46 protein-coding genes, 2 tRNA genes, 1 rRNA gene and 2 pseudogenes are annotated in these 51,544 nt (G+C 38.4%); 5 read left to right on the forward strand and 46 right to left on the reverse strand.

Features of this window, described 5'->3' with window-relative positions; genetic code table 11:
- The 6 genes from BLR83_RS09175 to BLR83_RS09200 all read right to left on the reverse strand — a co-directional run.
- A 16S ribosomal RNA gene (locus BLR83_RS09175) occupies nt 1–151 on the reverse strand; the annotation flags it as partial.
- A gap of 433 nt (nt 152–584) precedes the next feature.
- The gene (locus BLR83_RS09180; RefSeq protein ID WP_039696037.1) at nt 585–1,517 is read right to left on the reverse strand and encodes an ABC transporter ATP-binding protein; all 933 of its coding nucleotides are present in this window, start codon (nt 1,515–1,517) and stop codon (nt 585–587) included.
- Nucleotides 1,510–2,562, reverse strand: coding sequence for an ABC transporter ATP-binding protein (locus tag BLR83_RS09185; protein WP_074561356.1), 1,053 nt, complete (start codon nt 2,560–2,562; stop codon nt 1,510–1,512). Before BLR83_RS09185 ends, BLR83_RS09180 begins: the two co-directional genes overlap by 8 nt.
- An 11-nt stretch (nt 2,563–2,573) precedes the next feature.
- A complete protein-coding gene (locus BLR83_RS09190) occupies nt 2,574–3,605 on the reverse strand; it encodes an ABC transporter permease (protein ID WP_074561357.1) in 1,032 nt (343 codons plus the stop codon).
- An 11-nt stretch (nt 3,606–3,616) separates the two neighbouring features.
- Nucleotides 3,617–4,531, reverse strand: a complete 915-nt coding sequence (locus BLR83_RS09195; protein ID WP_006530948.1) for an ABC transporter permease — start codon at nt 4,529–4,531, stop codon at nt 3,617–3,619.
- A gap of 111 nt (nt 4,532–4,642) precedes the next feature.
- On the reverse strand, nt 4,643–6,298 hold the full coding sequence (locus BLR83_RS09200; RefSeq protein WP_074561358.1) for a peptide ABC transporter substrate-binding protein: 1,656 nt from the start codon (nt 6,296–6,298) through the stop codon (nt 4,643–4,645).
- Between the two features lie 199 nt (nt 6,299–6,497).
- On the opposite strand from BLR83_RS09200, the gene pbp3 reads away from it, so the two are divergent.
- Nucleotides 6,498–7,730, forward strand: a complete 1,233-nt coding sequence (gene pbp3, locus BLR83_RS09205; protein ID WP_074561359.1) for a D-alanyl-D-alanine carboxypeptidase PBP3 — start codon at nt 6,498–6,500, stop codon at nt 7,728–7,730.
- Between the two features lie 68 nt (nt 7,731–7,798).
- On the opposite strand, the gene sufB is transcribed toward pbp3, so the two are convergent.
- The 9 genes and pseudogenes from sufB to BLR83_RS10115 form a co-directional block, all read right to left on the reverse strand.
- Complete coding sequence (gene sufB / locus BLR83_RS09210) at nt 7,799–9,217, reverse strand: Fe-S cluster assembly protein SufB (RefSeq protein WP_074482843.1); 1,419 nt, start codon at nt 9,215–9,217, stop codon at nt 7,799–7,801.
- A 4-nt stretch (nt 9,218–9,221) separates the two neighbouring features.
- On the reverse strand, nt 9,222–9,668 hold the full coding sequence (sufU, locus tag BLR83_RS09215; RefSeq protein WP_039696032.1) for a Fe-S cluster assembly sulfur transfer protein SufU: 447 nt from the start codon (nt 9,666–9,668) through the stop codon (nt 9,222–9,224).
- On the reverse strand, nt 9,655–10,887 hold the full coding sequence (locus tag BLR83_RS09220; protein WP_074561360.1) for a cysteine desulfurase: 1,233 nt from the start codon (nt 10,885–10,887) through the stop codon (nt 9,655–9,657). Before BLR83_RS09220 ends, sufU begins: the two co-directional genes overlap by 14 nt.
- A 1-nt stretch (nt 10,888) precedes the next feature.
- Complete coding sequence (gene sufD / locus BLR83_RS09225; protein WP_074561361.1) at nt 10,889–12,151, reverse strand: Fe-S cluster assembly protein SufD; 1,263 nt, start codon at nt 12,149–12,151, stop codon at nt 10,889–10,891.
- 74 nt (nt 12,152–12,225) lie between these two features.
- Nucleotides 12,226–12,996, reverse strand: coding sequence for a Fe-S cluster assembly ATPase SufC (gene sufC / locus BLR83_RS09230; RefSeq protein WP_074561362.1), 771 nt, complete (start codon nt 12,994–12,996; stop codon nt 12,226–12,228).
- A 113-nt stretch (nt 12,997–13,109) separates the two neighbouring features.
- Nucleotides 13,110–14,273 (reverse strand): glycosyltransferase family 4 protein, encoded by a 1,164-nt coding sequence (locus tag BLR83_RS09235; RefSeq protein WP_074561363.1) that lies wholly within the window; start codon nt 14,271–14,273, stop codon nt 13,110–13,112.
- Nucleotide 14,274: 1 nt separating this feature from the next.
- Nucleotides 14,275–15,036 carry an adaptor protein MecA gene (gene mecA / locus BLR83_RS09240; protein ID WP_074561364.1) on the reverse strand — a complete coding sequence of 254 codons (762 nt, stop codon included), beginning with the start codon at nt 15,034–15,036 and terminating at the stop codon, nt 14,275–14,277.
- 103 nt (nt 15,037–15,139) lie between these two features.
- A complete protein-coding gene (locus BLR83_RS09245; RefSeq protein ID WP_074561365.1) occupies nt 15,140–15,979 on the reverse strand; it encodes an undecaprenyl-diphosphate phosphatase in 840 nt (279 codons plus the stop codon).
- A gap of 51 nt (nt 15,980–16,030) precedes the next feature.
- Nucleotides 16,031–17,922 (reverse strand): annotated as a pseudogene (locus BLR83_RS10115) (DUF2207 family protein).
- 136 nt (nt 17,923–18,058) lie between these two features.
- Between BLR83_RS10115 and BLR83_RS09255 the strand changes: the two are divergent.
- From BLR83_RS09255 to BLR83_RS09850, 3 genes are all read left to right on the forward strand, one after another.
- Nucleotides 18,059–19,630 (forward strand): ABC transporter substrate-binding protein/permease, encoded by a 1,572-nt coding sequence (locus tag BLR83_RS09255; protein WP_074561366.1) that lies wholly within the window; start codon nt 18,059–18,061, stop codon nt 19,628–19,630.
- Nucleotides 19,630–20,370 (forward strand): amino acid ABC transporter ATP-binding protein, encoded by a 741-nt coding sequence (locus BLR83_RS09260; RefSeq protein ID WP_039696023.1) that lies wholly within the window; start codon nt 19,630–19,632, stop codon nt 20,368–20,370. The genes BLR83_RS09255 and BLR83_RS09260 overlap by 1 nt, the downstream gene beginning before the upstream one ends.
- A 154-nt stretch (nt 20,371–20,524) precedes the next feature.
- Nucleotides 20,525–20,644: a putative metal homeostasis protein gene (locus tag BLR83_RS09850; protein ID WP_093816040.1), complete on the forward strand. Its 120-nt coding sequence runs from the start codon at nt 20,525–20,527 to the stop codon at nt 20,642–20,644.
- Nucleotides 20,645–20,729: 85 nt separating this feature from the next.
- On the opposite strand, the gene BLR83_RS09265 is transcribed toward BLR83_RS09850, so the two are convergent.
- The 16 genes from BLR83_RS09265 to tig all read right to left on the reverse strand — a co-directional run bounded on the left by BLR83_RS09265 (nt 20,730) and on the right by tig (nt 37,452).
- Nucleotides 20,730–21,614, reverse strand: a complete 885-nt coding sequence (locus BLR83_RS09265) for an SPFH domain-containing protein (protein ID WP_074561367.1) — start codon at nt 21,612–21,614, stop codon at nt 20,730–20,732.
- Nucleotides 21,615–21,775: 161 nt separating this feature from the next.
- Nucleotides 21,776–23,026, reverse strand: a complete 1,251-nt coding sequence (gene ilvA, locus BLR83_RS09270; RefSeq protein WP_074561368.1) for a threonine ammonia-lyase IlvA — start codon at nt 23,024–23,026, stop codon at nt 21,776–21,778.
- Nucleotides 23,027–23,132: 106 nt separating this feature from the next.
- Complete coding sequence (gene ilvC, locus BLR83_RS09275; RefSeq protein ID WP_006530986.1) at nt 23,133–24,155, reverse strand: ketol-acid reductoisomerase; 1,023 nt, start codon at nt 24,153–24,155, stop codon at nt 23,133–23,135.
- A gap of 68 nt (nt 24,156–24,223) precedes the next feature.
- Nucleotides 24,224–24,709 carry an acetolactate synthase small subunit gene (ilvN, locus tag BLR83_RS09280; RefSeq protein WP_074561369.1) on the reverse strand — a complete coding sequence of 162 codons (486 nt, stop codon included), beginning with the start codon at nt 24,707–24,709 and terminating at the stop codon, nt 24,224–24,226.
- A complete protein-coding gene (locus BLR83_RS09285) occupies nt 24,702–26,405 on the reverse strand; it encodes an acetolactate synthase large subunit (RefSeq protein WP_074561370.1) in 1,704 nt (567 codons plus the stop codon). The genes ilvN and BLR83_RS09285 overlap by 8 nt, the downstream gene beginning before the upstream one ends.
- Before the next feature lie 135 nt (nt 26,406–26,540).
- Nucleotides 26,541–28,262 (reverse strand): dihydroxy-acid dehydratase, encoded by a 1,722-nt coding sequence (ilvD, locus tag BLR83_RS09290; RefSeq protein ID WP_074561371.1) that lies wholly within the window; start codon nt 28,260–28,262, stop codon nt 26,541–26,543.
- Between the two features lie 206 nt (nt 28,263–28,468).
- Nucleotides 28,469–30,133 (reverse strand): DAK2 domain-containing protein, encoded by a 1,665-nt coding sequence (locus BLR83_RS09295; RefSeq protein WP_074561372.1) that lies wholly within the window; start codon nt 30,131–30,133, stop codon nt 28,469–28,471.
- Complete coding sequence (locus BLR83_RS09300) at nt 30,133–30,498, reverse strand: Asp23/Gls24 family envelope stress response protein (protein ID WP_003063261.1); 366 nt, start codon at nt 30,496–30,498, stop codon at nt 30,133–30,135. The genes BLR83_RS09295 and BLR83_RS09300 overlap by 1 nt, the downstream gene beginning before the upstream one ends.
- A gap of 115 nt (nt 30,499–30,613) precedes the next feature.
- Nucleotides 30,614–30,802: a 50S ribosomal protein L28 gene (rpmB, locus tag BLR83_RS09305; RefSeq protein ID WP_021141651.1), complete on the reverse strand. Its 189-nt coding sequence runs from the start codon at nt 30,800–30,802 to the stop codon at nt 30,614–30,616.
- A 205-nt stretch (nt 30,803–31,007) separates the two neighbouring features.
- Nucleotides 31,008–31,080: transfer RNA gene (locus BLR83_RS09310), tRNA-Thr, on the reverse strand.
- A 123-nt stretch (nt 31,081–31,203) separates the two neighbouring features.
- Complete coding sequence (locus BLR83_RS09315; RefSeq protein ID WP_024344752.1) at nt 31,204–32,085, reverse strand: class II fructose-bisphosphate aldolase; 882 nt, start codon at nt 32,083–32,085, stop codon at nt 31,204–31,206.
- 224 nt (nt 32,086–32,309) lie between these two features.
- A tRNA-Leu gene (locus tag BLR83_RS09320) sits at nt 32,310–32,395 on the reverse strand.
- A 59-nt stretch (nt 32,396–32,454) separates the two neighbouring features.
- Nucleotides 32,455–33,384 carry an alpha/beta hydrolase gene (locus BLR83_RS09325; protein WP_074561384.1) on the reverse strand — a complete coding sequence of 310 codons (930 nt, stop codon included), beginning with the start codon at nt 33,382–33,384 and terminating at the stop codon, nt 32,455–32,457.
- Between the two features lie 128 nt (nt 33,385–33,512).
- Complete coding sequence (locus BLR83_RS09330; RefSeq protein WP_039696017.1) at nt 33,513–35,123, reverse strand: CTP synthase; 1,611 nt, start codon at nt 35,121–35,123, stop codon at nt 33,513–33,515.
- Nucleotides 35,124–35,401: 278 nt separating this feature from the next.
- Nucleotides 35,402–35,974, reverse strand: a complete 573-nt coding sequence (rpoE, locus tag BLR83_RS09335; protein ID WP_039696016.1) for a DNA-directed RNA polymerase subunit delta — start codon at nt 35,972–35,974, stop codon at nt 35,402–35,404.
- 194 nt (nt 35,975–36,168) lie between these two features.
- Nucleotides 36,169–37,452, reverse strand: a complete 1,284-nt coding sequence (tig, locus tag BLR83_RS09340; protein ID WP_006530997.1) for a trigger factor — start codon at nt 37,450–37,452, stop codon at nt 36,169–36,171.
- Nucleotides 37,453–37,655: 203 nt separating this feature from the next.
- Between tig and BLR83_RS09345 the strand changes: the two genes are divergently transcribed.
- A complete protein-coding gene (locus BLR83_RS09345; protein WP_039696038.1) occupies nt 37,656–38,498 on the forward strand; it encodes a mechanosensitive ion channel family protein in 843 nt (280 codons plus the stop codon).
- Nucleotides 38,499–38,545: 47 nt separating this feature from the next.
- Here BLR83_RS09345 and BLR83_RS09350 read toward each other — a convergent pair whose 3' ends face one another.
- The 15 genes and pseudogenes from BLR83_RS09350 to BLR83_RS09420 form a co-directional block, all read right to left on the reverse strand.
- Nucleotides 38,546–39,109, reverse strand: coding sequence for a TIGR01440 family protein (locus tag BLR83_RS09350; protein WP_074561373.1), 564 nt, complete (start codon nt 39,107–39,109; stop codon nt 38,546–38,548).
- Nucleotides 39,110–39,133: 24 nt separating this feature from the next.
- Nucleotides 39,134–39,604 carry an ECF transporter S component gene (locus BLR83_RS09355; protein WP_074561374.1) on the reverse strand — a complete coding sequence of 157 codons (471 nt, stop codon included), beginning with the start codon at nt 39,602–39,604 and terminating at the stop codon, nt 39,134–39,136.
- Nucleotides 39,591–40,358, reverse strand: coding sequence for a bifunctional hydroxymethylpyrimidine kinase/phosphomethylpyrimidine kinase (locus BLR83_RS09360; protein WP_074561375.1), 768 nt, complete (start codon nt 40,356–40,358; stop codon nt 39,591–39,593). Before BLR83_RS09360 ends, BLR83_RS09355 begins: the two co-directional genes overlap by 14 nt.
- Nucleotides 40,348–41,097 carry a tRNA pseudouridine(38-40) synthase TruA gene (gene truA, locus BLR83_RS09365; protein WP_074561376.1) on the reverse strand — a complete coding sequence of 250 codons (750 nt, stop codon included), beginning with the start codon at nt 41,095–41,097 and terminating at the stop codon, nt 40,348–40,350. The genes BLR83_RS09360 and truA overlap by 11 nt, the downstream gene beginning before the upstream one ends.
- Before the next feature lie 117 nt (nt 41,098–41,214).
- The gene (locus BLR83_RS09370) at nt 41,215–41,985 is read right to left on the reverse strand and encodes an alpha/beta fold hydrolase (protein ID WP_074561377.1); all 771 of its coding nucleotides are present in this window, start codon (nt 41,983–41,985) and stop codon (nt 41,215–41,217) included.
- A 65-nt stretch (nt 41,986–42,050) separates the two neighbouring features.
- Nucleotides 42,051–43,190 carry a molecular chaperone DnaJ gene (dnaJ, locus tag BLR83_RS09375; protein WP_074561378.1) on the reverse strand — a complete coding sequence of 380 codons (1,140 nt, stop codon included), beginning with the start codon at nt 43,188–43,190 and terminating at the stop codon, nt 42,051–42,053.
- A 315-nt stretch (nt 43,191–43,505) separates the two neighbouring features.
- The gene (gene dnaK / locus BLR83_RS09380; RefSeq protein WP_074561379.1) at nt 43,506–45,338 is read right to left on the reverse strand and encodes a molecular chaperone DnaK; all 1,833 of its coding nucleotides are present in this window, start codon (nt 45,336–45,338) and stop codon (nt 43,506–43,508) included.
- Between the two features lie 84 nt (nt 45,339–45,422).
- Nucleotides 45,423–45,962, reverse strand: coding sequence for a nucleotide exchange factor GrpE (grpE, locus tag BLR83_RS09385; RefSeq protein ID WP_039696008.1), 540 nt, complete (start codon nt 45,960–45,962; stop codon nt 45,423–45,425).
- Between the two features lie 45 nt (nt 45,963–46,007).
- Nucleotides 46,008–47,042 carry a heat-inducible transcriptional repressor HrcA gene (gene hrcA / locus BLR83_RS09390; protein WP_039696007.1) on the reverse strand — a complete coding sequence of 345 codons (1,035 nt, stop codon included), beginning with the start codon at nt 47,040–47,042 and terminating at the stop codon, nt 46,008–46,010.
- Nucleotides 47,043–47,176: 134 nt separating this feature from the next.
- Complete coding sequence (locus BLR83_RS09395) at nt 47,177–47,767, reverse strand: glycoside hydrolase family 73 protein (protein ID WP_074561380.1); 591 nt, start codon at nt 47,765–47,767, stop codon at nt 47,177–47,179.
- The gene (locus BLR83_RS09400) at nt 47,764–48,540 is read right to left on the reverse strand and encodes a M15 family metallopeptidase (protein WP_074561381.1); all 777 of its coding nucleotides are present in this window, start codon (nt 48,538–48,540) and stop codon (nt 47,764–47,766) included. Before BLR83_RS09400 ends, BLR83_RS09395 begins: the two co-directional genes overlap by 4 nt.
- Nucleotides 48,524–49,228, reverse strand: coding sequence for a histidine phosphatase family protein (locus BLR83_RS09405; protein WP_074561382.1), 705 nt, complete (start codon nt 49,226–49,228; stop codon nt 48,524–48,526). Before BLR83_RS09405 ends, BLR83_RS09400 begins: the two co-directional genes overlap by 17 nt.
- 229 nt (nt 49,229–49,457) lie before the next feature.
- Complete coding sequence (locus BLR83_RS09410; protein WP_039696003.1) at nt 49,458–50,795, reverse strand: PFL family protein; 1,338 nt, start codon at nt 50,793–50,795, stop codon at nt 49,458–49,460.
- Between the two features lie 11 nt (nt 50,796–50,806).
- On the reverse strand, nt 50,807–51,073 hold the full coding sequence (locus BLR83_RS09415; RefSeq protein ID WP_074561383.1) for an ACT domain-containing protein: 267 nt from the start codon (nt 51,071–51,073) through the stop codon (nt 50,807–50,809).
- Nucleotides 51,074–51,265: 192 nt separating this feature from the next.
- Nucleotides 51,266–51,544, reverse strand: a pseudogene (locus BLR83_RS09420) (sigma-70 family RNA polymerase sigma factor); the annotation flags it as partial.

Here is a 51,544-nt window from a genome sequence, read left to right on the forward strand (position 1 = left end):
TTATCCCCCGCTAGTAGGCAGGTTACCTACGCGTTACTCACCCGTTCGCAACTCTTCCAACTTTAGCAAGCTAAAGTCTTCAGCGTTCTACTTGCATGTATTAGGCACGCCGCCAGCGTTCGTCCTGAGCCAGGATCAAACTCTCATTTAATCTTGTTCTCATTCTGTCACTGACAGATTTATCGTTTTTTGACAGGTTACTTACGTAACCCGCACGTTTGGTTCGTATTGTTCAGTTTTCAAAGGTCTTTGTCTCACTCGAGACAACTTCTATATTCTATCAAATTTGAAACCCTTTGTCAACATCTTTTTTTAAGAAATTTTCAAGATCTTTTCAAATTTGTTACCGTCGCCCTCTCGAACAACAGCTATATTAGTATACTAAATTTACTACAGCGTGTCAACGCTTTTATGAAACTTTTTTCAGTTTTTTTCAATTTGCTATCAGAGCCCTTTAAAATCGGTTATCGCAGCAGCAAATTGACTACGTGTCTATTCTAATACTTATTCTCTTCAAAAGCAATTAAAATGACTTTTATTTGCTTTTAAACACAAAAAAGAGGGTACTATGCCCCCCTTTTTGATTATGATAATGCTTTTTTATATTCTTCAGCTTCAGCTTCTGTAGAAAGTACAAAGTGACCTGGTGTAATTTCACGCATTTCACGTTCTTGACCATCAAGTTCTGCACTTGGGTCATAAACTTGGTGCACACGTTCACGTTCAGATTCTGGATCTGGTTCTGGAATTGCAGATAACAAGCTCTTAGTGTATGGGTGGATTGGGTTATTGTAAACATCTTCAGATGTTCCAATTTCAAGCATTTTACCCCAGTGCATTACACCAATACGATCTGAAATGTATTTAACCATTGACAAATCGTGAGCGATAAAGAGATAAGTCAAGCCTTTTTCGCGTTGAAGTTTTTGCATCAAGTTAACAACTTGAGCTTGAATAGACACGTCAAGCGCAGAAATTGGTTCATCAGCAATAATGAATTTTGGTTGTACAGCAAGAGCACGTGCAATACCAATACGTTGACGTTGACCACCAGAGAATTCGTGTGGGTAACGAGTCATGTGATCTTTGTTCAAACCTACTAGAGAAAGTAATTCTTGAACTTTTTCGTCACGTTCTTCTTTACTATTAACAAGTTTGTGAATATCAAGACCTTCAGCAACGATATCACGAATTTTCATACGTCCATTAAGACTTGCTTGGGGATCTTGGAAAATCATTTGTACATTTTTACGGAACTCATGGAGTTCTTTACCTTTAAGGTTAGAAACTGTTTCGCCGTTAAAATCAATTTCCCCGCCACTAATATCGTAAAGTTTTAAGATAGCACGTCCGACAGTTGTTTTACCAGAACCTGATTCACCAACTAGACCAAAGACTTCACCTTCATAAATATCGAAGCTGACGTTGTTGATAGCTTTTACTTCGTTCTTTTTACCTTCGTTGAAAGTCAAAGAGACATTTTTAAGTTCAACAAGCTTTTTTCTATTTTCAGTCATTAAGCTTTTCTCCCTTCAAGTCTTTCCATTTTGCCCAACGTTTTTGAATTGGTAATGGTGGTGTTACTTTAGGTGCACGTTCGTCTAACAACCAAGTTGCAGCATAGTGTGTGTCACTAACTTTAAACATTGGTGGTTCTTCTTCGTAATCGATATCCAAAGCGAATTCGTTACGTGGTGCAAAAGCATCACCTTTTGGTGGGTTAAGAAGATCTGGTGGTGTACCTGGGATTGATTGTAAGCTACCAGCTTCTGTGTCAGTTGTTGGCATTGAGTTCAACAAGCCCCAAGTATATGGGTGTTGTGGGTTGTAGAAGACTTCATCTACTGTTCCATATTCGATAACCTTACCAGCGTACATAACTGCTACACGGTCAGCCATACCAGCAACGACACCAAGGTCGTGGGTGATAAAGATGATTGATGAACCACGTTCTTTTTGAATTTTCTTCATTAGACTAAGGATTTGCGCTTGAATAGTAACATCCAAGGCAGTTGTTGGTTCATCAGCAATCAAAACATCTGGGTTAGCAGCAAGTGCAATTGCAATAACTGCACGTTGGCGCATACCACCTGACCATTGGTGTGGATAATCATTGATGTGCTCTTCCGCATTTGGAATACCAACATTTTTCATCAAATCTAGTGCACGATTCCAAGCTTCTTGTTTTGAAACTTTTTCGTGAATCATAATTGGTTCAGCGATTTGTTGACCAATTTTCATTGTTGGGTCAAGACTTGTCATTGGATCTTGGAAAATCATCGCAATTTCATTTCCACGAACTTTAATCCATTCGTCTTCTTTTAATTCTGTAAGTTTTTTACCTTTAAAGTCGATGTCACCTGTAATTGTAGCATTTGAAGCAGATAGCCCCATCAAAGTTTTAGTTGTTACAGATTTACCTGATCCAGATTCACCTACGATAGCAAGTGTCTCGCCTTTTTTCAAGTCGAAGTTGACGTCACGAATGGCTTTGATTTCTCCAGCGTAGGTTTGGAAATCTACATGGAGGTTTTTAACTTGTAAAATTGTTTCTTCACTCATATTTTTTCCTCCTAACGATCACCAGATTTTGGATCAAATGCATCACGAAGACCGTCACCTAACAAGATGAAAGCAAGTGAGATTAATACCAAAGCAAGGGCTGGTAGAGTTACTTGATAAGGGTAGTATTGTAAGTATTCTTGAGCATCAGTAATCAATGAACCAAGTGATGCTGTTGGTGGTTTTACCCCAAGGTTAATAGCTGAAAGCACAGCTTCGTACATGATGGCACTTGGAACTGTCATCATGATTTGAACAATAATAATCCCTGAAATATTTGGAAGGATGTGTTTAAATGCGATTTTAGGAGCACTTTCACCCAATGAACGAGCCGCAAGAACAAACTCTTGTTCACGGTAAGAAAGTGTTAGGTTACGTACTTGACGAGCCATTGATGTCCAACCAACGATAGCAATTGAAATAATGATTGATGTGACACCATTACCAAGCAAAAGACCAAGCATTGTAACGATAACCAAGTTAGGAATTGATGAAATAACTTCGATGATACGTTGCATAACCATGTCGACACGTCCGCCAACATAACCTGAAATCAAACCATAAGTTACCCCAATCAAAAGGTCAATCAATGTTGCAACGATAGCAATAAGAAGTGAGATACGCACACCTACGATGATACGTTTTGCAACACTACGACCTAGGTTATCTGTACCAAGGATAAATTTTGTTCCTTCTGGAACACCTTGATCTGCATAAGCATCATTAGCTTCAGTGTTACCAGAATAAGTAATTTTACCATTCCAGAATGGAAGGTTATCGCTAAGTTTTGGTGGAAGGTTACGGTAAGTTGTAACTTCTTTTGTATTGAAAGCATTAGCGTCATCACGTGGAACTAAAACCACAGAAATCATTGAGAATACAAGTAGAATTCCCAAGAACCACATTGAGATAACAGCTAATTTATTTTTCTTCAAACGGCGCCATGCATCTTGCATAAAAGAAAGAGCAGGCTTTTCGATTTTTTCTTGTGAGCTGGCTGAACCAACACCAACAAGTTTAAATTCTCTTGTTTTTTCTGCCATGAATAGTCTCCTTATTGCAAGCGTACACGTGGGTCAACAATACTTGTTGCAATATCTGTTACCAAGATAGCAACCATCAACATCATTGCATAAACGATTGTTGTTCCCATAATTACTGGATAGTCTTTAGCTGGGATTGATGTTACAAATTGTTGACCAATTCCTGGAATTGAGAAAATTTGTTCAATCAAAGCTGAACCTGTTAGCAAGTTTGCTGCCATAGGACCAACCAAAGTCAAAACTGGAATCATTGAGTTACGGTACGCGTGTTTACGTGTCACTTGACGTTTGTTCAAACCTTTAGCAGTAGCTAATTGAATGTAGTCAGAACTCAATGTTTCAATCATTTGTCCACGGAAGAAACGTGTAACTTGGGCAAATACTGGAATTGCCAAGGCAATAGATGGCATAATGGTTTGTTCAAATGAACCCCAACCAGCAAGTGGGAACAAGCTCCATTTGAAACCAAGTGTTACTAATAGGAAGAGACCGATGATGAATGATGGTACTGAAATACCTAGTGTAGAGATAACACTAAGTACACCATCAATCCAGTTGTTTTTGTTACGTGCTGACGCAGCACCAACTGCTAGACCGGCAAGAAGACCAACGATTAAGGCTTGAACACCAAGTTGGATTGAAACACCCAAACGTTGTGAAATCAAACGACCAACTGGTTGGTTGATTGATTGGTAACTTGTACCAAAATCACCATGAAGAATGTTCCATAGATAAGTAAGATATTGTTGCCAAACTGGTTTATCCAAACCATATTGTTTGTTCATCAAAGCAATCATCTCATCAGTTAATTTTGGGTTATTATAAGGTGTCCCAGGCATAACTTGCATGAGGAAAAACGACAGGGTAACAACTACCCAGAGTGTTACAAGAAGAATAGCAACACGTTTAAGAATGTATTTTACCATAATATTTCCTTCTCTTATTTGCTTTTGTTGGCAGGGGAAAAGTTTTACCTGTCAACAAAAGCAAGAATTGGTCGCAACCAATTCTTGCCCATTATTCATACTTATTAAAGATTATTTGTCTTTATAGGCATATGTAAAGTCAACTTGCAAACCAGTTGAGTTACGAACAAGACCTTTGATTGATGGATTTTGAAGTGCTTTTGTGTTACGGAAGTAAAGTGGGTTGTAGTGTGCATTGTCGTAAAGTGCTTTTTCAGCAGCTTTATAATCATCTGCAGCAGCTACTGGATCCAAAGCATCTGTAGTCAATGCTTTTTGGTAGGCTGCATCGTATGTTGCATCGCTAAACTTACCGTAGTTATAGGCTGAATCAGACGTAAACAATCCATAGAATGTAGATCCTTCTGGATAGTCACCACCCCAAAGTGATAGAACAACATCAAAGTTTTGTGTTTTAGAATCTTGCAATCGTTGTTTGAATGTTACGAATTTTTCTTCTACTTTTAATCCTGGAAGAACATCTTCCCATGTTTGTTTGATGTAGTCTACTGAAGCTTTGGCAACTGGTGTGTCAGAATCAGCTGTAATTGTCAATTTAACTGATTTTTCACCGATTTCAGCAAGACCTTCTTTGAAGAGTTTTGCTGCTTGTTTTGCATCATAAGTGTAATCTTGTGATACGTATTTAGATAAATCAGTACCATCTTCTAGGGTTTCAAGTCCTGTTGGAACAAGAGCTGTTGCTGCTTTTGAACCTGTATCGATAGCTGCTTTAACAACACCTTCACGATTTGTCGCAAGGTTAAGTGCTTGACGAATCTTAGTATTAGCTAAAGCTTTTACAGAACCTGTTTCGTTGTAAACGAGGTATGCAGATGTTGCTTCTGGAGCATCCACAACATCTTTGTTGCTTTTATTTGCTTTATAAATTGCTTCTGTACCAGAGATGTTTGCTGTATCAAGCTCACCATCTTTGTACATTTGCACGGCAGTATCAGGTTTTTTAACAGCTTGAACGTTAACTTTCTTCAATTTAACGTTTTTAGCGTCCCAATAGTATTTGTTTTTCACAAGTGTGAATGAACCATTAGAACCATTCCAATTTTTAACTGTATATGGACCTGAATAAAGTGCTTTTTCAGAAGTTGTAGCGTAGTCACTTCCTGCTTTTTCCACAAAGGCTTTGTTTTGAGGAACGAAGTTAGCAAATGTCAAAAGACTCATAAATTGTGGAGATGGGCTAGATAATGTAAAGATTACTTTATTACCGTCTGCTTTAACTCCCAATTCATCAACGCTCTTAGTACCATTGATAACTTCTGCAGCATTTAAAACATGCGCATCTGATGCAAGGTAAGCATACTCTGAAGCAGTCGCTGGATCAACAATACGTTGCCATGTATAAACAAAGTCATCTGCCGTTAAATCACTACCGTCAGACCATTTAAGACCATCACGCAATGTGGCAGTGTATGTTAAACCATCTTCAGATACTTCTACTTTCTCAGCCAAGTCAGGTTTTAATTCACCGTCTTCGTTACGACGAAGTAAGTTACTACCTGAGTTACCGATAGCAATTGAAGAATAAGTATCTGTAACTTTCGAAATGTCCAAAGTGCTAATTTCAGTCGGAGTGTACCAATTAATCTCATCAGTTTTTGAAGAAGTTGATGAGCTTTTACCTCCACAAGCTGCCAAAACAGCTGTTGAGACTAAGGCTACAGCCCCAAGACCGACGCGTTTCCATGTTTTACCGTTTAGTGACATGTGACGCCCTCCTAGTTGTTCTCTCTAAATTATATTATTTGACAAATAAAATTATATCATAAAGTTTCCTTAAAGAAAATAGTTTTTTCTGAAGAGAATAGTTTTTTCTGAATTTTTTGTCAGATTTTCTGACACACTGAAAGAAAGCGATTAATATGATATAATCATATTATCTAATTTTTTAACAAAGGATGGAACAATGAAGAAAGTTTTTGCTGTTTTGGCCCTACTCTTGGCCTTCATTGGAAGTAAAGTTGCCGCGGATGACAACTTTGATGTAGCAGCTAAGCATGCTATCGCTGTTGAAGCTTCTACTGGTAAAGTATTATATGAAAAAGATGCAACTACACCTGATGGCATTGCTTCAATGACAAAAATACTAACAGTTTATTTGACTTATAAAGAAATCGACAAAGGAAATCTAAGTTGGGATACTAAAGTTCCTATTTCTGATTATGCTTATGATTTAACAGCTAATTCAGATGCTAGTAACGTTCCTATGGAAGCACGTGAATACACTGTTGAACAATTAGTTAATGCTGCCATGGTAGCCAGTGCCAATAGTGCTGCAATTGCTCTAGCAGAACAAATCGGTGGAACTGAAAGTAAGTTTGTTGATATGATGCAAGCTCAACTCCAAGAATGGGGAATTACCGATGCTAAATTGGTTAATGCTTCAGGTCTTAACAATAGTTATCTAGGTGATAACATTTACCCAGGTTCTAGTTCAACTGATGAAAATACTCTAAGTGCTCGTGATGTTGCCATCATTGCCCAACACTTAATCACTGAGTACCCTGATGTTCTTAAAATCACTAACCAAGCAACTGCTGACTTTGATGGTTCTACAATGAACACTTACAACTACATGCTCAAAGGAATGCCTTACGAACGTGATGGGGTTGACGGTTTAAAAACTGGTACAACTGAACTTGCTGGTGCTTCATTTGTTGCGACTTCTACAGAAAACGGCATGCGCATTATTTCCGTTGTCATGAATGCCGATGGATGGCAAGAAAATGAATTTGCTCGTTTTGAAGCTACTAATGCACTTCTTGATTACGTTAAATCAAATTACGAAATGACAACTCTTGTTGATGCTGGCGAATCAACTAAAAACAGCAAAGCAAAAGTCAACGATGGTAAAGAAAAAACTGTCCCTGCAGTTGCTTCGCAAGAATTAAAAGTTGTCCATCGTATTGGTACTGATACTTCAGTAAAATTCTCAACAAAAGCAAAAGGTTACGAAGCTACTATTAACAAAGGTGATAAAGTCGGTTCTTTCATTTATGATGATAAACAAATCGTCGGAACTGGCTATCTAGACTCTAAACCAAGCGTACCAGCACTTGCTAAGAAAGAGGTAAAAAAAAGCATTTTTCTTAAAGTCTGGTGGAACCACTTCGTCACTTACGTTAACGAAAAACTATAAAAACTACCATTACTTTTCCTATTATATATAGAAAAAAGAGACAAGTTTAAAAACTTGTCTCTTTTAAGTTATCCAACAGAACCTTCCATTTCGTAACTAATCAAACGATTAAGTTCAACAGCATATTCCATTGGGAGTTCTTTTGTAAATGGTTCTACAAATCCCATGACAATCATCTCTGTTGCTTCTTGTTCAGAAAGACCACGACTCATGAGATAGTAAAGTTGTTCTTCTGAGATTTTTGAAACTTTCGCCTCATGTTCAAGAGCAACTTGTGAATTGTGAATTTCGTTAAATGGAATGGTATCTGAACTTGAAATATCATCCATCAAAATCGTATCACATTCAATGTGACTCACTGATTTTTTAGAATTTTTATTAAAAGTCACTTGACCACGATAGTCAACTTTTCCGCCACCTTTAGCAATTGATTTTGAAACAATTGATGATGAGGTATGCGGTGCGTTATGAATCATCTTAGCACCAGTATCTTGGTGTTGACCTTTATTAGCAAAGGCAATTGAGAGCATTGTCCCACGCGCACCTTCGCCATCAAGATAAACAGAAGGATACTTCATTGTTGTTTTGGCACCGAGGTTACCATCAATCCATTCCACTGTAGCATTTTTCTTAGCTGTAGCACGTTTGGTTACCAAGTTATAGACATTATCTGACCAGTTCTGAATAGTAGAATAACGCATATAACTACCTTCAAGAGCAAAAATCTCAACAATAGCTGCGTGAAGACTTGCTGATGAATAGTTTGGTGCGGTACAACCTTCTACATAGTGAACGCTTGCCCCTTCATCAACAATAATCAAAGTACGTTCAAATTGTCCCATCGCTTCGTTGTTGATACGGAAATAAGTTTGCAAAGGAATATCAACTTTGACACCTTTTGGGACGTAAATGAAGGTACCACCTGACCAGAAAGCTGAGTTTAAAGCAGCTAATTTGTTATCCGTTGGTGGGACTAATTTAGAGAAATATTTTTTGAAAAGCTCTGGGTATTCTTTTAATGCAGAGTCTGTATCGGTAAATACAATTCCTAGCTTGTCATACTCATCTTTCATGTTGTGGTAAACCACTTCAGATTCATACTGAGCTGAAGCACCAGCGAGATAAGCTCGTTCGGCTTCTGGAATCCCAATACGTTCAAAAGTTTCTTTGATTTTATCTGGAACATCATCCCATGAGCGGGCAGGTTTATCAGATGCTTTTTGATAGTAAGTAATCTCATCAAAATCAATATCCGACAAATCTGGTCCCCAATCTTGCATTGGCATTTTGTTAAAAATTTCCAATGATTTCAAGCGAAATTCCAGCATCCATTCTGGCTCACCTTTTTCAGCAGATAATTCACGAACTACGTCTTCGCTAATTCCTTTTCCTGTTGAAAAAACTGGTGTCACATCATCGTGAAAGCCATATTGATATTCACCAATATCAATTGGTTTTGGTGTTACTTTTTCGTTTTTTTCAGGCATCTAATTACCTTTCTGTATTTTTACTATCATTTTCAATAGCTTTTTTTAGGGCATTCCATGCAAGAGTTGAACATTTAATACGTTGTGGGAATTTTGAAACTCCTGCCAAGAAACTTGCCTCACCGAGTCTTTTTTGGGCGTCGTCTTTTTCACCTTGAACCATTTTTGAAAAAATCTCAGCCAGTTCAAGTGCCTCTTCTTTCGTTTTGCCAACAACAGCATCAGTCATCATGCTTGATGAAGCTGTAGAGATTGTACAACCGTCACCAGCAAAAGCGATATCAGAAATGCGATCACCATCAAATTTCACTGATAATGAAATCACATCACCACAAGTTGGATTATTAAGATTAACTTGATCAACATCTTCTAATTTTCCATGATGGTGAGGATTTTTTGAGTGATCTGAAACAACTGCCATATAAAGACTATCTAATCTAGAAAGTGCCATTGAAAAACTCCTTTGTTTTAAGAATTGCTTCTATTAGTTTATCACAATCTTCTTTCGTATTATAGATATAAAAACTTGCGCGCACTGCCGAATGAATTCCTAAGTAATGAAGTAGAGGTTGTGCACAGTGATGTCCTGCTCGAACAGCAACACCTTCATAATCAAGAGCTGTCGCTACATCATGTGGGTGCAATCCATCAATATTAAATGAAATGACTCCTATGTGCTGACTAGGGTCTTGTGGACCGTAAACTGTTACTCCTTCGATGGCTTGTAGTTTAGGTAAAACATAGTCAACCAGTTCTTGCTCATGCGCATGAACATTATCTAAACCAAGATCATTCAAATACTCAATAGCCGCCCCTAAAGCAATAGCGCCAGCAATATTTGGTGTCCCAGCCTCAAATTTCCAAGGTAATTCTGTCCATGTCGCTTCTTGTTCGTAAACGAAGTCGATCATTTCCCCACCAAATTCAACTGGTGACATTTGATTGAGCAATTCTTCTTTACCATAAAGCACACCAATGCCTGTTGGTCCAAGCATTTTATGCCCTGAGAAAGCAAAGAAATCACACTCCAAATCTTGAACATCAATTGTCATATGAGGAGCTGACTGCGCACCGTCAACAACCATGTAAGCACCCACTTCATGAGCTAATTTGGCAATTTCTTTAACAGGTTGCACTGAGCCTAGAACATTTGAAACATGAGCAATGCTTACAAATTTTGTTTTGCTTGAAAGTTTGCTACGCAAGTCTTTCATATCCAGCTGGCCATCTTTTAAATAAACGTAAACCAGTTTTGCTCCAGTCTTATGACAAACTTGTTGCCAAGGAACAACATTAGCGTGATGTTCTAAAACTGAAATAAGCACTTCATCATCTTTTTGGAGGACTTCTTGGGCAAACTGTGCAACCCAATTAAGACCTGTCGTTGTTCCACGTGTGAACAAGACTTCTTTTGTTGACTTAGCATTAATGAATTGACGTGCTGTTTCACGACTCGCTTCATAAGCAGCCGTTGCACGTTCAGCAAGGGTATGAACACCGCGGTGCACATTGGCGTTGATAGTATGATAATACCGATTGAGCGCATCAAGTACTTTTTGTGGTTTCTGAGTTGTTGCCGCATTGTCTAGATAAACCAAAGGTTCATCATTAACAACTTGGTCAAGGATGCAAAAGTCTTGAGCGATTTTATGAGCGTCTAATTTTACCATATTAGCGTTGCTCCAACTTGCTGTCAAGCACAGCAATCATTTCGTCACGTACTTCTTTGACAGGAATTTCAGTGATAACAGTCCCTAAGAAACCACGAATAACTAGGCGTTCTGCTGTTTCCTTGTCAATACCACGACTCATGAGATAATACATATCTTCGGGGTCAACTTGTCCGATTGAAGCGGCGTGTCCAGCTGTCACATCATTTTCATCAATCAATAGGATTGGGTTGGCATCTGAACGAGCTTTATCTGAGAGCATCAGAACACGACTTTCTTGTTGAGCGTCTGCTCCCTTGGCACCTTTTACAATGTGACCAACACCATTAAAAGTCAAAGTTCCGCGTTCAAGAATGACACCGTGTTGTAAAATGTGTCCAACTGAATGGCAACCGTAGTTCGTCACGCGCGTATCCACACCCTGAACTTGACGACCAGATGAAGCGGCAACCACTTTAAGATTAGCTTGGCTACCATCTCCGTACAAATCTGAATCAAAATCAGCAATCACATTACCTTCATTCATGATGCCGATTGCCCAGTCCACCACAGCATCTTTACCATGACGGGCACGACGACTAATATAAGTTGTCACATTATTTCCAAGACGGTCGATAGCAGAAAACTTCACTTGACTGCCATCTAAAGCAATAACTTCAACAGAAATATTTGCTGTTGCTTTAGCATCGCCTTCACCGATTGATTCAAAACGTTCTAGATAGCTGATATGACTATTTTTTCCTACAATAATAAGGACGTGTTTATTAAATGGAACATCACTAGCCTTATCTTGGAAAAAGAGACCTTCGATTGGCTCTTCAATATCCACATTATCTGGAACATAAAGCACAGCAGCACTATTAAAGTAAGCGGTATGATAAGCAGCTAACTTGTCTTCCAAGTCACCACGCGCTTTACCAAAATATTTTTCAATCACTTCTGGAATTTCTTCCAAAGCGCTGTAAAAATCTGTAAAAATAACACCTTTTGACATCAAGTCAACAGGTAATTGTTCAAGGACGGTTTGTGTTCCAACCTGAACAAGTTTTGGATTATCTCCAAGTGCTGTAAAATCAGGGACATTAGCCAAAGCTACATCCTCTGAAATACTTCCATCTCCCAAATTCCAACGGTGAAATTTTACACGGTTGACTTCTGGTAATGGCAATTTATCTATATGATCAAAAGCAGCTAAGCGTCGCTCTTGCAACCACAAAGGTTCTGCTTTTGCTTGTGAAAAATTTAAAACTGATTCTTTCGTCATAATTTGATGTTTACTCCTTTTTATATCCTACATACGAGTAGCGTCTACTATAATAGTAGACTTGACATCATCAATTACACTTCTTCTTCGTATTTAATTCCAAGTTCTTCGGCAATTTTCGCATAACCTTCTTTTTCAAGACGAGCAGCAAGTTCTGCACCACCTGTAAGGACAACACGACCATCCATCATAATATGAACAACATCTGGTGTGATGTAGTTAAGAAGTCGTTGATAGTGAGTGATAATCATTGCTCCAAAGTCTTTTCCACGCATAGCGTTAACACCTTTTGAAACAACTTTCAAAGCATCGATATCAAGACCTGAATCGATCTCATCAAGAAGAGCGAATTTGGGTTCAAGCATCAATAATTGAAGAATTTCATTACGTTTTTTCTCACCACCTGAGAAACCTTCGTTAAGGTAACGTTCTGCCATTTCTTCTTTCATGCCAAGAAATTCCATCTTTTCATCCAATTTTGTGATGAAATCCATGACAGAAATTTTTTCGTCATCTTCTTTTCCAGCATTCATTGCTGCACGAATAAATTCAGCATTTGTAATACCAGGAATTTCAGATGGGTATTGCATGGCAAGGAATAAACCAAGGCGAGCTCGTTCATCGACTTCAAGGTCAAGAATATTCTCACCATCTAGCAAAATTTCACCCTGAGTAACCTCGTAATTTGGATTACCCATGATAGCAGCTGAAAGCGTTGATTTACCAGTTCCGTTAGGACCCATAATCGCAGCAATCTCTCCAGTCTTAAGGGTTAAATTGACACCCTTAAGAATTTCTTTATCTTCAATTGAAACATGAAGATCTTTTATTTCAAGTACAGACATGTGTACGTTCCTCCAATTTATCAAATGCGGCAGTAACTTTTTTCTGAAAATTACCGCAGTTCTATAGGGTTACTAATCATTATATCAAAAAAAAGCCATAATAGGCTTTCCATTTACTTATTATTTTTGCGATTTTTCCATTTTAACATTGTCGCTTGGCGATAATCGCTATTTCCGATAAATTTAAGGGTATCGAAAAGTGGTGTTCGACCAACGCCCCAAATTTCAAGTCCTTCAATAAAGACTTCTAAGGCAAAGGCTAAACCAATCATCAAAAGGACACCACCCAAACGACTTGAAACATTTAGCAAGAGTGCGATAAGTGAGAAAAGAATCGCAATGCCATAAACAACCAAAACGGCTCCACGGTGTGTGAATCCCATAGCTAACAAACGGTGATGCAAATGCATCTTGTCTGCTTCTGTCGCTGGACGTCCTGACAATTTACGTCGAATAATCGCAACAGTTGTATCCAAAATCGGAACACCAAGAATAATAACAGGTGTCACCACCGCAACAGCAGTCGAATTTTTCAACCCTTGAAGAGATAGCACACCAATCATAAATCCTATGAAAAGAGCTCCGGTATCTCCCAAGTATATAATAGCTGGATTGTAATTATAAGGGAAAAATCCTGCAATACAAGCAATCAATAATAAGATTGTCAAAGTCAAGTAAAAGTCGGTCTGTGGCAAGAAGAAATAAGATACCAAAGCCATTGTAATCAGGCTAATGATAGAAACACCGCTCACCAGACCATCTAAACCATCAATCAAATTCATGGCGTTTGTAATTGAAATAATCCAAAAGACCGTCAAAAAGAAAGTGACTACTGAATTGAATTGCAATAACGGTCCGCCAAAAGGAATTTTAAAACTATCAAAACGGAAATCCGTAAAGGCCCAAACAATAACAGCTCCTAAAATAATTCCTGCCATTTTTGTTTTTGGCTTCAATTCGTAAATATCATCGATAAAACCAGTCGCCGTAATGATAAATCCACCAATAACAACTGGCAAAATATAATCAAAATAAGAAATTGTCCAAATCGGTTGTTTCAAAACCATTGGCATGAAAATTAAAGATGACATCAAAAAGGCTAAGAAAATCGCCAAACCACCACTACTTGGCATTGGGACTTCATTAACACGACGAGCATTTGGATTGTCAACGGCACCAACACGAAAAGCAATAAAACGAACAATTGGCGTCAAGAAAAGCGATAATAAAAATGCGCCAATTAAAACTAAAACATATTCAATTGTAAAGGGTGCCATACTATACCAACTCAATCATTTTTAATTTTTCGACGGCATCATCCGTCAATAACTCAACTGCATGTTCTTGTAAATAAGCACGCGTTTTTGTACCAGCGCCAGCGTATTCTAACATACGGGCATACATCAAATTTGCATAATAAGATGGGTGATTTTGCAAATCAATGAGAACTGTCATGTAGTAAGCCCCATCCATCTTATAAAGCTCAGACGCTTCAACTGGAAAATCAATAGCCTTAGCAAAAGCAACAGTAGCTTCTAAACTTGGAAAATCTAAGACATAGTGAACATAATCTGATGGATTCACATCTTCTTCTGGCTCAGGTTCAGCTTGTTGGGCATGTTCTGTCAGAACATCCTCAACAGCACCTTCCATCATTTCTTCAATCTTACCTAATTTTTCGTGAGCTTCTGTATCACCTTTAGACAACATTGTCTGCTCCAAGGTTTTGAAGAACTCCTCAGGTGACATGTTTGATACATCATCAAATGCTGCTAAGTCTTCAAAGTTAATATCTTTATTAATTTCAGATTTTGTGACAAAGACATCAATGCGATCTTTACGCGGTGTCACACGGAAACTAAGCATCCCACTGTCTTTGAAATTATCTGGTAAATCCAATTCATCCATTACTGAATAGAAGAACTCTTCTGTCTTTTCTTGTGGAATCAAGAAGTCTTTCAATTCCATTCCACGTTCTTCTAAATCTTCCATACTAATCGTTATTTTTAGCGTTGTCTCGCTAATCTGTTTCATTTCCATACTATATACCTCGCACGAGTAGTCATTTTATTATACAAGAAAAGTCTTGTTTTTTCAATTTTTACGTCACAAAAAGCAGCCCTGACAAGGGCTGCTGGCTTTTTTAAAAGATAAATTTGACAATGCTATATAGAATAAGAATTGTTCCCAAAACGATACGATACTTACCAAAAATAGTGAAATCGTGTTTCTTAACATAATCAGTCAAGAAGCGGATAACGTATAGACTGACAAGGAAAGCAGTAACGCTTGCCACCATCAAAATCAAGAATTGGCTAAAGTTTAGAACATTTCCATCTAAGAAGAACTTAACAGCTTTCAAACCACTGTAACCAAACATAGTTGGAATGGCAAGGAAGAAAGTGAAGTCAGCTGCAACTGAACGACTTGTCCCTACAATGATAGCTCCGAGAATGGTTGCACCTGAGCGGCTTGTTCCTGGAACAATACTTAGGACTTGGAAGCATCCAATCCAAAAGGCTGTCAAGTAAGGCATACGAGCAAGGTCAGTCACCTCAGGCTCAATATCAGCATTTCGTTTTTCAATCCAGATAAATGCAATCCCGTAAACAATTAAGGCAATCGCGATTGGAATCATGTAGTTGAAATGTGCTTCAAACCAATCATCAAAAGGTACTGCAATTAAAATTGATGGAATACATGCAATAACAACTTTTAACCATAGCTGCCATGTCAACTGAACTTCACGCGCTGTTTTTCCTGGCTGAAATGGATTCAAACGTTTAAAGTAAATCACAATAACCGCTAGGATAGCTCCCAATTGAATGACAATGTTAAACATGTCCAAAAACGCTTTATCTTGATTCAATTTAATAAATTCTTGAACCAAAATCAGGTGTCCTGTACTTGAAACAGGTAACCACTCTGTAATTCCCTCAACTACCCCTAAAAAGATAGCCTTAAGTAGTTCGAAAAATAACATAAGCTCTCCTTAATTTAATATCCCCTCAATTATAGCAGATTTGGAAGCATTTTAAAATGCTCCGCCGCCTCCGCCTCCGCCTCCACCGGAGAATCCACCACTAGAGCCTGAACTACCAGATGATACAGAGAAATGCGCAGCTGAATCAGCACTTTGACTAGCCATTCCCAAACGATGGGTTTGCATACCAATAAGGTAGCCAATTTCAGGATTCATCATAAAGTCTGATTCGCTAGCAAGTTTAATGTTATGAATTTTAAGGAATTTTTGAACTTGTTTGGCATAACCGAACAGAGTCGCATAAACCAAAATACGATTCCAGACAACAACACCTTGCCAATCAACCTTATCAAATTTGTTAATGTCTCGCATCATGTTAGTAAAACTAACCCAAGCTTGAATACGTTGTTGACCTTCAGCAGTTATCATGCCATGCACCTTGTAATAATGAGATTTAACCATGATAACGACCAAACTCAAAATAACCAAAGCTAACAAAAGACCATAAGCAAGAAAGACCAGATTTAGATTAAACAAAAGATAGATTAAACCAATACCAAGAGGTATTAACGTAAGGAATAGGAGACCTTTTGCATATTCAAATTTCTTAGCGATACCATCGCTTAAATTCTCACGAATTGCTGGCAGAGCTTTTTTCGAAATTTCTTGATCTACTAAGTCAGTAATTTGTTCAAGTTTAGCAAGATAGCGATCATTGAATGCTTCGCCGAGGCTGTTTAATTTCGTTTCTAACGTATGGCCTTTGTATTTCTTCTTATAACTGCCACAAGATCGTCATCAAAGCGGTAATCCGCAAACAAGTCTGCGATTTTAATGGTTGTTTTACCACCAAATGCCATATCAAGCACTTCTGCTTCATAGCTAGTCATTGGCTTATCTAGATGACAAGTCAATTCTTCATCATTTGCAGCAATCACATGGCGATCAATCAGATCAAGCAAGGTCGCCTGCATGGCAGTTTCAAATTTAAATTTTTGTGAAATTGGGCTACCTTTTGTATCTGTATCTTGCAAATCAACATCATAGATATACTGCATAATTAGCAAAGGTGACCAATCTTCTGGCGCTTCATAAAAACGGCTATCACGACTAAATTTTTCGTATTTTTTAGCCAGTTGTTTACCTGTAATAAAGAAAATCCAAGCCAAAATCATTAAAACAATAACAAGAGCTGGCACAAGATAGAACAAAAGTACTTTGAGCAGCTGACTTCTACGAGCAATTTTAGCTTCTTGCTTGATAATAGCTGCCTTGCGTTTACTTGTGATGGTTGTAGGATTTGTCAAAATAGCTTTATCCCAGTAAGCATGCAACTCCAACTTCCCATCAACATTATCAGCAGTGATGCGATAGCCATTAGGTAACTTTTCAACATTGGTTGATTTTAAATAACCTCTGTGAGCCCAAAGCTTACGGTTAGCAGTTGTCTTATCCGTTAAAACGGTAAACGAAACATGTTGTAATGTTTCATCCCAGTCACTAATCGGTACCCAATTAAGTTCTGCGACATCTTGGTAAGGGAATAGTAAATGTGACAGTTTCCAGTGTAGTTTAACAGTCACAATATCTCCGCTGGAACCAGAATTATAGATTTTCACTTGGTAACCATCACCAAGGTCATTTATCACAGTCCTAACCGTTCGACTCACACCATTAACTTCAGCCGAAACTTTTGGCTGATTATTAACCGAAAAACCTTCTGGCATGTGACCAGCTTCTCCCAAAGTCACCATTTGCCCATTATACGAAGAATCAAAGCGATAAGTGATTGTCTGAGAAAAATCAGCAGTGTTATCTTCAAAAATCGCTAAAACACCATCGTAATCGAGGATACTGTAGTCAACATCACTATCCGCAAAAACCGGAACCGATAATCCTAAAACAGCAATGATTGCTAGTAAAAATATTCTTAAATTTTTCATGATCTCCTACTCCTTTCTTATACCCCTATTTTATCATAATATATTGTATAAATATTCTATTTTTGGGCCTATCATGTTGAAATCAGACCCTATTTCCTGTAAAATAGTAAGGTACAAGAATAGACAGGAGTCTTAAATGAAAAAGTTACTTTTAAGTTGTTTTGCAGCCCTTCTTCTTCTCTTTGGAGGAATGACTAGCGCAAACGCTGACGAATATCTTCGTGTCGGTATGGAAGCAGCCTATGCACCATTTAACTGGACACAAGATGATGATTCTAATGGAGCTGTTCCTATCGAAGGAACTAGCCAGTACGCTAACGGATATGATGTCCAAATAGCTAAGAAAATAGCAGATAGCTTAGGCAAGGAACTCCTCGTTGTCAAAACTACTTGGACAGGATTAATTCCAGCACTTACTTCCGGAAAGATTGACATGATTGCTGCCGGAATGAGTCCTACCGCTGAACGTAAGAAAGAAATTGCATTCTCAGATAGTTACTATACAAGCTACCCAGTTATCGTTGTTTCTAAAAAAGGTGACTTTGCACAAGCTACATCACTTAAAGATTTTGCTGGTGCAAAATTAACATCTCAACAAGGTGTCTACCTTTACAACTTGATTGACCAAATCAAAGATGTTTCAAAAGAAACTGCTATGGGTGACTTCAACCAAATGCGTCAAGCACTTGAATCTGGTATTATTGATGGTTATGTTTCTGAACGTCCTGACGCTATCTCTGCTGAAAATGCAAATAGCGACTTCAAGATGATTGCTTTTGAAGATGGCAAAGGGTTTGCGACATCTAAAGCAGACACAGCCATTGCCGTTGGTCTTCGTAAAGATGACACTGACACACTTGCTAAAGTAAATGCCGTTTTAGCTAGCATCTCTGATGATGACCGTTTGCAACTCATGGATGACATGATTGAAAAACAACCAGCTGACAAGTCTGAAAAAAATCAAAAGAGTAATTTCTTCACTGATATGTGGGGAATCTTCGAGAAAAACTGGAACCAATTCCTACGTGGTGCAGGAGTTACACTTCTCATCTCTATCATCGGTACAGTTGTTGGTCTCTTTATCGGTCTTTTGATTGGTGTTTACCGTACAGCTCCAAAAGCTGCTAATAAATTCCTTGCTGGCCTTCAAAAAGTATTTGGTTGGTTGCTTAGCGTTTATATCGAAATCTTCCGTGGTACTCCGATGATCGTACAAGCAATGGTTATCTACTACGGTACTGCTCAAGCCTTTGGTATTTCAATCGACCGTACTCTTGCAGCCATCTTTATTGTTTCAATCAATACTGGTGCTTACATGAGTGAAATCGTTCGTGGTGGTATCTTCGCTGTTGACAAAGGTCAGTTCGAAGCTGCTACAGCACTTGGATTTACACACGGTCAAACAATGCGCAAAATCGTTCTTCCACAAGTTGTCCGCAACATCTTGCCAGCAACTGGTAACGAATTTGTCATCAACATCAAAGATACTTCAGTATTGAATGTTATCTCAGTTGTCGAACTTTACTTCTCAGGTAATACCGTTGCAACTCAAACATATCAATACTTCCAAACATTCACAATTATCGCTATTATCTACTTTGTTCTCACCTTTACAGTGACACGCATCTTACGCTTTATCGAACGTCGTTTCGATGCGGACACTTACACAACTGGTGCTAACCAAAACCAAACGAAAGAGGTGAAATAATGTCTCAACCTATTATTGAAATTAAACACCTTAAAAAATCTTACGGACAAAATGAGGTCCTAAAAGATATTTCACTTTCTGTAAATAAAGGTGAAGTTATTTCTATCATTGGTTCATCAGGTTCAGGAAAATCAACATTCCTCCGCTCTATCAATCTTTTGGAGGATCCAACTGCTGGAGAAATCCTTTTCCACGGACAAAACGTTCTTGAAAAAGATTATAACTTGACAGAATACCGTGAAAAACTCGGAATGGTTTTCCAATCATTCAACCTATTTGAAAACTTAAACGTTCTTGAAAATGCCATTGTTGCTCAAACAACTGTTTTGAAACGTTCTCGCAGCGAAGCTGAAAAAATCGCTAAAGAAAACCTTACAAAAGTTGGCATGACTGAGCAATACTGGAAAGCTAAACCAAAACAACTTTCTGGTGGTCAAAAACAACGTGTGGCTATCGCACGCGCCTTGTCTGTTAACCCAGAAGCAATGCTCTTTGACGAACCAACTTCTGCTCTTGACCCAGAAATGGTTGGTGAAGTTCTTAAAACAATGCAAGAACTCGCTAAATCAGGTTTAACAATGATTATCGTCACTCACGAAATGGAATTCGCTAGAGATGTTTCAGACCGTGTCATCTTCATGGATAAAGGTGTTATCGCTGAAGAAGGTACACCTGAACAAATCTTCGAACACCCACAACAAGAACGTACAAAAGAGTTCTTACAACGTTTCTTGAAATAATCACTCAAAACAACCTTTCCTTTTTTGGAAGGTTGTTTTTTTGTGCCAAAATACTAATTTTAAGCTAAATTACAGCAAATGCTTTACCAGTTAAGTATTTTGTGCTATACTACTTCATGTTAACGTTAATAAATCTATATTTAAGGAGGTTGGTATGGCTGAAAAAAATGATTTAGCATCTGCGTATCGCAGACTTAAAAGTCCCAATATCAAAACACGGAAACGTGCTCTGAAAATAATCCATGAATATAAACGGTATAAAAGAAACATGTAACTCCTATTTCAATCCCTAACAAAATGCCAGACAAAAAGTCCCTATTGCAATTCCTTCCGTCTGCAATAGGGACTTTTTTTATTAATTATTTTGCTTTCAATGATGACAAAATTTGTGTGCGAATATCTTCAATACCTTCTGGATGATTTGGTAAGAACAATGTTTGATTGCCTTTAGCCGCAAAAGTATTTAAGGTATCAAGATATTGGTTAGTTAATAGAATAGACATGATTTGTTCTTCAGTCATGCCAACATTGGCATCTTTTAATTCTTGAATTGACTCAGCTAGACCATCGACAATCGCTTTACGTTGTTGAGCAATACCGACACCATGAAGACGATCTTTTTCAGCTTCAGCTTCTGCAGCTGTTACAATTTTAATTTTATCCGCATTAGCCAACTCTTGAGCAGCTACACGTTTACGTTGCGCAGCATTGATTTCATTCATTGATTGTTTAACTTCAGCATCCGGCTCAACTTTAGTAATCAATGTTTTAACAATAATGTAGCCGTAAGTTGACATTTCTTCAGCCACTTGATGTTGCACTTCAAGAGCAATTTCATCTTTTTTCTCAAATAATTCATCCAAAGTCAATTTAGGAACAGATGAACGAAGAGCATCTTCAATGTATGATTTGATTTGAGCTTCAGGACGCATGAGTTTGTAATAAGCATCTGTCACATTTTGTTCATTCACACGGTATTGTGTGGCAACATTCAAAGTCACAAAAACATTGTCTTTAGTCTTTGTTTCCACAACAATTTCAGATTGCAACAAACGTAATTGAATTCGCGCAGCAATTTTATCAATACCAAATGGCAATCGAACATGAATCCCACTACCAGATGTTGTTTGATACTTCCCAAAACGTTCAATAATAACAACCGTTTGTTGACGTACCACGTAAAGTGTACTAGCAATAACACCCAAAATAAGTAAGGCAATAATTGCCAAAAGAACTAAAAACATAAAAATCTCCTTTTGTACTTAAAACTTAATACAATTATATTTTATTTCTTTAAAAAGTCAAGTAAAAATAAAGCAAAAACCTAGTCAAACTGTAAGGTTCAACTAGGCTTGCTTGTCAATATAATAATAATTTTAAGAGAGAACAGAAGTTTACTTTAGCATCAAACTAATAGATTATAGAGGCTTTCATTCCCGTGTAAATTGATGTATGAAGGATCAAAACCAGACAAACGATCGATAAAATCATTGTAGTCATTTTTATCACCTAGTGTAATACCGATGAGAACAGGGCCTGTGCCTTTATTCGCACGTTTAATGTATTCAAAACGTGTAATGTCATCGTTTGGACCAAGAATGTTGTTGACAAATTCACGTAGGGCACCTGGACGTTGTGGGAAGTTAACCACAAAATAATGTTTCACTCCATCATAGATAAGGGCACGTTCTTCCATCTCTTGCATACGATTGATATCATTATTACCACCAGAAATGATACAAACGACCGTCTTCCCTTTAATCTCATCTTTCATCACTTCAAGAGCTGCAATTGAAGAAGCTCCCGCAGGCTCAGCAATAATCCCTTGTTTTGAATACATGTCGATAAGTGTTTCAGAAATCAAGCCTTCATCAACACCAACTAATTTATCCACATGTTTACGAGCAACTTCAAAGGTTTTTTCACCGACTTTTTGAACAGCAATCCCATCAGCGAATTTATCTATTTCTTCCAATTTAACAGGATGACCTTTGTCAAAAGCAGCACGCATGCTACGAGCACCTGAGGCTTCGACACCAACTACTTGGATTTCTGGAGCTACATCCTTAATGTATGTGGCAACACCAGCAATCAAACCACCACCCCCAACAGGGACAAAGATTTGATCAAATGTCACGCCTTCTTCTTGAGCTTGTTCATAAATCTCGTAAGCAACCGTTCCTTGACCAGCCTGCACATTTTCATCATCAAATGGATCGATAAAAGTCATTCCTTCTGATTTTGTAAAATCTTGTGCTGCTTGAGCTGATGCATCAAAAGTATCTCCAACAAGCTTAATGGTCACATAAGGACCACCAAAAAATCTCACTTGCCCAATTTTTTGTTGCGGAGTTGTTACTGGCATAAAAATTGTTGCTGGAATCTTCATTTCATGACAAGTAAAGGCAACACCTTGAGCGTGGTTACCAGCTGAAGCACATACAACACCGCGTTTTTTTTCATCCTCTGATAATTGATGAATAGCATAGTAGGCTCCACGAATTTTGAAAGAACGAACCTTCTGCATGTTTTCACGTTTAAGATAAACAGTTGCACCATATTTTTCCGACAAATAGCGGTCAAAATCTAGGGGTGTACGCTCAACAACATCTTTCAAGACGTCGTAGGCGTCAACAACATCCTTAGCTAAGATCATAAACTACCTCTTCTAATATCTAAATATTTTATATGACAAATTGCTGATTAATAGATAAAAAACCGATGACAAACATCGGCCTTTTATAAGTGGATTTCTTCAAAAATTAGTTATAAATTTTGAATGCATCGTCATCGTTTTGGTTAACAAAAGGCATTGCTTTACGAAGTTCAGCACCCACTTTTTCAATTTCAAGAGCTGCTGCTTCTTTACGGTATGCTTCAAGTTTTGGACGACCTGCTTGGTAGTCGTTAACAAAGTCTTCAGCGAATTTACCTGATTGGATATCAGCAAGAACAGCTTTCATGTTTTCTTTAACATCTTTAGTGATAACGCGTGGTCCAGATACGTAGTCACCAAATTCAGCTGTATTTGAAATTGATTGACGCATTTTCTTGAATCCACCTTCGTAGATAAGGTCAACGATAAGTTTCATTTCGTGAAGAACTTCAAAGTAAGCCAATTCTGGAGCATAACCTGCTTCAGTAAGAACTTCAAAACCAGCTTCGATAAGAGCAGTTAAACCACCACAAAGTACTGCTTGTTCACCAAAGAGGTCTTCTTCAGTTTCTTCTTTAAATGTTGTTTCAAGAAGTCCAACACGTGCAGCACCGATACCTTTAGACCAATCCATTGCGATGTCTTTAGCATTACCAGTAGCATCTTGGTAAACAGCGTAAAGTGCTGGTACACCAAATCCTTCTGTGTAAGTACGACGAACAAGGTGACCTGGTCCTTTAGGAGCACACATGAAGACATCTACTGTTTCTGGAGCTTTAATGTATCCAAAACGGATATTGAAACCATGTGCAAATCCAAGAGCGTTACCAGCTTCAAGGTTTGGAGCGATTTCTTCAGCATAAAGTTTAGCTTGGATTTCATCAGGAGCCAATACCATGATAACATCAGCAAGTTTTGTTGCTTCTGCTACTTCATAAGTATCAAATCCATCTTCTTTTGCTTTATCGAATGATTTACCATGGCGAACCCCAATGATAACATCGTGACCTGAGTCACGCAAGTTTTGAGCATGAGCATGACCTTGTGATCCATAACCAATAACGGCAATTTTTTTACCATCAAGAGCTGCTACTTTTACGTCTTTTTCGTATTCCATTGTTACTGCCATAATAAATATCTCTTTTCTATTTTTATTTTAACTGCCTGGCCAGGCAACTGTTAACTAAATTAATTGTTTTAACAAGAAAAATCTCTTGAGAATCCTGTCGCACCTGTGCGAGCAAGATTCTGAATACCATAAGGTTTGACAACACGAAGCAAAGCATCGATTTTATCACCATCACCAGTTACCTGAATAGTAATTGATTTTGGCGCCACATCAACAACACTTGCACGAAACGGTTGAATAACCGCTAAAATCTCGGCACGTTTGCTTGTTGGTGCTGTCAATTTAACTAAAATCACTTCACGTTCCAAGTGTGGGATATCCGTGATATCACGAACGCGAAGCACATCAATCAAACGGTTCAATTGTTTGATGATTTGTTCAACTTCTTCCAAACTCTCAACATCGATAATAATCGTAATTCGAGAGACATTTTCTTCCATTGTTTGTCCAACTGAAATAGACTCAATGTTAACTTGTCGGCGTGAGAGGACGCCTGTGAAACGATTAAGAACACCTGTTGAATTTTGAAGCTTTGCTGTCAACATTCTACGCATTAAACTTCACCCCCAACATTTCACTATTTGATTTACCTGATGGAACCATTGGATAAACATGTTCACGATTAGAAATCGCAACCTCAATCAACATTGGTTTATTCTCAGTGATGACTTTCAAGTCTTCTTCCAATGTTTTTGGATCAGTAAATTTGTGGTGAGCAATGCCGTAGGCTTCTGCCATCATTTGGAAGTTTGGCTCATCATCAAAAGTTGACTCACTGCGATGTTCATCGTAGAAAGATTCTTGCCATTGACGAACCATACCAAGTGAGTGATTATTAATCAGAACCACTTTAATCGGAACACCATAACCATTTAGCAATGCTAATTCTTGGTTTGTCATTTGGAAACCACCATCACCGACAAAGAGAATAACTTCTTTATCTGGATTCGCTAACTTAGCACCGATAGCAGCTGGGATTCCAAATCCCATTGTTCCAAGACCACCAGATGTAATCAATTGACGCTCATTTTTATATGGATAAAATTGAGCTGCCCACATTTGGTGTTGTCCGACGTCTGTAACCACGATAGCATCTCCATCTGTTACTTTACCAATTGTAGCAATAGCATGTTGTGGTTTGATAACTGTTTCATCAAAGTCATAGCTAAACGGCGCTTTAGCTTTATTCGCAAGAACTGATTCTGTCCAATCATCGTGACGTGTTTTAACTTCATCTTCTTCTAGAAGAATCTGTAGTGTACGCTTGGCATCGCCAACGATTGGAATTTGTGTCTTGACAACTTTTCCGATTTCCGCAGGATCAATATCCACATGAGCAACCACTGCTTTTTTAGCAAAAGTAGCTGGATTACCAGTCAAACGATCCGCAAAACGCGACCCGAAGTTAATCATAAAGTCACATTGTGTCAAAGCCATATTTGACGCATATGAACCATGCATGCCACCCATTCCCAGAGAAAGGGGATGATTAATTGGCATAACACCCAAACTCAACAAGGTTGAAACAACTGGAATGTTATAGCGTTCTGCAAAAGCAATTAACTCCTTAGAAGCGCCTGAGTAGTTGACACCACCACCAGCGATAATCAGCGGACGTTTTGCCTTTTTCAACTGAGTCAAAATTTTCTTGACCTGCAAAGCATTTGGTTCCAAAGTTGGTTGGTAACTTGGAAGATCAACAGTAGGATCATTATAAACTGTTGTTTTAGCAGCCGAAATATTTTTCGGAAGGTCAATAACAACTGGACCAGGTCGACCTGTTGTTGCAATATGAACAGCTTCCGTCACAATGCGTGGCACATCTGCAACATCACGAATCTGATAATTGTATTTTGTGATTGGCATTGTAATACCGATAATATCAGCTTCTTGGAAAGCATCTTTACCAATACCTGACATTCCGACTTGACCAGTAAAGATAAGCATTGGAACGCTGTCACTCATACCATCTGCAATCCCAGTAATGGCATTCGTCGCACCAGGACCACTTGTTACAATAGCAACACCAAGTTTACCAGTTGATTTGGCATAACCTTCGGCTTCATGAAGGGCACCTTGCTCATGACGAGCCAAAATATGACGAATACCATCAAAATTATAAATAGCGTCATACAGTGGCAGAACGGCTCCACCTGGGTAGCCAAAAATCGTATCAATCCCCAGACTAGCCAAGGTTTCCAATAATAATTCCGATCCATTCTTGGATTCTTTTAATCTAATCTGTTTCACAAAGTCCTCCTTTTCATGTAAATTCCGAATTATCTAAAAATTCTAACAGCTTGTTACTATAATAACATTTAAAAAAAATAAAGCAAGAGAAAGTGAACAAATATTTTGAACACTTTCAAAAATATTTAATCTACCTTATTCATTTTCTTGTTTTTCACGTTCTGCTTTACGTTCTTCAAACTCTTCTTGAGTCATCATTGAACCACCAAAGTTTGCTGATGAAGCAAATGCAGTGTAGCGGCGCAACCAACCGCTAGAAATTTTTGACTTAAATGGTTTCAAGTGTTTGCGACGTTCTTCTAATGTCGCATCATCTACAAGCAAATCAATAGTACGATTTATCAAATCAATATAGATTTCATCACCATCTTCGATGAGAGCAATATTCCCACCCTCTGCAGCTTCTGGTGACACATGACCAATAGCGATACCACGTGTTGCCCCAGAGAAACGACCATCTGTGATAAGAGCAACATCTTTACCAAGACCACGTCCAACAATCTTAGAAGTTGGCGCAAGCATTTCTGGCATTCCTGGTCCACCTTGAGGGCCTTCATAACGAATAACGACCACATGACCTTTTTTAACGGTACCATTATCAATCAATTCAAGAGCTTCATCTTGTGAATCACAGCAAATCGCTTTACCACGGAATGTTTTAACAGAAGGGTCAACACCACCAACTTTAATAACAGCTCCGTCTTGTGCGATATTACCGTAAAGAACTGACAAACCACCTACTGGAGAAATTGGATGTTCAATCGGGTGAATGATTTCTTCATTCTTAATTTCTGCACCAGCTACATTTTCTTTCAAAGTCTTACCAGTAACTGTAATACGATCACCCTTGATAGTACCTTTTTTAATCAATTGATTAATAATAGCTGAGATACCACCTGCTTCTTGGACATCGTGCATAGTATAAACACTTGATGGTGCAATTTTAGACAAATATGGCGTCTTCTTAGCAATTTCATTGATATCTGTTAAATTGTAATCGATGCCCGCTTCACGTGCGATAGCAAGCGTATGAAGAACGGTATTGGTAGAACCACCCATAGCCATATCAAGGGCAAAAGCATCGTCAATAGCTTCTTTAGTAATAATGTCTCTTGGACGCAAGTTATTTTTAACATTGTCCATCAAATGTTTAGCAGCTTGACGAACCAATTCACGACGTTGATCAGATACCGCAAGAACCGTACCATTTCCAGGAAGAGCAAGGCCTAGCACTTCCATAAGAGAGTTCATCGAATTAGCTGTAAACATCCCCGCACAAGAACCACAAGTTGGACAAGCATTTTGTTCCAAATAATCCAATTCTTTCTTAGACATATCACCAGCTTGATAAGTTCCGACAGCTTCAAAAAGGCTTGACAAAGTTGCTTGGTGACCTGTCATATCAATACCGCCCTTCATCGGACCACCTGAACAAAAGACTGCAGGAACATTGGTACGAAGTGCAGCTAAAATCATACCTGGTGTAATTTTGTCACAATTAGGAATATAGAAAACACCGTCAAACCAGTGCGCATTAATGACTGTTTCAGCAGCATCCGCAATGATTTCACGAGATGGAAGGCTATAACGCATCCCAATATGCCCCATAGCAATTCCGTCGTCTACCCCAATGGTATTGAATTCAAAAGGAATACCACCCATTTCACGGATAGCTTCCTTGGCGACATCTGCCAATTCACGCAAATGAACATGTCCAGGAACAATGTCAATGTAAGAATTACAAATTGCGATAAATGGTTTTTGCATGTCTTTAGCAGATTTTACTTGCCCGGTTGCATAAAGAAGACCACGGGCTGGTGCTTTATCCACACCTACCTTAATCATGTCACTTCTCATCTGTTTTCTCCTATCAATTAAATCTTACACACCATGTTAACACTTTAAAAAATAAAGTCAAGACAATTTTCAGAAAATTTTGTTAGTTAACAATTTTCTTTCTATTAAATATTGAATTGACGCCTTTTATGGAGAAAAGAAAATTTTTTACACAAAAAAAGAAAGCACCGAAATGCTTTCTTCTATCTTTTATATTAAATAAGAAATTATTCAACACTCATCAAGTATGGATAAACTGGTTGTTTACCTTCGTGAATTTCAACTTCAACGTCTTCGTAAGTTGATTCAAGGTAATCAGCCATTTCTTCAGCCAATTCTTGGCTTCCATCTTCACCAATGTAGATAGTGATAATTTCGCTATCTTCGTCAATCATTTTAGCGAATGTTTCTTTCAAAGTAGTTGCCATGTCTGGGTTTGAAACCACGATTTTACCATCAACCATACCTAGATTGTCATCTTGGTGGATTTCAAGACCATCAATTGAAGTATCACGAACAGCAAGTGTTACGCTACCACTAACAACATCTGAAAGACTTGCAGTCATAGCTTCAACGTTTTCTTCCAATGATTGAGTTGGGTTGAAGGCTAGCAAGCTTGTAAATCCTTGAGGTACAGTACGTGTTTCAACAACTGCAGCTGGGACTTCAGACACTTCTGCTGCTGATTGGGCAGCCATGAAGATGTTTTTGTTGTTTGGCAAGATGATAACATTTTTAGCGTTAACAGCATCGATAGCTTTCAAGATATCTTCTGTAGATGGGTTCATTGTTTGACCACCTGAGATAACGTAGTCAACACCTTGTGATTTGAAGATGTCAGCTAATCCATCACCAGCACATACTGCAACGATTGCAAAATCTTTTGCTTCTTGACTAGCAGCTGCTGCTTGATCTTTTTCAAGAACAGCATCGTGTTGGTTACGCATGTTATCAACTTTAACTTTTTTAAGAGCGCCGTATTTTAGACCTTCTTGAAGGACTAATCCTGGGTCTTCTGTGTGGACGTGAACTTTAGCAATTTCATCGTCGTTAACAAGAATAAGTGAATCACCTAAGCCACTCAAGAAACCTTGAAACTCATCGTAGTTAAATTCTTTTACGTAAGTAGGACCTTGTTTTAGAGCAACCATGATTTCAGTACAGTAACCATACTTGATATCTTCAGTTGCAACGTGTTCAGCTACAGATTTGTGGTGTTCAGCGTTAATCATTTCTGTCATAACAGCTGGAGTTGCTTTGAAATCTTCTGAAGCGATGTATTCACCAGTCAAAGCAGCAAGGAAACCTTCATAGATGAAGACCAAACCTTGACCACCTGAATCGACAACACCAACTTCTTTCAAAACAGGAAGCATTTCTGGTGTTTTAGCCAAAGCGCCTTTTGCACCATCAAGTGCAGCACGCATAACTTCAACAGCATCATCAGTTTCTTCAGCTTTTTTAAGCGCAGCAGTTGCAGCACCACGAGAAACAGTCAAAATAGTACCTTCAACAGGTTTCATAACAGCTTTGTAAGCAACTTCAACACCTGATTGGAAGGCATGTGCAAGGTCTTTACCAGTCAATTCTTCTTTATCTTTGATTGCTTGACCGAATCCACGGAATAATTGAGATGTAATAACACCTGAGTTACCGCGTGCACCCATCAAAAGACCTTTTGAAAGGATTTGTCCAACTTCTCCAACAGTAGATGCAGGTTTGTCTGCAACTTCTTTGGCACCATTTTCAATTGTCATTCCCATGTTTGTTCCTGTGTCACCATCTGGTACAGGGAAAACGTTAAGGGAGTTTACATATTCTGCTTGATTTCCAAGACGTGTGCTAGCAGCTTGAACCATTTCTTGGAATAAACTTGTTGTAATATTTGACACTAATCTTCTCCTACAACTTTAATATTTTGTACGTAAACATTCACCATGTCTGCTGAAAGGCCAAGTTGATTTTCGAGGTTGAACTTGACACGTTCCTGAATGTTCTTAGATACTTCAGAAATTTTCACACCGTATGACATCACAGTGTAAACATCGACTGAAATACCACTTTCTGTTGATTTGACAACAACACCTTTTGCGTAGTTTTCTTTACGCAGAAGCGCTTGAAAATTATCCTTAAGAGCACTTTTACTTGCCATACCAACAACACCAAAAATTTCTGTTGCTGAACCACCAACAACAGTTGCAATTACGTCGTCAGATAACTCAATTTGGCCATCTTTTGTATTAATTTTCACAGTCATATTTACTACCTCAAAAGTTTTTATCAGTTTATTTTACCATATATTAGCCGTATTGTAAAAAATTATGGAAAATTAACGGCTACAAAACAAAGAAAAAAGCCTTTCGGCTTTTATTTTATACGCGTTCAACTTTACCAGATTTAAGCGCACGAGCTGATGCCCAAACTTTTTTAGGTTTTCCATCTACAAGAATAGTAACTTTTTGAAGATTTGGTTTAACTGCACGTTTAGTTTTGTTCATTGAGTGTGAACGGTTGTTTCCTGATACAGTCTTACGACCTGTGAAATAACAAACTTTAGCCATTTTATCTGCGTCCTCCTACTTAGATTATAGGTGTTTTACACCACATACCATAAAATGATAACATATTGGACCTATTTTAGCAAGCTTTTTGGCCAATAATCATTAAAAAACTTTTAGAAAATGCCCTACTATTTTCTGAAACTGTTTAAACTCTCAAAAATATCATAACATAAAAAGCCCCAAAATCGGGACCTTTTACCTCTTCTGCCGATTGCAGGAATTGAACCTACGACCTACGCGTTACGAGTGCGTTGCTCTACCGACTGAGCTAAATCGGCTAACAGGTTCATTATAGCACTCACTAAATAATTGTCAACAAAAGAGCTAAGTTTACTCAAAAAACTTTCAAAAGCACAAAAAAACTTCCCAAAAGGGAAGTTTTTTAACGAAACGAAGTCTGATTAAGCTTTGTTAGCTGAACCAAATACGTCGATACGTTCTTCAACAGCTTCAGTAATAGCTTCGAAACCTGGTTTCAAGAATTTACGTGGGTCGAAGAGTTTTTTCTTATCGTATTCTTCTTCGTTTGCTTCGTATTCAGCAACAAATTTACGAGTAGCTTTAGCGAATGCGATTTGGCATTCAGTGTTAACGTTAACTTTAGCTACACCAAGTTTGATAGCTGCTTTGATTTGATCATCAGGGATACCTGAACCACCGTGCAATACGATTGGGAATCCTGGAACAGCAGCAGTCAATTTTTCAAGGTGGTCAAGGTGAAGACCTTGCCAGTTAGCTGGGTAAGGACCGTGGATGTTACCGATACCTGCTGCAAGGAAGTCGATTCCTGTAGCAACCATAGCTTTAGCATCTTCGATTGGTGCCAATTCACCGCCACCAACGATACCGTCTTCTTCACCACCGATAGTACCAACTTCAGCTTCAACTGAAACGCCTTTAGCGTGAGCTTTAGCTACAACTTCTTTAGCTTTTTCAAGGTTTTCTTCAAGTGGAAGGTGTGAACCGTCGAACATAACTGAAGTGTAACCAACTTCGATACATTCCAATGCATCTTCAAAGTGACCGTGGTCAAGGTGAATAGCAACTGGTACAGTGATACCCATTGATTCTACAAGGTTTTCGATAAGTGTTTTACAAAGTTTGTAACCACCCATGTATTTTGCAGCACCCATAGAAGTTTGGATAAGAATTGGAGCTTTTTTAGCTTCTGCTGCACGCAAGATTGCTTGAGTCCATTCAAGGTTGTTTGTGTTAAATCCACCAACCGCATATCCGTTTTCACGGGCAGCTTTGATAAATTTTTCCGCTGAAACGATTGCCATTATATAGGCCTCCTATTTATTTTTTGGGATATACCCTTTTTATATGTACATTCTATCACAAAATAAATAAGATTGCTAGCGTTACTTACAATTTGATTAATTTTCTGTGAAAAAAGCAGTGTAAAAAAGAAAGTCTTTTCAAACTTTCTCACTACTTTCATCTTTGTTTTCAATCAATAACTTCTGAGCACAAAAAAAGACAAGCACTCTCTGGCTTGTCACTCTGCGGAAAGAGGGACTTGAACCCTCACGATCTAAAGCGATCACAGGATCCTTAGTCCTGCGCGTCTGCCAATTCCGCCATTTCCGCTGTTCCTTAACAACATAAATAATTATATCAGCCATTTATGTTTCTGTCAACACTATTTTTCAATTTTTTTGTAAAAAAGCTGAAATTTTTTCAATGTATGTTTTAGGATCACTTTCAAAAGACTTGGCATGCGCTGCACCCTTGGCTATATAAAGGTCTTTCTCACCACTTGTTGCACGATAATTTTTATAAACCATACTTGTTGGAACGAACTTATCTTCGCTTCCATGGATAAAAAGAATTGGGCGCGTATTGTTTTTTAATTGTTTCACACAGCTGGCTTGTCCGTAAGAGAAACCTGCTCGAACTTTTGATACTGCAGACACTTCATAAAGAATCGGAAAAGCTGGTAAGTTATACATAGCTTTGGCTTGATATTTTAATTCATCCCAAACGCTGCTATAACCGCAATCTTCAATAATATTAACCACTTGTTTTGGTAGTGTCTCTTCACCTGAAGCCATCATGACAGTAGCTCCGCCCATCGAAACACCAAATAAGGTGATTTGACAATCTGAATTTTCTTCTGCTAATAGTTGAGCCCATTTTACGATGTTTAGGCGATCATTCCAACCATAACCAATGATTTGACCTTCACTATCACCGTGTGACATGTTATCTGGCATCAGGACATTATATCCAAGTTCATGGAACATCCAAGCATAAGGCTTCATGTCTTCTTTTTCACTTGTAAAACCGTGAACAACGATAGCTGTTTTATTTGTTTCAGTTGCTGCAGGAACATACCAAGCGTCCTGTTTAAGGCCTTGATTAGTCATCCAACGTGTTTCTTTGTTTAACTGATCAAAACTTTGTTCATAAGCATATAAACTACTATCTTTGGGACGTGGTTTATTGTTAATAAACGATTTATCTTCACGAACCTGGGCAACATGAAAGAAATAAAAACTTGCCCCAACACTTGCTATAAATACTAGGGCAATCATCCATAACAAAATACTACGTTTCCTTATTCTCATTTTTCTCATGCTCACTATTATACTATTTTTTATCAAAATGTGAAGACTTCCTATGTAACAATACCATTACATAAAAAAACACCTTTCTAAACCTTAGAAAGGCTTAAAAAGGTGTTTATCATTACGTATTTCTACTATTATTTACTGTTTTTATTTTCAATTGCCGCAGTCACGAAGGCTGTATAAAGCTCTTCTGGACGGTTTGGACGGCTTTGAAGTTCTGGGTGATATTGAGCAGCCACGAAGAATTTTTTCTCTGGCAATTCAACAACTTCCATCAAGCGGTTATCTGGTGACACACCTGAGAAGACGAAACCAGCAGCTTCAAATTGTTCACGGAATTTAGTATTAAATTCGTAACGGTGACGGTGACGGCGTTGAACAACTTCTTGGTTGTTGTAAGCTTGCGCTGCACGTGAACCTGGTTTCAATTTACATGGGTAAAGTCCAAGACGAAGTGTTCCACCCATGTCTTCAATATCGATTTGGTCACGCATGATGTCGATGATTGGGTATTTAGTGTCTGGATCAAGCTCAGCAGAGTTTGCACCTTCCATATTCAAGACGTGGCGAGCAAATTCCACACATGTCAATTGCATACCAAGACAGATACCTAGCATTGGCACGTCTTTTTCACGCGCATAACGGATAGCTTCGATTTTACCTTCTGTACCACGTTGACCGAATCCACCAGGAACGATGATACCATCAGCATCACCAAGCATTTCTTCAACGTTATCAGCAGTCAAGTCGTTAGCGTTAACCCATTTAAGGTCAATTGCTGCATCGTTAACGTAACCTGAGTGTTTAAGTGCTTCAACAACTGAAAGGTATGCATCTGGCAATTCAACATATTTACCAACAAGAGCAATTTTAGTTGATTTTTTAAGGTTCATGATCTTGTCAACCATTGCTGACCATTCTGACATATCAGCTTTTGGTACATCAAGTTTCAAGTGATCACAAACGATTTGGTCCATGTTTTGAGCTTGCATGTTAAGTGGAATTTGGTAAATGTGATCCACATCAAGTGACTCAATAACAGCTTCTGGAGCAACGTCACAGAATTGTGCCAATTTATTTTTGATGCCTTGACCAGCTGGTTTTTCAGTACGGATAACCAACATGTTTGGTTGAATACCAAGACCACGCAATTCTTTAACTGAGTGTTGTGTTGGTTTAGTTTTCATTTCACCAGCAGCTTTAAGGTATGGAAGAAGAGTTGTGTGGATGTACATAACGTTATCCGCACCAACATCAGCTTTCATTTGACGAAGAGCTTCAAGGAATGGAAGACTTTCGATATCACCAACTGTACCACCAACTTCAGTGATGATAACATCAGAGTCAGTTGTTGTAGCAGCGCGTTTGATTTTTTCTTTCAAAGCGTCAGTGATATGTGGAATAACTTGGACAGTTGCACCAAGGTATTCACCTTTACGTTCTTTACGAAGAACTTCGCTATAGATTTTACCAGTTGTAACGTTTGAATATTTGTTAAGGTTGATATCGATGAAACGTTCGTAGTGACCAAGGTCAAGGTCAGTTTCCGCACCATCGTCTGTTACATAAACTTCACCGTGTTGATAAGGACTCATTGTACCTGGGTCAATGTTGATGTATGGGTCAAATTTTTGGATAGTCACTTTAAGACCACGATTTTTCAAAAGACGACCAAGACTTGCAGCAACGATTCCCTTACCGATAGAAGAAACAACACCACCAGTAACAAAAATATACTTAGTCATTAAATAAAACTCCTTTAAAATAAAAATGATAGCAAACGATAAGTGCTTGAAAATTGAAAGCGAAAGAATATCAAATAATTAGCAAATTTATTCGATAAATGAAAAAAAGCAAATGGCCATTTACTTTTAGGAAAACAAAAATAGCTCCCTAAAAAGTTAGGGAGCTTTTCTCCGACCTCTAAAAAAGAGGTGCCCGAATAATACTATAAACTATCCTGAGACTTTTGTCAAATGATATGAATCAGTTTTTTTAAATTAAATTTAGACGTTTAAAACAATTATTCTTCGTCTAAATCGTCATCTTCATCATCTTCTTCGTTGATATCAACTTCTTCATCCAAATCATCATCTGGAATGATTTCGTTGATTTCTGAATCGTATGATTCAACTTCAGATTTTTCATCATCTGGATTTTCGTCATCGTATTCCATATCAGAAGATTTTGCAGAGTAATCGTCATCTTCTGGATCATCATCTGAATAATCGATGGCATCTTCGTCACCATCCATAAAGGCATTTACACGTTTGCGTTTACGTTTTGGTGCTCCATTTTCATCTTCTTCAAGTGTAATGATTTCTTCGTCGATTTCGTCGATAGCATACCATGAACGAAGTCCCCATTTGTTGTCGCCAAGTGGAATAAAGCTTCCATCAACGTTCAATGCAGAGTAAAAATATGGTAAAGCTTCACGAATTTCTGCGTCTGATTTTTCGAGGTAGTTTTGGATCTCATTTACAAGATCGCTGAAATACATTTCATGATCACGTCCACGTTCTTCCAGAATAGCACGTGCAACTTCAATCATTGAAAGTTCGCTTTTTTCTTGTCCAGCAAATACTTCTAATTCCAAGGTAATTCTCCTTATTAATCTTAGGATGTGAGCAAACAGCCACAAAAACCCTATTATCTTAATTTTCGTTACTCTCTATTTTACGCTAATTTTGTCAATTCGTCAAAAGATTTATCAGAATTTCTGATAAAGAGTACAAAAAGCCAAGCAATCTATCGATTACCTGACTTTATAACTATTTATCTAAAGATAAATTATTTTACTTTTGCAGTGCTTGTTACCACTTCAACAGCTTTCTTCATAGCGATGTCGTGTTTAAGCATGTCTGCTGAAAGAAGGTTACGAACTTGTTCAACTTCCATGTTGTATTCTGAAGCAAGGTCGTTGATTTCTTTTTCGATTTCTTCGTCAGAAGCTTCGAATCCTTCTGCTTTAGCGATAGCTTCGATAACAAGGTTAGTTTTAACACGTTTGTCAGCGTCAGCTTCGTATTGTTTGTGAAGGTCTTCTTCAGTTGTACCAGTCAATTGGAAGTACATTTCTGGAGAGATACCTTGACGTTGCATGTTACCCATGAATTCGTTCATAGCGCGGTGAACTTCGTCGTGAACCATTTCTTCTGGCAATTCAACGATTTCAGCGTTTGCAACAGCCAATTCAAGTGCAGCACCTTCAACAGCATCGTCAAATGCGATTTCTTTAGCTGATTCAAGTTCTTTACGGTATTTAGCTTTCAATTCGTCAAGAGTTTCAACTTCTTCGTCGATGTCTTTAGCAAGTTCGTCATCAAGAGCTGGAACTTCTTTAGCTTTAACTTCGTGTACAGTTGTAACGAATTTAGCATCTTTACCAGCAAGATCTTCAGCTTGGTATTGTTCTGGGAATGTTACGTTAACTTCTACAGTTTCACCAGCTTTAGCACCAACTAATTGGTCTTCGAAACCAGGGATGAATTGACCTGAACCAAGTTCAAGTGAGAAGTTTTCACCTTTACCACCGTCAAATTCAACACCGTCAACTGAACCTACAAAGTCGATAACAACTGTATCACCAAGTTCTGCTGCACCTTCTTTAACGATAAGTTCAGCAAGGTTGTTGCGTTCGCGTTCAACTTTTTCGTCAACTTCAGCATCAGTTACTTCTTTAGAAGCTTCTACTGATACTTCAAGGTTTTTGTAGTCACCAAGTTTAACTTCTGGTTTTGTAACAACTTCAGCAGTCAAAGTCCATTCTTGACCTTTTTCCATTGATTGGATGTCAATTTTTGGTTGAGCAACAACATCAAGGCTAAGTTCTGCAACTGCTGCTTGGTAAGCTGCTGGAAGAAGTGCGTTCAATGCATCTTCGTAAAGTGCTTCTTCACCAAATTGTTGGTTAAATACGGCACGTGGCATGTGACCTTTACGGAATCCAGGTGCGTTCAAATTTTTCTTAACTTTGTTGAATGCTTGATCAAGAGCTGGTTTGATTTTATCTTGACCGATTGTGAATGTAATCACGCCACGGTTAGTAGCTTTGTTTTCAAATGATACAGACATGAAGTCATTTCTCCTTAAAATTTTATATACAGTTTAGTTTAACATATTTCAGGCTTTTTTGTCAAAGAATAGTGTTATATCAAGGGTTTTAGAGGCTAAGTTTTTTCTTATCGTTTCAGCATTTTTGGCTATTATTACTTTGTGTCAACAAATCAAATTAATAAAAACTTGCTTGCAAAGTATTTTTTTAATAAACTATGGGTATGAACATTATTTCAAAATATATCGAACAACTTCAGGTAGAAGAAATTGCTATTGATCTTATCTCAAAAGCAGTGTCTCTTATCCTGCTTCTTGTGCTTTTTCTCATTGCTAAAAGAGTTGTTAATTTCATTTTCACACACGCTGTTGCAAAATCAATTGCACTCTCACGTCAGACAGAAGCACGTCAAAAAACCATCACAAAACTCCTTCACAATATTATGAATTACACCCTCTACTTTTTCTTTATCTACTGGGTGTTAAGCATTCTGGGTGTTCCTGTTTCAAGTCTTCTTGCAGGTGCTGGGCTTGCTGGGGTTGCCCTTGGTCTTGGTGCACAAGGTTTCTTGACAGATGTCGTCAATGGTTTCTTCATCTTGCTTGAAAATCAATTTGAAGTTGGTGACTCAGTTGTTATCGGAGCTGTTGAAGGAAACATTTCAAGCGTAGGTATCCGCACAACACAAATTCGTGGTTTCGACGGAACCTTGCATTTCATTCCTAACCGAAATATCACTGTTGTTTCAAATAAATCTCGTGGTGATATGCGTGTTCAAATTGACATTCCAATCTACGCTCACACTGACCTTGAGAAAGTAGCCAACATCATCAAAACCGTTAACCAAGAACAATTACCAAGTTTCCCTGAAATCGTTGGTAGTCCGACAATTCTTGGTCCACGTACAAATAGCACTGCTCAACTTGTTTTCCGAATTGATATCTTCGTTCAAAACGGTAAGCAAAGCTACATTTACTCAAACTTCTATCGTCTTTACCAAGAAGCCCTCTTGGAAAACGATATTCATTTGCCAACAATGTATGCTAATCCGACACTTTCTAAATAAGCAAAAAAGGTTGAAGTTCAACACTTCAGCCTTTTTATAATAATTGTTTAAAATTTACGGATTGGGTCTGCTGTGTAAGTCGCACGCGCACCACCGATAAGTTTTGGTCGGCTAGCAAGCGCTGTGACGTGAGCACCTCCAAGTTCACGTTGAACAGGAACAAGAGGAACTTGCACGCGCTTGACATGCATACCAATAAAAGTATCACCGATATCAAGCCCTGCATGTGCCACAATTTCTTCTACCTCAACAGGGTCACTCATGAATTTAAAAGCAGCCACTTGACCACTGCCACCAGCATGCAAATTAGGAATAACGTTGACAATCTCTAAATCTTTCTTTTCAGCTAACTCACGTTCAACCGTCAAGGCACGATTCAAATGTTCACATCCTTGAACAGCTAGATAGACACCGCGCTTATTGAGTTCATCGAGAATAGTTTTTACAATCACTTCACCAATTTCAGCGCTGCTATTTTTCCCAATCAAACCACCTGCTACTTCGCTAGATGATAGTCCAAGGACAAAAATTTGTCCTTTTTTAATGGCTGAGCGTTCCACAACATCAACAACAATTGCTCGTGTTTCTTTTGCTAATGCTTCTAAATCCATTATATGCCTCCCTGGTTTACTAATCTATTTTTTGTTAAATCCTTTTTCAAACGATAGAAAAATCAAATAACCTGCAAACATGCCAAAAATATTTTGAAGTAAGTTTCCTGGAATACTAGCCCAAGCAGCACCCCAACCATATCCTAAAAGTAATGCCGCTAAGAAATACCAAGCAACCATTGAAATACTTGCAAGAATCAACCCCAAAATACGTTTTTTCTCTGTCCAACCAGCAAAAAATCCTTGTGCACCGTGGGCAATCAAACTGTGAAACATATACTGAGGATAGCCCAACAAAAGGTCAATCAAAAAACCTGACAAACCACCAACAACAGCTCCTGACTTAGAACCTAAATAGAAAGCTGTGAAATAAATACCAACATCAAGAAGGGTTAAATAACCTGTTGGTGTTGGAATGTGGATATAGGCAAGCACAACGCAAAGCGCCGTCAAAACTGCCATTACTGTTAAATCGCGTGTCTTATTTTTCGTCATAATTTTGTTTCACTCCATATTTATCTGAATGGCGGATAGCTTGGTAAACAAAGTCTTTTGATACCGCAACAGCTTCCTTAGCTGATTTTCCAAGAACCAATTGACTCGCAATACTTGACGCAAAAGTACACCCTGCACCAATATTATTCGTATCAAGCACAGCTGTTTCAAACACCTTGTAATTCTTACCGTCATAAAAGACATCAATAGCTTGCTCTTTGCTCAATCGATTACCGCCTTTGATGACCACATGTTTAGCACCCAAGTCAACTAAACGTTTAGCAGCTGCTTTCATATCGTCCAAAGTCTTGATAGTCATTTGAGTCAATAGCTCCGCCTCAACCAAATTAGGAGTAATAATAGTCACATAAGGGAAAAATTTCAAAAGCTCGTCACGCAAAGCCGAAACTTCCACATCATGTTTTTCTTTACAAACTAAAACCGGATCAAGTACAATCGGAATTTCTTTATGCTCTTTAACAAATTCAAGTGCCTTATCAGCCAGTCTAACATTAGGTAACAAACCTAATTTAATTCCTGAAAAAGGAACATCTTTTAGGCTGTTTAATTGATGATCAAACACCTCGTCATCTGTTGCAAAAACTTCAAAACCTTTGTCTGTCAAAGCTGTTAAACAAGTCACTGCTAAAAAGCCATGCAAATGATTGGTTGTGTAGGTTGCCAAATCAGCATAAAGCCCACCACCACTAAAAATATCATTGCCAGAAATTGCCAAAATGTACTTATTCGTCATAAATAATCTCCTTCAAATAAAGCCCATTACCTGCTGCCGTAGGTCCAGCCAAATCACGATTTTTAGAAGCTAACACCGTCTTAATCTGACTAACTGGCATACGACCATTTCCAATTTTCAATAAAGTCCCCACCATATTGCGGACTTGTTTATAAAGAAAACCATTTCCACTGAAGGTAAAGACAAAGAAGCCTGTTTTTTCGTCAATATCAACCGTTGCTCGTGTAATCGTGCGAACTTTATTTTCAACAGATGTACCTGAAGCTGTAAAACCTGTAAAATCATGAGTTCCTACCAAATCCTGAATAGCCTCTTGCATCAAAGCTAAATCCAGTGGATAAGGATAATGTGTCGCATAATGGCGCATCATAGGATTCTTAGGACGCCCTGCATCAACTAAAAACTCATAAGTTTTACTATGCTTATTATAACGTGAATGAAATTCATCGCTGACTTGTTCAACTTTCACCACATCAATGTCTTCTGGAGATTGTGTGTCCAAACCAAAACGTAATTTCTCCACATCACGCGCCTGCGGCAAATCAAAGTGAACCACTTGCCCATAAGCATGAACCCCAGAATCCGTACGACCAGCACCGTGTACTTTAACTGGCTGACCACTATTTAGCCTCTGTAAAGTCTTTTCAAGTTCTTCTTGAACCGAACGTTCACTCGGCTGACGCTGAAAACCGGCAAAAAGCCTACCATCATATGAAATTGTTGCTTTATATCTTACCATGTGTGTATTTTATCATCTTCCTAGAGGACTTTCCAGAAAATTTAGAACAGACTGTCCCCGTACAGATTTTAACATAAAAACAGAGATTGGAAAATAGACTCCAACCTCTGCATACTATTAATCTTTCAAAGCAGCCACAATTGCTTGAGCAAGCCCAGAAGGATTCTCCCAAGCCATCGAGTGCCCTGCATCCTCAACAATTCTCAAAGACACACCTGTCTCTGCTAAACTTGTATAGTCATTATCCGGCAATGATTTTCTTCCAAAAATCACTGCTTTAGGTAAATTCAAATCATATAACATCTGGCGCCAAGATGTTTTGCCGCCCTGAACAGCATTGACAGACATTCGATAAACTGCATAAGGTGACCACTGTGCCAAAGTTGCTGCCCACATACTATTACCTGAATTTTTGCTTTCTGCTAATACTTTACAAAATCCGAAATCAATGAATTCTTTTTCTGAAAAGCTTGCAATTTCAAAACTCGAGCTTCCAAAAGCACTCGGATCTAAATTAGGTTCACTTAAAATTAACTTTTCTATTCTGTCTGAGCAAATGCTGGCTAATTCAATAGCAATTGGACCACCCAAGCTATGCCCAAAAACTGTCAGATTTGCTAAATTCAATGTCTCAATAAAATCCTTCAAGTACGTAACATGTGAACTGATACGATAGTCAAATCTTTCTGGCTTATCACTGTACCCTGCTCCCAATAAATCAACAAGCAAACAGCGATGATTTTTTAAGCATTCCTGCGAAACAACTTCACCGTAATCAAAAGAGCCCGCACAACCTAAACCATGAATGAATAAAATCGGACTACCGTCACCTGAAAAATCTTGATAACGCATATAAGCATTTTGAGCCTTAACAAAGTATTCTTTCATAATCTCCCTCCTTATTCAAAAACAGAGATTGGAAAATAGACTCCAACCTCTGTTTTAATTTTCAATTATTCACCATCAAGGGCATCTTTTACTTTATTAAAGAAACCTTTTTTCTTAGGATTTCCAACTTTATCGCCACCTGCTTGCGCAAATTGTTTAAGTGCTTCAACTTGTGCATCGTTAAGTTTTGTCGGTGTCACAATATTAACCGTAACGTGTTGGTCACCTTGGCCACCGCCACGCAATTTAGGAGCACCTTTACCGCGAAGTCGGAAAGTTTTACCTGTTTGAGTACCAGCTGGGATAGTCATTTCAACATCACCATGAACCGTTGGTACTTCAACAGTATCACCGAGCGCAGCTTGAACAAAACTGATGTTCATTGTGTAGTAAATTGTTGAACCGTTACGTTCAAATTTATTGCTTGGCAAGACATTGATGATAACGAAAAGATCACCATAAGGACCGCCGTTAAAGCCAGCTTCACCTTGTCCTTGCAAGCGAATTTGTTGACCAGTTTCAACACCTGCTGGAATTTTAACAGACACTTTGTGTGTTTTCTTTTCGTGTCCTGTTCCACGACATGTATGACATGGTTCTTTGATTTCTTTACCTGTACCATGACAGACATCACATGTCACTTGGCGACGCATCATACCAAGTGGTGTTTGCGTATCGACATTAATCACACCTGAACCATGACAACGGCTACATGTTACGGGACTAGTTCCTGGTTTAGCACCTGAGCCATGACAAGTTGAACATGTTGATTCTCGGTTGTAAGCTACTTCTTTTTCAACACCAAAGACAGCTTCTTCAAATGTCAAATTAACACGGTATTGAAGGTCATCCCCTTGACGAGGTGCGTTTGGATTACGCATTCCGCCGCCTCCGCCAAAGAAGCTTGAGAAGATATCTTCAAATCCACCGAAACCAGCTCCATCAAACCCGCCAAAACCGCCAGCTCCACCACCGAAGCCACCGTTGGCACCAGCAGGACCATATTGGTCATAAGCCGCACGTTTTTGTTCATCACCTAAAGTTTCATAGGCTTCTTGAACTTCCTTATATTTTTCTTCTGCACCAGGTTCTTTATTAATATCTGGGTGATACTTTTTAGACATTTTGCGGTAAGCTTTTTTAATTTCAGCTTGCGAAGCGTCTTTAGAAACACCCAAACGATCGTAAAATTCTGTATTGTTCATAATTATGATATTAAGCCGTTAGATGTCGTCAAAATAGGAGATTGAATAAAAGATGTTTATATCTCCCTTTTGACACCATCCCTGGCTCGTGTTCATTTCTGAACACTTTTCCTTTCTATTTGATTAGAAGGTTTTTTATAAACAAGCTTATCTGACTCTCGCCACAAAAGGCTTGTTCATTCAAGCGACTTACGGTCGCTATCTACTTATGCTATCTACCCAAAAGCAGAGGCTGGGTTGCAACCTCTGCATTTAGATTTATATTTTCAACATACTGAGTTTCAAACCCAATGTAAATCTGTCTAGAAGACTCAATTATTTTTCAGTGAATTCACCGTCAACAACGTCATCACCATTGTTGTTTGATGAATCAGCTGATTGAGCACCTTCAGTACCTTGTGCTGCTTGTTGAGCTGCAGCTGCTTGTTCGTACATTTTCACTGCAAGTGCTTGAGCTTTTTCGTTAAGAGCTTCAAGTTTAGCTTTCATATCTTCAAGATTGTTAGCTTCTTGAGCAGCTTTCAATTCATCAAGAGCAGCTTGAGCAGCATCGCGTTCTGTATCGAAACCTTTACCTTCAGTTTCTTTGATTGTTTTTTCTGTTGCAAAGATAGCTTGGTCAACTTCGTTACGAAGATCAACTTCTTCTTTACGTTTAGCATCAGCTTCTGCGTTAGCTTCTGCATCTTTCATCATTTTTTCAATTTCTTCATCAGTCAAACCTGAGTTAGATTGGATAACGATGTGTTGTTCTTTTTGAGTACCAAGGTCTTTAGCTTTAACAGATACAATACCGTTTTTATCGATATCAAATGTTACTTCGATTTGAGGGATACCACGAGGTGCAGCTGGGATATCAGTCAATTGGAAACGACCAAGAGTTTTGTTATCAGCAGCCATTGGACGTTCACCTTGAAGAACGTGGATATCTACAGCTGGTTGGTTATCAGCAGCTGTTGAGAAGACTTGTGATTTAGAAGTTGGGATAGTAGTGTTACGGTCGATAAGTTTTGTAAATACACCACCCATAGTTTCGATACCAAGTGACAATGGAGTAACATCAAGAAGTACGACGTCTTTAACATCACCAGTGATAACACCACCTTGGATAGCAGCACCCATAGCAACTACTTCATCAGGGTTAACTGATTTGTTTGGTTCTTTGCCAGTTTCAGCTTTAACAGCTTCTACAACGGCAGGAATACGAGTTGAACCACCGACAAGGATAACTTCGTCGATTTCAGAGATTGAAAGACCGGCATCTGAAAGAGCTTGACGAACTGGAGTTTTAGTACGTTCAACAAGGTCACGAGTCAAATCATCGAATTTAGCACGTGAAAGGCTTGTTTCCAAGTGAAGAGGTCCAGCAGCTCCTGCAGTGATGAATGGAAGTGAGATTTGTGTTTGAGTAACACCTGAAAGATCTTTTTTAGCTTTTTCAGCAGCATCTTTCAAACGTTGAAGAGCCATTTTATCTTGACTAAGGTCAATTCCGTTTTCGTTCTTGAAGTCAGCAACTAACCAATCGATAATTTTTTGGTCGAAGTCGTCACCACCAAGTTTGTTATCACCTGCTGTAGCAAGTACGTCAAAGACACCATCACCAAGTTCAAGAATAGATACGTCGAATGTACCACCACCAAGGTCAAATACCAAGATTTTTTCATCTTTATCAGTTTTATCAAGACCATATGCAAGTGCAGCTGCAGTTGGTTCGTTAACGATACGTTCTACTTCAAGACCAGCGATTTTACCAGCGTCTTTAGTTGCTTGACGTTGAGCATCGTTGAAGTATGCAGGAACTGTGATAACAGCTTTTGTTACTTTTTCACCAAGGTAATCTTCAGCGTAACCTTTAAGGTATTGAAGAATCATTGCTGAGATTTCTTGTGGAGTGTATTCTTTACCATTTGCAGATACTTTTTCAGAAGTACCCATTTTAGATTTGATAGAGATAACTGTATCTGGGTTTGTCACTGCTTGACGTTTTGCAGCATCACCAACGATGATTTCACCGTTTTTGAATGAAACAACTGATGGAGTTGTACGGTTACCTTCTGGGTTTGCAATGATTTTTGATTCAGTTCCTTCAAGAACTGCAACAGCTGAGTTTGTTGTACCTAAGTCAATACCAATAATTTTAGACATGTTCTATCCCTCTTTTTTATATGAATTTATCTTTTTTATGCTTTCTGTTATAGTTTAATGACATTGCGGTCAGGTCATTTGCAATTAGTTGTAAACAACAACCATCGCAGGACGCAACAAGCGTTCGTGAAGTTTATAACCTTTTTGAAGAACTTGTGCAATGCTGTCCACTGGATGTTCATCATCCGCTGGAAGTGTTTGAACTGCCATGTGCAAGTTGTGGTCAAAGTTTTCAACAACCACTTCTTCAACACCTTCTTCGTTAAGCGCACGAACTAGGCTATCACGTGTCATTTCAAGACCTTTTTTAACATCGTCAGTCAAACCTTCAACAGCAAGAGCTCGTTCCAAGTTATCCAAACTTGGTAAGATTGCTTTTGCTAGATCTTGTGAACGGTATTTTTGCAATTGTTGACGTTCTTCGTTAGCACGACGTTGAATATTTTGCATTTCGGCATGCGCACGAAGGTATTTGTTTTCAAAATCTTCAGCACGCTCAAGTGCTTTTTGCAATTCTTCATTTTGAGCATCTTCTTGAGGCTGCTCTTCTACTTTTTCTTCAGTCACAACATCAGTGGCTTCAACTTCTTCTTGAAGTTCTTCGTTTTTAATTTCTTCTGACACTGTGTCCCTCCCTATCTTTTTATCAATTTAATTCAATTACTAAACTTAGTTGACCTCGTAGTGATTACTATTAAGGTATCGGTAGTAATCACCAAGTTTCATCGCTAAAACTCGCCCGATGACATTAACCAAGCTAACGCTTCGGCGATAATCCATATCAATGGGACCAATCAAGCTAAGGAGCCCAAATCCACGATAAGGAATCAGAAACTTATGTGTCAAAACAGTCACATTTGCTAAAGCTGGCTCTTGACTATCTGCAACCTGAACATTGGCAATTTCATCTTCTTTCATTGAAGAGCGAAGTGCAACTGCCACTCGTTGGTCATTATCCAAGAAACGATAAGTTTCCAAATCAGCATAATCAAGCGAATTAACTTTACCAGCTACGAAAACCAATTCTCTGAACAATTCTGCAAAAATATAATCAAACAAATCCAGAACATTATCTGTTACTGTGAAATACTTTTGCAAAACCTGTGGAATTTCTGTTCGTAACTTATAATGGATATCCATCACCGTGCGACCAAGCAAACGTTCATCAACGATTTCTTTCAAAGTCACCAAATCTTTCAACATAAAGTTTTTCGGAATGGCGAATTGAATGGTCGCTGGTTTAGACTCATCCAAAGTTAAAACAGCTAAAGCGTCATGACTTGATAGTTGAACAATATCAAAGGCGGTTAGTTTCTGGCGAGCCGGCTCAACATCCAAAATCACTGATGTATAACCAGTCATATCTGCCAAAACTTGGCTTGCCTTTTGTAAAATATCATCAAGCTTAAAAGCTTCAAAATCAAAAGCCTTAACCACTTGGTAAATATCACGTTCATCGATACTATCAAGACTCAATGAATGCTCAACAAAGTACTTAAATCCAGCAGCACTTGGCATCCGTCCACTAGACGTGTGAGCTTTCTCAAGCAACCCTAGCTTTTCAAGTTTAGCCATGTCATTACGAATGGTAGCACTACTTGAATCGATAGTTGCTTGCAAAGTTTTAGAGCCAATAGGTTCATGCGTCTGTGTAAATAATTCAACGATTAGATTCAGAATTTCACTTTGACGTTGTGTAATCATAACCTCGCCCCTTTCAACTTTTAGCACTCATTTACCTCGACTGCTAATTTATAATTCTATTATACTCCTCTAAAAAGCAGTGTCAAGGAAAAAGCATAAAAAATTAGCACTCTTTTTACTAGAGTGCTAATTCCTTATTTATCATATGTTGTTAAGTCATTTTCTTCAATAATAGCAATCAATTTGCTCGCATAATTTGGGTCTGAACTAAATCCCATATCTTGCAATGCTTGGGCTGGTTTCTTGTATCCTTTGTTAGAAACCATAATGTCATAAGCACCTTCGCTATTTCGAATTTTTCCTGACTTCAGCAAAGCAAAATAATCATAGATAGCATCATCCCAAGACTTATAAACAGCAAATTGACCAATTTCAGTTTGCCATTCATTGACAAAATAACGTTTGTATTTCAAAGTCACAGGCTTATTCCCAGGCTGCGCAGAAACAGCAAAGAGATTATGATATTTTACAGCTAGCAAATTTTGGCCATAATCAGATTCTAACGCTGCTTGTGCCATCACCAATGACGGACGCACGCCATAAGCTTCTGCTACTTCTTGAACCGTTGATGCAATGTCAGCAAAAAATTCCGTCTTATTATAGGAAACTTTTTCTGTTTTATTTGCACTAGGTGTTGCTCGGTGAGCATATAGCGGTGAAAAAATACCTAAAACCAAAACAGCCAAAAACACAAGAAATTGAACAAAAGAGAATCGAGATTTCATCGGTTATTCTCCTTCAACAAAGCAATGTATTCTTCAAGGCTAAGATTATTGTCAGTCATGTATTTTGCTGATTCTTTACCAACATAACGGAAGTGCCAATCTTCATAATCAACACCTGTTGACTCACTTTTTCCTTTTGGAAAACGAAGAACAAATCCATATTCAGGCGCAATAGCTTTTACTTTTTCCACAACATCAGCATCACTTTGATTGAGGTAATTAACAGTACTCATATCCATGGCTAAACCAGTTTGGTGTTCACTAGCCCCAGCCGGTTGTGAATAAGTCTTAACCAAATCTTCTGCCGCAGACTGTGTCAAACTTGGGTCAGCAGCCATTTCCTGCGATACATATGAATTAAACAATTCTTCCTGGTACGCAACGCTTCGGTAACCAGAAATCAAGTGTTCACTAGCGTCAATAGCTTGCGCTGCAGCCAAGAAATTACGAGCATCATCAGCAATACGTGAATCAACCGTAATATTATCAATCTGCGTCAAATCAGGATTCATTTCTGGCGTGATGTGGTCACGATTTACCAAGACCAATTGCCAATCTTTGGTTGAAACATCAGGTAAATTCGCTACTTTTTTCTTAGCAGCTACTGAAGAGGACTTAGCTGATGAACTTTGACTCACCGAAGTAGAAGCATTTCGTGCATTTCCCTTTAACGTCAATTGATTTCCTTGAACAAAAACAAAAATTCCAACAATAAAAATGATAATAACTAATAACCCTAATATTAAGGTTGGTAAACTACGCTTTTTTCTCATCTTTTCTTTCTTCTAATAACTGTCGACCTTTGAGACGATAACTAACATCTCCAATCGATTCAATAATAAATTTGCCATTCTCAAAACTAACAACTGTTACACTACCATTATCTAGTCCAAGACCTCTTGGGGTCGTAGGGTCAATTAACCACAAAAATGTACCAATAGTCATACCATGACTCACAACAATGGCATTGCCACCACCTGATGCCTCAATTTTTTTGGCAATAGCAGTAAATCCTTCTAAAATCCGACTACTTAGCTCTTCCCAAGTCTCAGCCCAACCAGCGGTATCAACTTTGTAAATGCCCTTGGCTAATTCTTCGTAAGACAGCTTAGTCATGTCCTTGTCAAAAACTCGAGGAAGAACACCATTGAAGAGTTCACCATCGTATCCACCATCTAGACTACCAAAACACCACTCACGAATACGTTTATCACGCGTATAAGGAATGTCCTCTTGCTGACATTCTCGCAATATAATTTCCATTGTTTGCAAAGTCCGCCCACTGTCACTTGAAAAAGCTTCCTTAAATGTCAAACCCGCAGCCTTTAAACCGACACCAAGTTCTTGAATACCACGTTCACCTTCAGCAGTCAACGGAGTATCACTCCAACCCTGTGCACGACCGATTGTGTTAAACATTGTCTTACCATGACGAGCAATATACAACCTTGTTTTTACCATTGGCTTCCTCCTATAAACTAGAAACAAACAGAAATAGTGATAACAAAATAAATAGTAATTTAAGACTTTAATGCCACTTTATTATAACATATTTTTCGCTTTGCTCCTTCGTCCAAAACACAATCTTAATTAGGAAAAAGACAAGTTTTTAAAGACGGATTTCACACAAAAAACTAGGGCAAAAATTACTTTCACCCTAGATATTTTATGACTAAAAATGATTAACAGATTAGTTTTTAAAGCTATGGACAGGCGCAGGAATTTGACCACCACGGTGGATAAAATCAGCAGACGAATTATGGTTAACACGCATCACTGGGGCAGCACCAAGAAGTCCACCAAATTCAATCATATCGCCTTCTTTTCCTTTAGGAATGATACGCACAGCTGTTGTTTTTTGGTTAATAACACCAATAGCAGCCTCATCAGCAATCATAGCAGCAATTGTTTCGTGCGGAGTATCCTCAGGAATTGCAATCATATCCAAACCAACTGAACAGATAGCTGTCATAGCTTCAAGTTTTTCTAAATTAAGAGAACCATTTTGAACAGCAGCAATCATTCCTTCATCTTCAGAAACTGGAATGAAAGCACCTGATAGGCCACCGACTTGGTTACAAGCCATGATACCACCTTTTTTAACTTGGTCATTCAAAAGCGCAAGTGCAGCAGTTGTACCGTGAGTACCGACAGCTTCAAGTCCCATTTCTTCAAGAACACGAGCAACAGAATCCCCAACAGCTGGTGTAGGAGCAAGTGAAAGGTCAACAATACCAAATTTAACCCCTAAACGTTCACTAGCCATTTGACCAACTAATTGACCAATACGAGTAATTTTGAAGGCAGTTTTCTTAACAGTTTCCGCAACAACATCGAAGCTTTCACCGCGAACTTTTTCAAGAGCACGTTTGACAACACCAGGACCAGAAACACCAACATTGATGACGACATCCGCTTCACCAACACCATGGAAAGCACCAGCCATGAAAGGATTATCCTCAACCGCATTGGCAAACACAACCAATTTCGCAGCACCTAAATCAGACAATTCAGCAGTTTCTTTAATTACACGTCCCATGTCAGCAACGGCTGTCATATTGATACCAGATTTTGTTGAACCAATATTTACTGATGAACATACTTTTTCAGTCTCAGCAAGTGCACGAGGAATTGAATTAATCAAAATTTCATCGCCTTTTTGGTAACCTTTTTGAACCAATGCAGAGAAACCACCGATGAAATCAATACCAATTTCATGTGCAGCTTTATCCAAAGCATGTGCAAGTGGAAGATAGTCTGTCGCATCAGTTGCAGCACCAATAATTGAAATAGGTGTCACAGACACACGTTTATTGACAATCGGAATACCAAGCTCAGCAGCAATTTCATCTCCTACTTCAACAAGAGAACCAGCTTTCTCGACTACTTTTTTGTAAATTTTATCAGCAGCCTTGTTAATATCAGGATCAATACAATCAAGAAGAGAAATTCCCATAGTAATTGTACGAACATCGAAATTTTGCTCTTCAATCATTGCAATTGTTTCAGTAACTTGTCTAATATCCACAGCTGGCCTCCTTAAATATTGTACATAGCATCAAAAATCGCTGCGCTTTGAATGTTAATTTTGACGTTAAGTGTGTCTCCATAAGCTTCAAATTCAGAGCGTAATTCTGTGAAATCTTGTTTTTCATCAGATGAAACAACAGCCATCATTGTGAAGAAATCATCCAAAACAGTTTGAGAAATATCATCAATATTCAAACCAAACTCAGCAATTTTTGCTGAAACACCTGCTACAATACCTGCTTTATCTTTTCCGACAACAGTAATAATTGCTTTCATGAGAAGCCTCCAAAACTAATATTTGTTCAATTTTACCACAATTTTCTGAAAATATCCATTTAATTAGCAAAATAATTCGCTAAAAGCGAATTATTTTTGATTATTTAGAACAAATATTCATGTTTTCAACTAAAACAAAGCCTTCTTCCGAGCAGAAGAATAAACAAAAGACCAGAATCCTCTGGTCTTTTCTTATGGTCTAAAATCTGAGAAATAAGGTTCGATGCTTTTTAAAAAGGCTTTCTTCCCTTCAAAACGTTCCCCACGAATCACTTTTTCCAACTTCTGTCGTTCTTCTCTTCCCAATGTTCTTCGTAAACGAGCTAAGCTATCCTGATAAGCCACGTAATCCGCCACTTCAAAGAAAGATAGCTGGGGCACACAGTGACTAATATCACCGATTTCCTCATAAGGCATGCGATTAAATTTCCGTTTAAAGGATTCCTGATGGCGGATAGTGTCTTTAACATG

The organism is Streptococcus equinus, assembly GCF_900101445.1.
In the GTDB taxonomy this organism is placed as follows: Bacteria; Bacillota; Bacilli; order Lactobacillales; family Streptococcaceae; genus Streptococcus; species Streptococcus equinus_B.

Coding starts and splice junctions, on each gene's coding strand:
- BLR83_RS09180 (WP_039696037.1), bottom strand. CDS start 1,517: ATGACTGAAAATAGAAAAAAGCTTGTTGAACTTAAAAATGTCTCTTTG.
- BLR83_RS09185 (WP_074561356.1), bottom strand. CDS start 2,562: ATGAGTGAAGAAACAATTTTACAAGTTAAAAACCTCCATGTAGATTTC.
- BLR83_RS09190 (WP_074561357.1), bottom strand. CDS start 3,605: ATGGCAGAAAAAACAAGAGAATTTAAACTTGTTGGTGTTGGTTCAGCC.
- BLR83_RS09195 (WP_006530948.1), bottom strand. CDS start 4,531: ATGGTAAAATACATTCTTAAACGTGTTGCTATTCTTCTTGTAACACTC.
- BLR83_RS09200 (WP_074561358.1), bottom strand. CDS start 6,298: ATGTCACTAAACGGTAAAACATGGAAACGCGTCGGTCTTGGGGCTGTA.
- pbp3 (WP_074561359.1), top strand. CDS start 6,498: ATGAAGAAAGTTTTTGCTGTTTTGGCCCTACTCTTGGCCTTCATTGGA.
- sufB (WP_074482843.1), bottom strand. CDS start 9,217: ATGCCTGAAAAAAACGAAAAAGTAACACCAAAACCAATTGATATTGGT.
- sufU (WP_039696032.1), bottom strand. CDS start 9,668: ATGGCACTTTCTAGATTAGATAGTCTTTATATGGCAGTTGTTTCAGAT.
- BLR83_RS09220 (WP_074561360.1), bottom strand. CDS start 10,887: ATGGTAAAATTAGACGCTCATAAAATCGCTCAAGACTTTTGCATCCTT.
- sufD (WP_074561361.1), bottom strand. CDS start 12,151: ATGACGAAAGAATCAGTTTTAAATTTTTCACAAGCAAAAGCAGAACCT.
- sufC (WP_074561362.1), bottom strand. CDS start 12,996: ATGTCTGTACTTGAAATAAAAGATCTTCATGTTTCAATTGAAGATAAA.
- BLR83_RS09235 (WP_074561363.1), bottom strand. CDS start 14,273: ATGGCACCCTTTACAATTGAATATGTTTTAGTTTTAATTGGCGCATTT.
- mecA (WP_074561364.1), bottom strand. CDS start 15,036: ATGGAAATGAAACAGATTAGCGAGACAACGCTAAAAATAACGATTAGT.
- BLR83_RS09245 (WP_074561365.1), bottom strand. CDS start 15,979: ATGTTATTTTTCGAACTACTTAAGGCTATCTTTTTAGGGGTAGTTGAG.
- BLR83_RS09255 (WP_074561366.1), top strand. CDS start 18,059: ATGAAAAAGTTACTTTTAAGTTGTTTTGCAGCCCTTCTTCTTCTCTTT.
- BLR83_RS09260 (WP_039696023.1), top strand. CDS start 19,630: ATGTCTCAACCTATTATTGAAATTAAACACCTTAAAAAATCTTACGGA.
- BLR83_RS09850 (WP_093816040.1), top strand. CDS start 20,525: ATGGCTGAAAAAAATGATTTAGCATCTGCGTATCGCAGACTTAAAAGT.
- BLR83_RS09265 (WP_074561367.1), bottom strand. CDS start 21,614: ATGTTTTTAGTTCTTTTGGCAATTATTGCCTTACTTATTTTGGGTGTT.
- ilvA (WP_074561368.1), bottom strand. CDS start 23,026: ATGATCTTAGCTAAGGATGTTGTTGACGCCTACGACGTCTTGAAAGAT.
- ilvC (WP_006530986.1), bottom strand. CDS start 24,155: ATGGCAGTAACAATGGAATACGAAAAAGACGTAAAAGTAGCAGCTCTT.
- ilvN (WP_074561369.1), bottom strand. CDS start 24,709: ATGCGTAGAATGTTGACAGCAAAGCTTCAAAATTCAACAGGTGTTCTT.
- ilvD (WP_074561371.1), bottom strand. CDS start 28,262: ATGAGAAGTGACATGATTAAGGTAGGTGTGGATAAAGCACCAGCCCGT.
- BLR83_RS09300 (WP_003063261.1), bottom strand. CDS start 30,498: ATGACTGTGAAAATTAATACAAAAGATGGCCAAATTGAGTTATCTGAC.
- rpmB (WP_021141651.1), bottom strand. CDS start 30,802: ATGGCTAAAGTTTGTTATTTCACAGGTCGTAAGACTGTATCAGGAAAC.
- BLR83_RS09315 (WP_024344752.1), bottom strand. CDS start 32,085: ATGGCAATCGTTTCAGCGGAAAAATTTATCAAAGCTGCCCGTGAAAAC.
- BLR83_RS09325 (WP_074561384.1), bottom strand. CDS start 33,384: ATGAGAAAAATGAGAATAAGGAAACGTAGTATTTTGTTATGGATGATT.
- BLR83_RS09330 (WP_039696017.1), bottom strand. CDS start 35,123: ATGACTAAGTATATTTTTGTTACTGGTGGTGTTGTTTCTTCTATCGGT.
- tig (WP_006530997.1), bottom strand. CDS start 37,452: ATGTCTGTATCATTTGAAAACAAAGCTACTAACCGTGGCGTGATTACA.
- BLR83_RS09345 (WP_039696038.1), top strand. CDS start 37,656: ATGAACATTATTTCAAAATATATCGAACAACTTCAGGTAGAAGAAATT.
- BLR83_RS09350 (WP_074561373.1), bottom strand. CDS start 39,109: ATGGATTTAGAAGCATTAGCAAAAGAAACACGAGCAATTGTTGTTGAT.
- BLR83_RS09355 (WP_074561374.1), bottom strand. CDS start 39,604: ATGACGAAAAATAAGACACGCGATTTAACAGTAATGGCAGTTTTGACG.
- BLR83_RS09360 (WP_074561375.1), bottom strand. CDS start 40,358: ATGACGAATAAGTACATTTTGGCAATTTCTGGCAATGATATTTTTAGT.
- truA (WP_074561376.1), bottom strand. CDS start 41,097: ATGGTAAGATATAAAGCAACAATTTCATATGATGGTAGGCTTTTTGCC.
- BLR83_RS09370 (WP_074561377.1), bottom strand. CDS start 41,985: ATGAAAGAATACTTTGTTAAGGCTCAAAATGCTTATATGCGTTATCAA.
- dnaJ (WP_074561378.1), bottom strand. CDS start 43,190: ATGAACAATACAGAATTTTACGATCGTTTGGGTGTTTCTAAAGACGCT.
- dnaK (WP_074561379.1), bottom strand. CDS start 45,338: ATGTCTAAAATTATTGGTATTGACTTAGGTACAACAAACTCAGCTGTT.
- hrcA (WP_039696007.1), bottom strand. CDS start 47,042: ATGATTACACAACGTCAAAGTGAAATTCTGAATCTAATCGTTGAATTA.
- BLR83_RS09395 (WP_074561380.1), bottom strand. CDS start 47,767: ATGAAATCTCGATTCTCTTTTGTTCAATTTCTTGTGTTTTTGGCTGTT.
- BLR83_RS09400 (WP_074561381.1), bottom strand. CDS start 48,540: ATGAGAAAAAAGCGTAGTTTACCAACCTTAATATTAGGGTTATTAGTT.
- BLR83_RS09405 (WP_074561382.1), bottom strand. CDS start 49,228: ATGGTAAAAACAAGGTTGTATATTGCTCGTCATGGTAAGACAATGTTT.
- BLR83_RS09415 (WP_074561383.1), bottom strand. CDS start 51,073: ATGAAAGCAATTATTACTGTTGTCGGAAAAGATAAAGCAGGTATTGTA.